The 57,671-nt window shown below is 61.2% G+C and carries 35 protein-coding genes and 1 pseudogene (2 of these 36 only partly in view); 11 read left to right on the plus strand and 25 right to left on the minus strand.

Translation table 11 applies throughout. The annotated features are described in order from the left end of the window. The 3 genes from OKW40_RS00820 to OKW40_RS00830 form a co-directional block, all read left to right on the plus strand. Positions 1–453: the final stretch of an ImpA family type VI secretion system protein gene (locus tag OKW40_RS00820; RefSeq protein WP_429487678.1), read on the plus strand. Its footprint begins 621 nt before the window's first position; the window shows 453 of its 1,074 coding nt (coding positions 622–1,074); its start codon lies beyond the left edge, outside the window; its stop codon occupies positions 451–453. 72 nt (positions 454–525) lie between these two features. Next, on the plus strand, positions 526–1,542 hold the full coding sequence (locus OKW40_RS00825) for a fimbrial protein (protein WP_429487680.1): 1,017 nt from the start codon (positions 526–528) through the stop codon (positions 1,540–1,542). A 41-nt stretch (positions 1,543–1,583) separates the two neighbouring features. Continuing rightward, complete coding sequence (locus OKW40_RS00830; protein WP_429487682.1) at positions 1,584–2,987, plus strand: GlcNAc-transferase family protein; 1,404 nt, start codon at positions 1,584–1,586, stop codon at positions 2,985–2,987. Here the strand turns inward: OKW40_RS00830 and OKW40_RS00835 are convergent. From OKW40_RS00835 to OKW40_RS00935, 21 genes are all read right to left on the minus strand, one after another. Continuing rightward, a complete protein-coding gene (locus OKW40_RS00835; RefSeq protein ID WP_429487684.1) occupies positions 2,892–6,326 on the minus strand; it encodes an RHS repeat-associated core domain-containing protein in 3,435 nt (1,144 codons plus the stop codon). The two genes, OKW40_RS00830 and OKW40_RS00835, sit on opposite strands and share 96 nt — an antisense overlap. A 16-nt stretch (positions 6,327–6,342) precedes the next feature. Further along, positions 6,343–6,609, minus strand: coding sequence for a PAAR domain-containing protein (locus OKW40_RS00840; protein ID WP_090810707.1), 267 nt, complete (start codon positions 6,607–6,609; stop codon positions 6,343–6,345). An 89-nt stretch (positions 6,610–6,698) separates the two neighbouring features. After that, on the minus strand, positions 6,699–9,158 hold the full coding sequence (locus OKW40_RS00845; RefSeq protein WP_429487686.1) for a type VI secretion system Vgr family protein: 2,460 nt from the start codon (positions 9,156–9,158) through the stop codon (positions 6,699–6,701). Between the two features lie 33 nt (positions 9,159–9,191). Next, on the minus strand, positions 9,192–13,157 hold the full coding sequence (gene tssM / locus OKW40_RS00850; RefSeq protein WP_429487688.1) for a type VI secretion system membrane subunit TssM: 3,966 nt from the start codon (positions 13,155–13,157) through the stop codon (positions 9,192–9,194). Between the two features lie 13 nt (positions 13,158–13,170). Then, positions 13,171–14,505 carry a type VI secretion system protein TssL, long form gene (tssL, locus tag OKW40_RS00855; RefSeq protein ID WP_429487690.1) on the minus strand — a complete coding sequence of 445 codons (1,335 nt, stop codon included), beginning with the start codon at positions 14,503–14,505 and terminating at the stop codon, positions 13,171–13,173. Further along, on the minus strand, positions 14,502–15,851 hold the full coding sequence (tssK, locus tag OKW40_RS00860; RefSeq protein ID WP_429487692.1) for a type VI secretion system baseplate subunit TssK: 1,350 nt from the start codon (positions 15,849–15,851) through the stop codon (positions 14,502–14,504). Before tssK ends, tssL begins: the two co-directional genes overlap by 4 nt. A gap of 5 nt (positions 15,852–15,856) precedes the next feature. Then, positions 15,857–16,402 carry a type VI secretion system lipoprotein TssJ gene (gene tssJ / locus OKW40_RS00865; RefSeq protein WP_187616473.1) on the minus strand — a complete coding sequence of 182 codons (546 nt, stop codon included), beginning with the start codon at positions 16,400–16,402 and terminating at the stop codon, positions 15,857–15,859. Positions 16,403–16,542: 140 nt separating this feature from the next. Continuing rightward, on the minus strand, positions 16,543–17,025 hold the full coding sequence (locus tag OKW40_RS00870; RefSeq protein ID WP_184023663.1) for an Hcp family type VI secretion system effector: 483 nt from the start codon (positions 17,023–17,025) through the stop codon (positions 16,543–16,545). A gap of 109 nt (positions 17,026–17,134) precedes the next feature. Then, entirely contained in the window at positions 17,135–18,640 is a 1,506-nt protein-coding gene (gene tssC, locus OKW40_RS00875; protein ID WP_429487693.1) for a type VI secretion system contractile sheath large subunit, read from the minus strand. Positions 18,641–18,683: 43 nt separating this feature from the next. Further along, positions 18,684–19,217 (minus strand): type VI secretion system contractile sheath small subunit, encoded by a 534-nt coding sequence (gene tssB, locus OKW40_RS00880; protein WP_184068521.1) that lies wholly within the window; start codon positions 19,215–19,217, stop codon positions 18,684–18,686. Positions 19,218–19,422: 205 nt separating this feature from the next. Next, entirely contained in the window at positions 19,423–21,102 is a 1,680-nt protein-coding gene (locus OKW40_RS00885) for an OmpA family protein (protein WP_429487695.1), read from the minus strand. After that, the gene (locus OKW40_RS00890; protein WP_260331819.1) at positions 21,099–21,854 is read right to left on the minus strand and encodes a DotU family type IV/VI secretion system protein; all 756 of its coding nucleotides are present in this window, start codon (positions 21,852–21,854) and stop codon (positions 21,099–21,101) included. The genes OKW40_RS00885 and OKW40_RS00890 overlap by 4 nt, the downstream gene beginning before the upstream one ends. Continuing rightward, positions 21,835–22,395, minus strand: coding sequence for a fimbrial protein (locus OKW40_RS00895; RefSeq protein ID WP_429487697.1), 561 nt, complete (start codon positions 22,393–22,395; stop codon positions 21,835–21,837). The genes OKW40_RS00890 and OKW40_RS00895 overlap by 20 nt, the downstream gene beginning before the upstream one ends. 73 nt (positions 22,396–22,468) lie before the next feature. Beyond that, positions 22,469–25,306, minus strand: a complete 2,838-nt coding sequence (locus tag OKW40_RS00900) for a fimbria/pilus outer membrane usher protein (RefSeq protein ID WP_429488454.1) — start codon at positions 25,304–25,306, stop codon at positions 22,469–22,471. Positions 25,307–25,318: 12 nt separating this feature from the next. Further along, positions 25,319–26,083, minus strand: coding sequence for a fimbria/pilus periplasmic chaperone (locus OKW40_RS00905; protein WP_260330353.1), 765 nt, complete (start codon positions 26,081–26,083; stop codon positions 25,319–25,321). A gap of 99 nt (positions 26,084–26,182) precedes the next feature. Then, positions 26,183–26,731 carry a fimbrial protein gene (locus tag OKW40_RS00910; RefSeq protein WP_184023634.1) on the minus strand — a complete coding sequence of 183 codons (549 nt, stop codon included), beginning with the start codon at positions 26,729–26,731 and terminating at the stop codon, positions 26,183–26,185. Between the two features lie 254 nt (positions 26,732–26,985). Then, positions 26,986–27,636, minus strand: a complete 651-nt coding sequence (locus tag OKW40_RS00915; protein WP_429487700.1) for a response regulator — start codon at positions 27,634–27,636, stop codon at positions 26,986–26,988. 1,101 nt (positions 27,637–28,737) lie between these two features. After that, a complete protein-coding gene (locus OKW40_RS00920) occupies positions 28,738–30,165 on the minus strand; it encodes a basic amino acid/polyamine antiporter (protein WP_429487702.1) in 1,428 nt (475 codons plus the stop codon). A 69-nt stretch (positions 30,166–30,234) separates the two neighbouring features. Further along, positions 30,235–31,671, minus strand: coding sequence for a basic amino acid/polyamine antiporter (locus OKW40_RS00925; RefSeq protein ID WP_429488456.1), 1,437 nt, complete (start codon positions 31,669–31,671; stop codon positions 30,235–30,237). Positions 31,672–31,812: 141 nt separating this feature from the next. Further along, positions 31,813–36,366 (minus strand): efflux RND transporter permease subunit, encoded by a 4,554-nt coding sequence (locus OKW40_RS00930; RefSeq protein ID WP_429487704.1) that lies wholly within the window; start codon positions 36,364–36,366, stop codon positions 31,813–31,815. After that, positions 36,363–37,337: an efflux RND transporter periplasmic adaptor subunit gene (locus OKW40_RS00935; protein WP_184061764.1), complete on the minus strand. Its 975-nt coding sequence runs from the start codon at positions 37,335–37,337 to the stop codon at positions 36,363–36,365. The genes OKW40_RS00930 and OKW40_RS00935 overlap by 4 nt, the downstream gene beginning before the upstream one ends. 1,173 nt (positions 37,338–38,510) lie before the next feature. Here OKW40_RS00935 and OKW40_RS00940 point away from each other — a divergent pair. Next, positions 38,511–40,418: an esterase/lipase family protein gene (locus OKW40_RS00940; RefSeq protein ID WP_429487706.1), complete on the plus strand. Its 1,908-nt coding sequence runs from the start codon at positions 38,511–38,513 to the stop codon at positions 40,416–40,418. Between the two features lie 2,092 nt (positions 40,419–42,510). On the opposite strand, the gene OKW40_RS00945 is transcribed toward OKW40_RS00940, so the two are convergent. Further along, positions 42,511–43,485 (minus strand): ParB/RepB/Spo0J family partition protein, encoded by a 975-nt coding sequence (locus tag OKW40_RS00945; RefSeq protein ID WP_429487708.1) that lies wholly within the window; start codon positions 43,483–43,485, stop codon positions 42,511–42,513. Further along, positions 43,482–44,693 (minus strand): ParA family protein, encoded by a 1,212-nt coding sequence (locus tag OKW40_RS00950; protein ID WP_184061762.1) that lies wholly within the window; start codon positions 44,691–44,693, stop codon positions 43,482–43,484. The genes OKW40_RS00945 and OKW40_RS00950 overlap by 4 nt, the downstream gene beginning before the upstream one ends. Positions 44,694–45,740: 1,047 nt before the next feature. Between OKW40_RS00950 and OKW40_RS00955 the strand changes: the two are divergent. Next, a pseudogene (locus OKW40_RS00955) lies at positions 45,741–47,145 on the plus strand (replication initiation protein). A 47-nt stretch (positions 47,146–47,192) separates the two neighbouring features. On the opposite strand, the gene OKW40_RS00960 reads toward OKW40_RS00955, so the two are convergent. Next, positions 47,193–48,689 carry a GntP family permease gene (locus OKW40_RS00960; protein WP_429487710.1) on the minus strand — a complete coding sequence of 499 codons (1,497 nt, stop codon included), beginning with the start codon at positions 48,687–48,689 and terminating at the stop codon, positions 47,193–47,195. A 2-nt stretch (positions 48,690–48,691) separates the two neighbouring features. Beyond that, on the minus strand, positions 48,692–49,735 hold the full coding sequence (locus OKW40_RS00965; protein WP_429487712.1) for a patatin-like phospholipase family protein: 1,044 nt from the start codon (positions 49,733–49,735) through the stop codon (positions 48,692–48,694). 568 nt (positions 49,736–50,303) lie between these two features. Here OKW40_RS00965 and OKW40_RS00970 point away from each other — a divergent pair. The 6 genes from OKW40_RS00970 to OKW40_RS00995 form a co-directional block, all read left to right on the plus strand. Beyond that, complete coding sequence (locus tag OKW40_RS00970) at positions 50,304–50,675, plus strand: GFA family protein (RefSeq protein ID WP_090810665.1); 372 nt, start codon at positions 50,304–50,306, stop codon at positions 50,673–50,675. A gap of 104 nt (positions 50,676–50,779) precedes the next feature. Next, a protein-coding gene (locus OKW40_RS00975; RefSeq protein ID WP_429487714.1) for an IS3 family transposase occupies positions 50,780–52,347 on the plus strand; the annotation gives its coding sequence in 2 pieces (ribosomal slippage) (positions 50,780–51,218 and positions 51,218–52,347; 1,569 coding nt in all). A 123-nt stretch (positions 52,348–52,470) separates the two neighbouring features. After that, positions 52,471–53,211 (plus strand): response regulator, encoded by a 741-nt coding sequence (locus tag OKW40_RS00980; RefSeq protein WP_429487716.1) that lies wholly within the window; start codon positions 52,471–52,473, stop codon positions 53,209–53,211. Further along, positions 53,208–54,551, plus strand: coding sequence for an ATP-binding protein (locus tag OKW40_RS00985; RefSeq protein ID WP_090810663.1), 1,344 nt, complete (start codon positions 53,208–53,210; stop codon positions 54,549–54,551). The genes OKW40_RS00980 and OKW40_RS00985 overlap by 4 nt, the downstream gene beginning before the upstream one ends. A 528-nt stretch (positions 54,552–55,079) precedes the next feature. Next, a complete protein-coding gene (locus OKW40_RS00990) occupies positions 55,080–56,501 on the plus strand; it encodes a basic amino acid/polyamine antiporter (protein WP_429487717.1) in 1,422 nt (473 codons plus the stop codon). 125 nt (positions 56,502–56,626) lie between these two features. Beyond that, a protein-coding gene (locus OKW40_RS00995; RefSeq protein ID WP_409340120.1) for an arginine deiminase crosses the window boundary here: on the plus strand, positions 56,627–57,671 show its 5' portion. The gene runs 146 nt beyond the window's last position; 1,045 of the gene's 1,191 nt are visible here — the first part of the coding sequence; its start codon is at positions 56,627–56,629; the stop codon falls past the right edge of the window.

A 57,671-nucleotide genomic window follows, 5' to 3' on the forward strand; every position in this document is an offset into this window, starting at 1 on the left:
CTGACGCAGCGCATTGCCGCATGGTGCGATGAGATGCTCGACGCCGACGCGCCCGATCTCGGTGCGTTGTCCCGAGCGCTGGAGCCATTCGCGCAGCATCGGGTGGGCGGCGGCGGGTCCGCGCCAGCGCCCGCCCGAGCCGTCAACGAGCAGGACAACAAGCAGGACAACGACAGCGTGCGCGGATCGGCCTCGGCGATCGTGGCTACGGCGACGCTACCGCAGTCCGACGCGCCCGCTGATCTGCCAATCACTGCGCCTTCTCCAATGGATCGCTGGAGCGCGCTCGCAGCCATTCAGGAAACACGCATGTGGTTCGAGCAAAACGAACCGAGCAGTCCTGTCATTGTTTTGCTGCGCCAATCGGAACGAATGGTGGGCAAACGGTTTTCAGAACTCGCCCATATCATTCCCGCCGATTTACTCGCTAAATGGGACGTAGCCGACAGTTGAGGCGATGTGCGCGCATGTGCGACTTTCCCCGCTGTCAGCCCATTCAGTCCGCCGGTCAACCAACAACTTCCAATGAAAAGACTCATTCATTTTCTTATCCTGGTTTGCTTCGCGATACCCCATTTCGCGTTCGCCACCTGCATCCAGTTGAAGCCTTCGCAAATTTCCGAACTGCTGTCTCAAGGCTACATCGCGGGACAACCATTAGCGGTCAACATACCGTTCTGGGAAAGCTCGGTATCGATCGATCCGGCGTTACCGGTCGGCTCGGTGATCGCCACGGGCTTGTCGCCGGCGTACGCGACCTATGCGAACTTCGCGGCCTGCACCGACGGGGGCACGATATCAATGCAGTATTCCAACGCAACGCCGTCCGTTGTATTGGGGGCTACCGTCTATAACACGAACGTCCCAGGCATCGGCTTTCGTTTGACCTATCTTCGTGCAACCGGCGTGAACTCGCCACTTCCGTTTACGTCGTCCTATCCCGCGGGCGACCCCAATCAGGTTATCTATGCGCGCTTCGGCATTGGCTCGCAATTCGAGATCGAACTGGTCAAAACGGGCGACATCGCAAGCAACGTCAACGTGATACTCAACACCGTGGGAGCCGGCTTCGCCGAGGGTGACGGCAATCGGGTCGTGACCATCACGGGCGGCAGCATCAACGTCAAGGTTCTTCCAAGTTGCTCGGTCAATACCAGCACACTGAACATCGATTTCGGCACGTTCGGCCCAAGCGATGTATCGACCACAAGCGGGCCAACCCAGCCAGTCGACTTTACGGTGCTCTGCACCGGGCCCACGCCACCGGCTTCGATTACTGCCGTACTTTCCGGAACCCCCGATACAGAAGATAGCAGCCTGTTGAAGAACACCGGCGCGACGCATCTCGCGATTCGTTTGCGGGATGTTTCAACCAACACAATCTTCAGGCCCAACGATCCGACGAGCACCCTCGTCCACACACCGCAGGGCGCGATGCAATCGCCGTTTGCACTCGAGGCGACGGTGCTGCGCGTCGGAACAGCAACGCCGAGCGCAGGCAGGATCCAGGCAACCGCAACAGTCACGATGACCATTCTTTGAATCGACTATTCAACGACGAAGGTCCACCAGAATCAACGCGCATGACCCAGTTATCCGTCACACCGCCGCACTCGATCTTCGTGCAAATCGCGAGTTATCGCGACCCGCAGTTGATCCCCACCCTGCTGGATTTGATCCAGAAAGCTAGAAAACCTGATCTACTACGGATCATCGTCTGCTGGCAGCATGCGCACGACGAGACGATGATCCAATTCTGGCAGCAAAGCTTTGGCAATTGGCGAACCGAGCAGACCGACGGTTGGACCATCCAACATCTCAGTCATCGTGAAGCGAAAATCGAATTGATCGACGTGCCCCACATGATGACGCAGGGCGCATGCTGGGCTCGCAATCTGGTCCAACAGCGATACGGCGGCGAGCGCTACACGCTGCAACTCGATTCGCACCACCGCTTCGTCGACGCATGGGACACGCTCGCAATCGAGATGCTGGAGTCTTTACGCGATGAAAGTCCGAAACCCGTGCTGACCGCCTACCTTCCGATGTACGACCCCGAGAACGACGACGCTCGATCCAGCGACGAGCCGGGGATATTGGCCTATGCAAGGTTTTCCAGGGAAGGGGTGGTCCTGTTTCGCTTGAAGACACTCTCCGACTGGAGAACGCGCATTCGCCCGGTCCGTTCGCGCTTCTTCAGCGCGCACTTCGCATTTGCCGACGGTCACTTTGCCCAGGCGGTCCAGCACGATCCTGACTATTTCTTTCACGGCGAGGAGATTTCGCTTGCCGTCCGTGCGTTCACCCACGGCTATGACCTGTACAGTCCGCACAGGCTGATCGGTTGGCACGAATATCTGCGCTCATACCGCGTCAAGATGTGGAACGACCACAATCACGAGGCCAAGGAACGGGGTGAAATCGACGAGCCCTGGCACGAGCGCAACGAGCGCTCGTTGCAGCGCAATCGTGCTCTGCTCGGTATCGACGGAGAAACGTTGGCTGACGTTGAGTTCGGCAAGTATGGACTCGGAGCGGAACGCACGCTCGCCGATTACGAGGCCTACGCGGGCATCGGCTTCAAGTGGCGCGGTGTCCAGCAGTCGGTATTGAATGATGTTCCACCAGTCGCGGGCACGCAACGTCCCGACGAAGCGACATGGAAAGCTTCTCTGCTACGCGCAAACGACGTCCGTGTGTGCGTGCATCAGAATGGATTCGACAGGCATCTGGTCACGCCCGGCGTCGAGCACGCGCTGCGGGCCGCGACGTCAGTCACCGTCGTGATTTACGGCAACGACGAGACGGTACTGCGCCGCGAGACCGTCGACGGCAGCGGTCTTTCCCGATACCGGAAAAACGGCTGGCTCGACTTCCATGTGACTTTCGAATCAGAACTTGGCCAGCTCCCAGCCTGCTACGTCGTGGAGTTGTTCGACGACGCCGGCAATGTATTGAGCCGGGTCCGGTGCGCCATCGATGCATGACGCATCCGCGACCACGACGCACGGAAACGCCTCCGGCGTCGCGCGGCCGACAGGATTGCACCACGTCAGCGGATTCGGCGCGTAGCGATACGAACTGGCTCCGCCTTCGCCGTTGCGATCGGGGCTGATGTAGCGGCCCGCGTGAGGATCATAAAAACGCGCACCGTTGTAGTACAGCGTGGTTTCATCGTCCGCGTATTGGCCGGCATAACGAAGCGGCTGCGCAAACGCGTCGCTGCTTGGCCACTCCGGCGTCACGAGACTGCCCCACGCCCGGTAACGCCCGCGCCATGCCACCTGGCCGGTCTCATCCGTGAGCGCGACGGCCGTACCGGCGGCGTCAGTGTGATAGTGATAGACCTGCGTGTTCTTGATCGCGCCATCATCGGTGAGGGTCTGGTCCACGCAAGCGAGCGGCGCGAAGCCCGTTGAGCGGTCGGGCTCGGGTTGATACAGGTACGTGCGCAGTTCCATCGCGCGCTGCTGCTGGATCAGTCTGTGTCCTTGCCACAAATAGCGCATGAGCTCGTCCTGTTCCGGCGTCGATGACTGCTGCGCGCGCCGTGACGAAGCGGGTTCGACACGCCTGCCGATACGCCGACCGATTGGGTCGTACTGATAGCGCACGGTATAGCCCTTGCGATGCGCGGCGATGACGTGCCCCTCCGCATCCCAATCGAGCGATAGCGTATGGTTGCGGCCACGCCTACGCACCAATTGCCCCCACACATCATAGTCATAACGATGTCCGCGGCACTCCCGTAACCGGTGGTCGGGATACACGGCCGGGAACCAGCTGCCGCCAGGCGTATCGAGCAGATTGCCAGCGGCGTCCCACGTGAAATACTCGATGTCCCCCTTCTCCGACACCGAGCGCAACAGACAGCCACGCCGGTCGTAGTCGTACCACGTCTGACCGTCGGTCTCGGCGCCCGTCCTGACGATCACGTCAGCGAGACTGTAATCGGCTTCGCGCCACAATCCGGCGACAGGTTCTGTCGCGCAGCCCGGCGTATCCACGTCGCGCCCCGTCACCGAACGCCACCACACCGGCAAGCCGAGCGGCGAATAGGCCGTATGCGTGCGCAAACGGCCTTGCGTGCGCGCAACCGGACGCCTCATCGCGTCATACCAGAAGCGCGCAATCTGTCGATCGTCCAGTTCGACGAACGCGACAGCGCCAGTTTCGAAGCGGCGCATACGCAACTCCTGTCCCTGTGGCAGTTGAATCGCGACAAGGCGGCCAACGACGTCGTACGTGTAGCGCAGTGTGCCGTTTGCGCCGTGCTCGGCAATCAGACGGTCACCGGCGTCGTGTTCGAAGCGGATCTCATCCGCTCCAATTCCGAGTAGCTCGCCTTCTCGTGTTGGCTCGCGGCTCACGCAGTCGAGCAATCCGCGCGGCCCGTAGCGATACATATAGCGGTTGTGCGCGGTCTCACGCCGGATCAGACGGCCCGCGCGGTCGTAGTCGAACGTTTCGCGACGCTGTTGCGCGCCCGCCTTCCACGTGAGACAACGGACCCGCCCGGTATCCGCATAGTCGAAGTTGCGTTCCACGCCATCTGCATCCGTGATCGACAGGCAACTGCTCGCATTCCACCGAAGCAACTGCACCGCGCCGTTCGCGCTTTCGATTCGAACCGGGCGCCCATGCGCATCGTATCGACGCACGATCACGTGCCCCTCTTCGTCGACCGCGCGTACGACATTGCCGCGCCGGTCTCGATCCCAGTGCCGGCTTCGGCCACTCGGGCCGACGAACGACGTCCGCTGGCCAGCCGCATTCCACACATGACGCTCGGCCTGTCCGTCCGGACGCGTGATGGTCAACGGTCGGCCGAGCCCATCGCGCTCGATTCGCGTGACCGCGCCGAGCGCGTCGGTCACACTGACTACGTAACCATTGACGTCATACTCGTAGTCCGTCGTGCTTCCGCCAACTCCAGTGCGACGTGTCACCTGCCCCCACGCGTTATGCGCGAAGGTCGTGGCGACCCCCTGCGCATCCGTCGAGCACACGACATCGCCATCGTCACCATATTCGAAACGCGTGAATTCTCCAGACGGGGTTTGATAGTGCAACGGCTGCAAGCGATCGTTGCGTGCCCACATCCACACACGGCCATCGCTCAACGCGACTGACACCGGCTCGCGTGACGCAAACGCATACTGCGTCGAGCGGGTTGCGCCCTGGAGATCCGTCTCACGCGCGACGCGTCCGAGCCCGTCGTATTCGACATGAACCACCCGCTCGCCGGGCAGTTGCATGGTGAGCGGCGCGACGGCGTCGCCGTAGTCGAACCGGTAGCGCCGGTCGTCGAAGTCTGTGTGCGACAGCACGCGGCCCTGCTCGTCGTATTGCCAATGCGCCGTGTTGCCGAAGACGTCGCTGACCTCACTGGTCCGGCTATCGAAGTCGTAGGCGAAGCGCTCACGCGCGCCTTCTGACGTGACTCGTCGAATCACGCGCGCGGCGCCGCCGATCGTCTGCCACACATAGCGTGTTGCCATTCCGAGCGCGTCTGCTTCTTCGACGATCCGCCCATCGCGGTATGCAAAGCGACGCACGATTTCGCCGACCCGGTTGCGTACCTCGGTGAGTTCGCCGCGCTGGCTGTAGCCGTACTGGACCAGCGCGCCGGTGGGACCGCCGTCGACACACTCGACAGCGCTCAGACGCGCGCCCATCCGCGCTTCGTAGTGCATGCGCAGCTCGTGGCCGCAGGTTCCACGCATGCGCAGCAAGCGCCCGCCGGGATCCCAGATCAGGCCGATCCGCTGCTGACGAAGATCCTCGACGTATTTGAGCCGTGCGATTCCGTTCGCGTCGAAGTCGCCGAACACGCGGTAATGCGGCGTCAGATCCGCGACGACGAGGCGTCCGTCGCTCAGATGCGCGATGTGCAACTGCGCAGCCGACGCAATCACCTGCGACCCGCGCTCGGGAAACGGCACGCTGAGCGTGCTGCCGCATTCGTCGGTGTAGAGCAGTTGATCGTCCCGCTTGTGCAGCGTGACTTCCCAACTCGTGCGCCAACCGACGCCGAGCAGCCCGAGCGCGTGCTGCTCGCTCGAATAACAACGCGACCATACGAGCGGAAGACGGCCTCGCAGCCTGAAGTCGGTTTCGTCGGTAGGTAGGCAGACTTTGCTGCCGCTGATTACCTCGACCGAGCCGCACAGAATGCCCGACAGCGCACGACGCATCCGAAAGCGGTCGACGACGTCGCCGAGCCGCTCACAGCGATCCAGCAACGGTCCGACACTGGCGAGGGGCAATACGACGCCGGGCAAACCGACCAGCTCGCCGCCGATTCCCGCGACTCCCGTCGTCACATGGCCCCCATCGTCATCATGAACCGATGCGCACGTCTGGCGAGCCAGCGGAACACGGCGCGCCACACGAAACCTTGCCGCCAACCAATGCCGCCGGCACGTTGTTGATCAACACCGTACCCGAACCCGCGACCACAGCTTGCGAGCACGGGTGCAGCGCGCAAACGGCAGAGCTCATACCGACGAGCGCCGCAGGCAATCGATTGATGAAGACCGTCGGGGAGCCCGAGACGATCGAACCGCCATGTCCGATCGCATCGCCTTTGCGAGCCGCTGGAAACATGATCGATTTTCTCCTCATGGAAACTGAACGTCCGTGCAGGGCGATGCGCGAAGGCATTCGCCGTCTGCACGGTATTGCGAAATACGCTGTTACAAGTCAATGCCGGTTTTCGGCGGCTCTTCGGACGGCGGCGGCTCCTCCGACGGTGCCGGCTCTTCCGATGGCGCCGGCTCTTCCGATGGCGGCCGCTCTTCCGACGGCGGCGGCTCTTCCGATGGCGGCGGCTCTTCCGACGGCGGCGGCTCTTCCGATGGCGGCGGCTCTTCCGATGGCGGCGGCTCTTCCGATGGCGGCGGCTCTTCCGATGGCGCCGGCTCTTCCGAGGGCGGCGGACATATCGTCGGAAGCGGACATATCGTCGGAAGCGGCTCGTCCGATGGAGGTGACGGAATAACTGGAACGTCCAGCGCATCGAGCACCACTACAGGAACTGGCACCGTCACTGAGCTGCCACATTCCTTGTCACCGGGGTTAAGGTCCAGCGGCGTGCCTTGCACCACGACACGGGTGTCACCCTGGATGCGGATCGACTTACCGATGAGCTTGATCTCGCCATCCTTGTTCATGGTCAGCGAGGACTTGCCGCACACGATAGACAGCGCCTTCCCGGCCGACAGCGAATAGGCTCCGCCTACCGCGTGCGTCGACGCGCCACCAACCGTGACCGTACGTGCACCGCCCACCGTCAGAAGGGAGGCACCCCCAACCGCGGTCTCCTCCGCCCCGCCAATCGATACAAAGTGTGCAAGACCCACGGAATAGAAGGCGACACCCTTCACCCTTACCGAGTACTTGCCGCCGACGATCGTGCTGGACGTCGCGCCGACGGTCATGCTGTGCGCCGCGGCCACGCCGATCGTGTAGTCGGCACCGACGACGTGTGACTCATTCAGCTTCGTCAGGCGGTTCATGTCCCGTTCCGCCTGCAACGTGAATTCCTCGGCACCCGCCTTGTCCTCGAAGCGGATGCTGTTGTAGTTCTGCAGGCCCCCTTCCATCGACCGGCTCATGAAACCGCTCTGCGTCGCGTTGCCTGGCAAGTCATAGGGCGGACGCGTCGCCGCGTTGTACAGGCTCCCGGTGATCAGCGGACGATCCGGGTCGCCGTTCCAGAAGTCGACGATGACTTCCTGGCCGATGCGCGGAATGTAGATGCCACCGAAACCCTGACCGGCCCACGCCTGGCTCACACGGACCCAGCAGGAGTCGGTTTCGACGTTTTGGCCGTAACGGTCCCAGACGAAGCGGACCTTCACGCGGCCGAATTCGTCGGTCCACAGTTCCTTGCCCTCGGGACCCACGACGACAGCCGACTGCGGCCCGTTGACGATCGGCTTCGAGGTCTCCCGCGGCAGTCTGAACACTTCGCTTGTCGGTTGCGCGTCGAACTTGTTGCTGCAGGTGTATTCGTAGCCGCTACCCGATTCGTCCGGCGTACCGGTCAGGTCGAGCTTCGTACCGATGACGAGGTATTCGCAGTTCGCGGCCGTATAGTCGTAGTTGGTCAACACGAACGTCTGCCCGCACGCGAGTCCCCGTACGTTACCTTCGCCTTTCGCTCGCGTACCCGGCGCGCGCAGTGCTTCCATGCGCGTACGCGCCAGCAGTTCACCGTGGCTGCTGTCGGTGTAGTCGCCCGGCCAGTCGTAGCGCTCGAGCAGGTTCCAACTGGTGTCGCGCGGTTGCTGATTGATCGCCCGCATCTCGGCGCGCGAACGCGTGAAGTCGAAGTCGCTCGTCACGTAGTGACCGGTGCACAAGACTTCGGCCGTCGAAAACGCGCTGATGTATTCGGTGTCGGTCTTGCCGCCCTGCGGTTGGAACGCCAGCGTCCGGTATGAGGGGTTCGGCGAGTGGCGGTGCGCGCCAATGTGGTCGCACAGCACGAGCCGGTGCTTGCCGTCGGCATGCTCGAAAAACCAGTAGATGCCCCACTCTTCCATCAGGCGATGAATGAAGTCGTAATCGGTCTCGCCGTACTGGACCTGGAACGTGCGCGGTTCGTTGGTCGGACTCTCACCCTCGAGCGCATAGCGGCTCACGTCGAGGCGCTTTTCGACCGGGTACGGATAGTCCTTCAGAACCTCGTCGATGATCTCGATGACCGTCCTGTTCTGGAAAATCTTGTAGTCGGTCGTCAGGGTCGCCAGCCACAGCCACGGCTTCAGCACGACACGATAGACGTTGTAGCGGCCGTCCCGACGCAGGTATTGCGCGGCGACGACGAGTCCGGTGATTTCGCGCTGACATGCTTCGGTGTCGGCGCTCGGCTGGAGGTCGATCGCGACGGTCATTTCCTTGCCTAGCAGCGCCTTCAGGTCGAGGTTGGCACTGACGGCAAGCGGTACCGTGTAATCGTCAGGCGTGCGCAACAGCAGTTCGTACTCAAACAGCTTGCCGAGATGCTCGTCGCCGTTCAGTGACATGAACTCCAGCGCCGGCTGCGTCTGTCCGTCCGCGGTCTGCCCCGGCCACCGCGGTATCGCCGCGCTGGATACGGTCACTGCGCGGCTTTGCACACTTATCGCGTTCAAGGGATTACTTGACATGCACTCCTCTAAATTCTCTATATCGAAAAGACGCTACAGCTCGTCGGCGAATGCGGGGCCTGACGACGCGTCCGCTCGCCTTCCCATCGCGTTTCCGCTACCGGGACAACGAAAATCGCACAGCAACGCCGTGAGTTGCGGTCCTGACTGTCCGCCCGATGTCAGTTCGATGACCGCGTGCCGGTCGTCGAAATTGAAGTCCACCGCCGAGCGGCTCGACGACAACGTCGACGTCACGCGGCCCCGGTCGATCAGACGGAACAGCGCCCACGGACCTTCGGTCATGACGGTCGACGTGTCCGGACGCACGCGCGGATTCGCGGTGAGGCCGGCCATCGAACCGCCGCGCGGCCCCGGCCAGGTGATCGGGGACGTCGTGACCGGACCATGCGCATAGCGCAGGTTTTGCCCGTCGACGTCGATGAGCAGATCGGTAATCTCGGGGTCCAGCGACACGACCTTGAGGCCCGCGTTCCACGACATCCGGGTCGCGCCGGGATCGCGGAAAAATGTCTGACGGATCGCCGCGGCGCGCTCGAACGGTTCGAGGCCCGGTCCCTGCATGGGCGGCATGCCGGGGCTGACCGGCTTATAGCGCCATGGCCGCATGCTCGTATCGACGCGGCTGGCGAGCGTCTTGTGGAAAAAGTCGTCGAGCAGGCCGCCGGCCGCGAACACGCGATTGAAATCGTCGATGTCGACTTCCTGGGCGCTCGCGGCAAACGGATATTTGCCTTCGACAGCACGTCGGCATTGCGCGCCAACGCTCGATTCGACCTGCATCGTGAGCAAGGAGCCGACATTGCGGTCCACCTTGCGCATCGACTGCGACGCGAGGCCCACGAGCACGGCCCGAAACGGCGGCGGAAGCTTCTGCGCCTCGAGCTGCAGCGTGGAGCCGAGGTCGTCCGTGGGCGGCATGCTGTTGGTGGCGAGCACGTCGCCGGCCGTCATCAATCGCGTGTACTGCTCGTTGATCAGCCCGATGACGCCGCCCAGCTGCAGCACGCCGCTGCCGCCGGGCAGCGCGCTCCCGCTATCGGCCTGGCCGGTCACGACTTCGCGCAGCGCGGCAAAGCGTCTGTCGACCAGTTCACGTTCCATCTTCTGTTGCGCGAGCTGACCGATCGTGGCGGTTGCGGCCACGGCGCTCGCCGCGCGCGCCGCCTGCGAGCGACGCATGATCACGTTCATGGCACTACCGGCGGCCGACGGCTCGTCCGCGCCATCCACGATCGACAGCGACGTCTCGCGCGCGGCCGTTCGCGCGAGTCTCGCCAGCGGCGAATCCGGCGCAGCCAGCGTACGCAGCGTCTGCAGATCGGGCGCCAGGGTGCCTTCGCTGCCGGACACCGGTCTCACGTCGTCGAGAAACTGGCTCCAGTAATTGCCATAGTCGGTCAGGTATTGGCGACGGATATCGTCGGCGAGCCTGTCCTTGCGCGGTGCGTTGCCGTTTGCCATCCGCCGCCGCCGCGCCGATGCATCGGCCTCGCCCATCACCCAGGCGTCCTGTTTTCGCGCCTGCTCGAGAAAATCAGGGAGGCGCTTGTTAAAAACGGCGTGATAGCCGTCGTAGGTATAGAGACCGGGGATACCTCGCGCGAGCGTCGAACCGCCGGCCAGCATGAACACGGTAGTGGCCTGCGGACCTGCGGCGCTCAGCAGCGTGACGTTCTCGGGCGCCTCGGGAGCCATGGCGTTCATCGCACGTTCATAGAGCCGTCCGGACGCCGGATTGCGGCCAAGGAACTCGCGCGCGCGGCGCACGAGCTGCGCATTCACCGGTCTTGCCGGCACCGTGGGCACCCCTTCCACGATCAGCGCATCGAGGTGACGCGCCATCACGTTGCGCTCGCCGAGCGATGCGACGCTGTTGGCGTGTTCCCAGTCGCCGAGCACCCATGCCTTGACTGCTTTCGCGTCGTAGTGCGAGCCATCGAACAGCATCAGGTAGACCATCAGCGTGCGATAAACGCCGTCCGCGTCCTGTACGCCGATTTGCGTATCGAGCACCGTTTCGAGCCGGCCGACAACTTGCGGCAGCAGCATCTGTTTCAGCAGATTGTTGTAAGTCTCGCCGGCGGCGACGCGGATGGCGGGCGCCGTGTAGAGCCCGTAGTGCCATGCGACACCGGGACTGTCGAGGTCCATGCCGTCGAACTGAGGCAGGTCACGCGACGCTGACAGAAGCGTCCCCATCGTCCCGGGCTGCGGCGCCTTCCGTTGCGACAAGACCCGCGCGGCGAGCGCATTGGCCTTGCCATCGATCGCGGCGAGATACTCGCGGTTGTTGCCGAAGCTCACGACGAGCGCACCAATCAGCCACACCGCCACGACGATCGCGAGCAGATGTCCGATAAGACGCAACGCGCGGAATCGGACTTCCCAGTACAGGTTCGGCCGCACCAGATGCGCTTCGGCCAGGATCACGCGCTGAAACAGATTGCGCAAGAAATAGCCGCGATAGCCGGTAGGCGTCGCGTCGCCGGACGACGGCGAGACCGTTTTCGGCGCGGCACCAAATAAACCCGCGAGCCCGCGACGCAGCCGCTGCAAGAGCGTGGAGCTGTCGGCGGACACGGCCTCGTGAGTTTGCGCCGCGCTCGTGAAATAGACGCCGCGCAGCGTGCTGTTCAACTGCGTGTCGTCGTATTTCGAATCGAGAAACACCAGCGCGAGCAATTCATTGAGTTCCGCGCACAGGCTACGAAATTCTGACGGCAGCGCATAAAGTTTCTTGCGCAGATCGACCTCGTACACCTCTTGCAGCCTCGTGTTGACGCCGTCTTCGAGTCCCTGCTCCAGCTCACGCATTTCGGCCGCGCAGTTCAGGCGCAGTGTGTCGCGGCCGTGTTGTTCCGCCGCTTCCTGATAAGGCAGTGTGAAGCCGAAAATCTGCGCGCGGCTTTCCGCCGTCAACGACTGGAAATACTCCCCGAAGCCGGGCAGCAGATCGAGCTTCGTGACGAGCACGTAGACGGGGAATCGAATCCCCAACTGCTGGCGCAACTCGCCGAGCCGAGCGCGCATCGACGCGGCGAGCGCCTTTCGTTCGGGCGCTGGGTGCGTCAACAACTCTTCGATTGAAACGACCAGCAACGCACCGTTGATCGGCGCGCGCGGGCGCCGCTTGCGAAGCAGCCCCAGAAGGCCGCGCCACTCGGCCTCGTTCACGCTCTTCAGGTCTTCCGGATCGACGTCAACCTTCGCGGCCTCTTGCGACGCTGCGTCCTGAACCGTATAGCGGCCAGCGGTGTCGATCAGCACCGCTTCGTTCGCGAACCACCAGTCGCAGTTCGCCGTTTCGACGCGGCTTCTCAGCGACGCCGCGACCATCTGATCCGCCTCCGGAAAATCCAGACCCGAGTTCAGGATCAACGTCGTCTTGCCGGCGCCTGGCGAGCCCACCACCATGTACCACGGAAGTTCGTACAGGTAGCGTTGGCTTTCGAGCAGACGACGCAACCCTGCCGGTCCGCCGCGCATGCGTTTGAGCTTGTCGATGGCCTTCGCGACGACCGCGTGAAGCGCGCGGATTTCGTCTCGTGCGACAGGGGTCGCGGCCGACTTCTTCGTGAACGGGTTCAGAACGCGCTGCAGCAGCACGTCATCGCTGCGCACTGCCCGCCACAGACGATACAGCCCATAGATCGCGTAGCAGGCAAGCAGCACCGAGATCAGCAGCACGCGGGACCATGTGGTGCCGAGTGGATGCGTTTGGCCGAACGCGAGTATCGGTCCGAAATACCAGAGCGCGAGACACAGCAACGCGACGCCGATGACGCCAGGCGACCAGCCGAGCAGCCAGAACAGCAGCAGCAATAACAGCACGACGATCGACAGCGTGCGCGAGAGCACGCTCTCGAGTGGGCGGTAGTCGCCAAACGCGATCAGAGGTCCCACGAACCAGACGGCCACAGCCGTCACGAGGATCGCGGCGAGCACCAGCGTCTGGCGCGTGAGCACAAGTTTCGATAAGCGGTTCAAATAAGACATCAAGGCTTTCCCGTTAATGCGTGACGAAGACTTCCACGCGTCGATTGCGGGAACGACCTTCCGCTGTACTGTTGTCCGCGACAGGTTGTGTATCGCCCTTGCCGACAGCCTCGATGCGATTGCCGGGCATGCCGTGCGCCTTCAATACGTCGGCGACGAACGCGGCGCGCTTTTCCGATAGCACCAGGTTGTCAGGAAACTCCGCCGTATGAATCGGCTGGTTGTCGGTGTGCCCGGTCACCGTGACATTGCCGCCGACCCGGACGACCTCCTGCGCGACCTTGGTCAACACCGGATCCAGTTCCGGTCGAATGCGGCTTTGCCCCGGCAGGAACACGTAGTCGCCACGGAACACGACCCGGCTGCTGCTCGCGGTCTCTTCGACGGAGACCTGGCCGCGAGCGATCTCGTCTTTCAGCAAAATCGACAGGCGCAAGCGCTCGTGAACGACCGGGGCCGCGACCTTGATCGGCTCTCCGATCGCGAGAATCTTCGCTTCCAGCGCATTGCTTTGCGCCAGAAGCCGATACTTGTACCAGGCGAACAGCGAGAACACACATAGCGCAGCGACGCCCGCCGTCGCCCAGACCGGCACGCTTTTCAGCAGCCGCATCCTGCCCGGCTCCTCGCCGCGCCAGTGCGGCGACAGTTCGAGCCGCATCGTGTCCCGCGTGCCGCTGATAAGCGTCAGCATTCGCTGCCGGATCTGCTCCAGATGACGTGGACCGTCCGCGGCAACGCTGTAGCGTCCTTCGAATCCAAGGCTGAGAATGCGATACAACACCTCGAGGACGTCGATGTACTCCTGGGGATCCGTTGCCATGCGGCCGATCAGCAGGAAGAACTTCTCGCCGCCGTCCACTTCTCCTTCGAACTTGAGCAGCAGCCCCCCCGCGGCCCAAATTCCACCGTTCCCCCAACGCGTGCGGTTGGCGGCTTCGTCGAGCGCGGTGCACAGCGCGTAACGGACAGCCGCCACGTGCTTCCACGGCAAACTCGCTTTGTCGCAGACCTTCTGGAATGCGGCGACCTCACGCACCAGCAGCGAGCGCAAGCTCGCGACCGCAGCCAACGAATCGAGCGAAGCCGGCATGTCCGCCAGCATGCGCAACAAAGGCTGCGCGGCTTCACACAACGGATTGCGCGCAGCCTTCATGCGCTCCAGACGCGTCTGCACTTGTTCCGGCGGATCGAACGCGGCCGCATCGACCACCGGTTCCTGATTGGCGACACCCGCGGTTGTGGGACGCCCAGCGGGAATGGCAGACGGCTGGCTCTGGCCAGAAGCAGAGTTGTCGGGGTTCAACAGAAACTCGAACGCGTCGTCCCCGTATGCACCGGTACTCATTTTTGACGCACGCCCCACAGCTCAAGCTTGAGTTCCGGGAAGTGCCCGGCGACATGCATGGCAAGCCCTCCGTGCCGCGCAATCTGTTCCCAGAACGGTCCGGTACGCGACAGTTCGAAATAGATAAAGCCCGAGTTGAACGGAATCTGGCGCGGAGGAACCGGCAGCGCCGCTACTGCCAGACCCGGCAGGTGCGAACGGATCAATTCCGGCAAGCGCTGCGGATGACTGATCTTCGTTTGGGCAAGAAACTGCTGCTGCAGCAACTCGGAAGGCATCTGCGCGCCCACGGCGAGCACGAGGCTCGAATAGCCGGCCAATTCGTTCGGCAGCATGGCGGCCGTACGGATGCCATGCGCCTGCTCCGTAAGCGGAATGGGCTGCGCACCACGAATCAACACCTGGTTCAATAGATAGTGAACCTCCTCGACGAGGGGCCTGATACTGCGGTAGAGCTGCGCATGGTCATAGCCCGGCGCCGCCCGCGGACGCCGCGTTTGCGGACGCACGAAGGTCGAAAGCTCGCCCGCGAAAAGCGCGAGCTCGCGATACAGGGTCACCGGCGCGGTCTCCTCGAGTTGGCAAATATGCTCCAGCAGCGGCTCATAGCGATTGAGCACCTGGAGCAGCAGATAGTCGGCCACTTCGGCCGCCGCGCCCGTACGGCCATCAGAACCTGACAGACGGGCGGCGAGCGCGTCGGCGCGTAGTCGCGCGAGACCGTGCAGCTGCATCGCCCATTCGCGCAGCAGTGGATTCGCGCCGTAACCGGTCACGGGCGGAATGTGGTCGGCGCTGTGCAGCGACACGGCGCCGTCGGCGTGCAGCGCCTTCACGCGCGTCAGCGCAAGCCCGATCCACGACTGCGTCAGCTCTTTCTCGGGCAACAGCCGCAAGCGCAGATTCGAGAGTTGGACGGGCTTCGGACCCTGGCCGATCGCGTTGCTGTCGCGCAGTTCCGCGTCGTACGCATGGTAACGGGCCAGCGATCCGCTCTGCTCGGTGAAGGCGGTTTCCTCGGTGTTAGGCAAGCGAAGCGGGACCGCCAGGTAAATCACCTGCTCCTGATGTTCCGGTCCGATCGTCAGTGGGGGCGGGGGCAGCGTCAGGCCAGGCACCTCGAACGGTGTGCCGTCTGGAAATACGCCGAGCCCGCTCTTGAACACCAGCTTGCCGAACGCGAGCGATTCCTGATCGATTTCATAACGGCTGAAGCCCCAGAAAAACGGGCTCAGCGGCGCGCTCCGGCGATGCGCGAACGACTCGAAATACCGCTCCTGCTGCTGAAACAATTGCGGGCGCAGGAAGAGTCCTTCGCTCCAAACAACTTTGCTATACCAACTCATCGAAATTAGTCTGACTTTGAAATCGAAACAGTGCGCTGATCGAGCTGGATCGTCAGCTTCTGTTCCTTGTCTGGAAGAGCCATCCTGTACCATGCGGCGTCGGGCGCGATTGGCAACCGGTAAACCGCGCGCCAGACCGATTTCCCAAGATCCCGGTAGCCGGCCAGCACGCCAATTGCGGTAGTGGCGGGGTTCGACTTCCGGACGATCTCGCGTGTATCGCCGGGACGCAGAATAAATTCGTCAACGACCAGCACGTCGTCGCCAAGGATTTTCTTGTCGTCGCTTTGCAGCGTGAAAAAGTCGCCGGTTTGAAACGCCGTCGGCGACTTCAGTTCGTAGACCCGCACGAGGATCGGCGCCGCCGTTCCCCACTCGTTCGGATTGACGTTCTCGTTTGCCGCGATCTGAAGCCGGAGGGTCGTTCGCTCCTTGACAACGGGAGCCGACGCGGTAGCGCACCCGGACAGCCATGCGCTCGCCCCGCTTAGGGCTAGCCAGCCTCCGATACGCAGCCATATCGCGAAGCGGGAAAAAAAGATCGAAACCATCTGACGGTATCAAGGTGATCTCGCACATCGCCCTGAATGAACCAGGATGCCTGCATCCAGCCGGGCATCCCGGTTAACAACCTTGACACGGCGTCCCGGACAAAAGGGTCGTCGTGCCAAGATTCAGGAAAATGTGCGATTTAGGCTGTGTTCTTCTTGATATCGAAGGTCGCCGTGATCGCACCACCGCTACCGCCTTGCGCGTTCTGCACCACATATTCCTGCTTCAGGCGAGCAAAGGACAGACGCACCGTTTCGCACGGACGCGATTCACTGTCGCTGACGCCGGACGGATGCACCGAGGTAACCAGCACGTCGTTCATCGTGAATTTGATGTATTCGAGCGGATTACCGCCAGCCTTGCGCACGACGAGTTTGGCTTCGTCGATGTGCTTACCGGTCAGGCAGTATTGCGTCAGGTTGGGCGTTGCACGATCGATGAAATGCTCAAACGTGAAGTCGTCGACCGTAGCTCGGCCAGCGCCACCACCGGAACCAACGTGCATATTCGATTGCTGCGTAACGCCCCACGCCCAGCTCAGAACATCGATTTCGTCCTTGTGGTTAGCGTCTGCCGACTCACCATCGATCCCGTTAATCTTGAGAAAGATGTCTTGCGCCATAAAAATACTCCTTGATACCGATTAGTTTTAAAGATGCTCAATGAAAGTCAGGCATATTTAGTGAGCGCCTGTCCGTCGCTCAATCACCGAATGAACGGTAGACGTCAGGTCAGGCTGCATCCTTCACGAGCGGCAGCTTCGCGACGAGACGCAAAGAAACCGTCAGACCTTCAAGTTGGAAATGCGGACGCAGGAAGAACTTCGCCTGGTAATATCCCGGGTTCCCCTCGACGTCCTCGACGACCACTTCGGCCGCGGCCAGCGGTCGACGTGCCTTGGTTTCCTGCGACGAATTAGCGGGATCAGCGTCAACGTAGTTCATGACCCATTCGTTGAGCCATTGCTGCATTTCGTCCCGCTCCTTGAATGCGCCGATCTTGTCGCGCACGATGCACTTCAGGTAATGCGCAAAGCGCGAGCACGCGAACAGATACGGAAGACGTGCCGATAGATTCGCGTTCGCAGTTGCGTCGGGATCGTGGTACTCGATCGGCTTCTGCAACGATTGCGCGCCGATGAACGCCGCGTAGTCAGTGTTCTTGCGGTGAATGAGCGGTATGAAACCACTCTTCGACAATTCCGCTTCGCGGCGGTCGGAGATCGCAATTTCCGTCGGGCACTTCATGTCGATGCCACCGTCATCCGTCGGGAACGTGTGACACGGCAGGTTTTCAACTACCCCACCGCTTTCCACGCCGCGAATCAGCGTGCACCAACCGTAGTTCTTGAACGAACGGTTGATGTTCACCGCCATTGCGTAGGCCGCGTTCGACCATACATAGCGTTGATGATCCGCGCCGGCGGTCGCCTCTTCGAAATTGAATTCGTCGACCGGATTCGTCTTGACGCCATACGGTAGACGTGCAAGGAAACGCGGCATTGCAAGGCCGATGTAGCGCGCGTCTTCCGAACTACGCAGCGAGTTCCAAGGTGCGTACTCGAGGTTTTGCGTAAAAATCTTCGTCAGGTCGCGCGGGTTGGCGAGTTCCTGCCACGAGTCCATCTGCAGCACGGACGGTGCCGCGCCCGTAATGAACGGCGCATGCGACGCTGCCGCCACCTTTGCAATCGAGCCCAGTAGGTCGACATCGGCCGGCGTGTGATCGAAGTAGTAGTCAGCGACGAGACAGCCGTACGGCTCGCCACCCAACTGCCCGTACTCTTCCTCGTAAATTTGCTTGAAGAACGGACTCTGGTCCCACGCAATCCCTTTATAGCGCTTCATCGTGCGACGCAGGTCGTCCTTCGACACATCCATAAAGCGGATCTTCAGCTTCTCATCCGTTTCCGTGTTCGCGACGAGGTGATGAAGCCCACGCCATGCGCTTTCAAGACTCTGAAAATCTTCATGGTGGAGAATCAGGTTGATCTGTTCGGATAATTTGCGATCGATCTCCCCAATAATTGACTCTATGTTTTTGTACGCGTCGTCGGACACCGTTGCCGATGTAAGCAGTGCTTGTTGAGCGAGCGTCCGGACAGCCCCCTCGACAGCCTCGCGCGCGCGCTCCGTTTTGGGCTTGAATTCGCGCGATAGGAGTGCATTGAAATCGGACTGACTTGTCACGCTCGCCGTTGCCTTGGCGCGCATGTTCGCTTGAAGTTCGGCCATCATTTCCCCATTGTTTCAGGCTGTGCTTTCGTGCGGAAAGCAAAAATCATTCGTTGGTCACCGGTTCGCCGGCGGATGCCGCTTCCGGCTTTGGCGCCTTTGCGAGCGCTTCGAGTAACGCTGGGTCTCTCAACACCTTGCTGACCAGGTTTTCCGCGCCACTTTTGCCATCCATATACGTTTGCAGATTGGCCAGTTGCGTACGCGCCTCGAGTAGCTGCGCAAGCGCGTCAACCTTCTTCGCGACGGCTGCGGGCGAGAAGTCGTCCATGCTTTCGAACGTGATATCGACCATCAGATGACCTTCGTTCGTCAGCGTGTTGGGCACCGCGAACGCGACACGCGGTTTCATGGCCTTCATTCGCTCATCGAAGTTCTCGATGTCGATATCGAAGAACTTACGATCGCCGACGGCGGGCAACGGTTCGAGCGGCTTGCCCGACAAGTCGGCGAGGACGCCCATCACGAACGGGAGTTCGACTCTCTTTTCCGAACCGTAAATTTCGACGTCGTATTCAATCTGGACGCGGGGGGCACGATTACGTGCGATGAATTTTTGAGAACTGGTAGAAGCCGACATAGTGCTCTGAGGTTGTTCGCTCAAATAAAAGAAGGAGCGGCGACACCGCTCGCTTTCGTATGAAATCCGCAAGCTGATGATGTTATGTCTCGGAGCAGCGCGGCGATATGGGCGGTTGCCAAAAAGTCTGTCCCGTTCGCAAAAGAGAGGCCGGGTTGGCGTGCGCGAACGCAGGTTCCCAGAGGGCTACCCGCGACGAGTACTTTCAGTGCGTGCCTGAATCGGGAACAACGGTGATTTCGACACGACGATTCATCTCGCGCCCCTGACTAGTTTCGTTGCCGGCGATCGGCCGGGTATCGCCATACCCCTGAATTGCGAAACGTGTGACGGGCAACGTAGCCGTGTTGACGAACCAATCGCGGATGGCCCGCGCGCGTGCCTCGGAGAGCTTTTGATTCGCGACGCTGGCACCCACGTTGTCAGTATGACCCGCGATGAGAATTCGCTTGTCGGGATTCGCGCGAATCAGATCGAGAACCGTGTGGAGCCTTGGCTCTGCACCTGACTTGAGCGTCGTCTTGCCGCTGTCGAATAACAAGAGGCTGTCGATCGTCACAGCAAGGGGCGGGGAATGCGCGGCGATCGTCGGGGAATGCGATGTCGCGGTCACGCGTTCAAGCGCGACTTGCAACTGCTTGCCCCGATACAGTCCCCAGCCGAGCCCGGTCGGCACACCGTTGCTCGCATAGCGAGCCAGCTCGGCGGATTGTCTGCGCAACGATTCGAATCGCTCATGCTTCGCATCCGCGCGGGCTGTGGGTATATGCGTGTAAACCTCGAGATCTTCGGCGACTCGCGTGACCAACCTGCTGTTCGACCATGCGGAGACACCAATCGACACCATCAGGACGACCGCCGACGCAGCCAACGCGTGCAAGCTTCCGGAATACGACCGGGCCCACTCGCTCTTCGAAACCCGGAATCTGTCGTTCCGCGCGATGGTCGTAAGTAAAGGCAGAGACAGCGGCTTCGGTTGAGCCTCCGGCCTCGTCAGCAGCGGCCGCAGCGCGGTCTTGCCGGTGAGCCATCGCGTCCATGCGCCTGGACGCATCGGCGGGTGTCCGATGTCGGCCAACAGCAAGCCGCGCAGCGAGAACGGCGCGGTGTTCGCGAGCGATGAAAGTATCGATAGCAGCGCCTCATCTTCTAGCCAGTCGAACACTGCATGCCCCAGACCGGCACGCGACGCACGTTCCGGGTGGGCGACAGCGAGCCAGGCCTGATCCAGCTGTTGCCTGAGCGCTTGCACATGTTGCCGCGCGGTTGCGGTCGCGGGTTGCATCGTCGAGATATTCATGGCATCGCCGAACCAGACCCGTTCCACTACGTGGTCGCTATTCGAGCCGAGGTGCGCGTAGATAGCGATATAGCAGGGTAATACGAACGCCCGGGGACCGATGCAAGCGTCGATTTGATGCTTCCAGCGGGAAAATTCGCGGCGAATCACAGCATCGTCGCACTCACCGTCGGGAACAACGGGCATCAACACGGCATCCGGCGGACGTTGATGCGACTCCATCACCGTGGCCAACACGCTGGACAACTGCTGCGGGGACCGGACACGCAACCACAGCGCATCACCGTTACGTCGCAGTGTGGATGTCTGGCCATCGCGTGCAAACAACGCGCCGGCATGCGGCCCGACGACGAGAACGATCGATAACTGACGCACGTTCCCGAGCTGAAAATCCTGATCCTCGTGGGTCGGATGCGATCGCCCGTAAGCTGGCAAAACGGCGGCGCCCACCCCCGTCAACAGAACAAGACTGAGCACAACGGGCCACGATGGTTGGAGAGCAAGCGGCAAACATAGCCATATCAGTCCAACTACGGAGACAGCGATCCAGATCAGCGCCGCCCGGTAGCTGTTTCCGGAAATCATTGCGAACGCTCCGTCTGCATAGGACTACTCTGCGGCGGCGACGTTTGAGGTAGACCGCGTACCGCAACGTCCAGACTAAGGTCCATCGCCGTCCATAGTGACGCGATGGCAACCGCACCAGCAATCACCCCGCCGGCGGTTCTGCGTGAATGTGAGATGCGTGACACGTCCGACGGCCGAAGCGAATTGGTCGGTGGCATGGCGTTATCCGGTGCGTCGGGTATGGAGAACGCCGCCTTATTACGCGGATGCCCGTTCAACGCCGATTTCGCACGCTCCAGATATGCGTTGGCGTTTTCTCGTCCGCCGTCGAAGCCCAGCCCCAGCAACATGGTGTAGAACTCAAGTCTGGCGGGGTCCGGATCGCCGCCGTCCACCACCGCCTCGATCCGGTGCCATACCCATGCGGCGCCATCACGCACGCCATGAAAACGCATCTGCAGCGGGTCACGCAACCATTCCTCGCGCTGCCTGGACGGCAATGCATGCAACGTCAGTTCATCTAGCAGAACGCATTGTGCGAGGCTGACTTCCCGGATGTCCGTTGCCGGAAAAGTTCGATCCAGCATTTGCTGCTGTAGCGTCTCGACCAACGTACTGCAACGCGCGCGCCAAAAAGGAATAGCCGGCAGCTCCGCGCCGTCGGACAGCAGTGCTGCATGCAACGCAGTCGCTCGCATGAGCGCGACTGTTGAGTCAAACATAATAAGAAACGTATTCGCGCCGGCACCCTCAGGGCATTTCGACGACATAGGTGACGAATGTATTGACGGTGCCAGCCGTGGCCCGACCGGTTGCGTAGTAGCTGGCAATGAACTTCACCGGCGTCGGATCCGTGGACGTGATCGGAACGACTCTCATCGTAGACCGGTCGCCGACCTTGATCCGCGATCCGTCCTCATTGGCCAGCATGACCTGTACATTCGTTGCCGACGCCGCCCCGCTCGCATTCTGCAGGTCCAGATTCCCGGTGTTGGGATCGGTCGACGAACCGCTCTCGAAATACACGCGCGCCCCCGTTACACCGCTTGGACATTGAATCGTGATGGTAAAGAACTTTGAGCCATCTATAACTCCGGCCGTCGGCAGCGATCGCGTCGAAAGCGTTGGCAACGTGACCGTCATGTCGGGCGAACTCACCAGCGCACACGTCGTCGCGTTATAGGTGCCACTAAAATTGAGCGTGACCGAAGGCGAGCCTTGCGCATGTACGCAAACCGATCCCAACAGCGCACCTGCGATCAATCCGGAAATTAGTCCGGCAATCCGAAAGTATCTGCAAATATTCTTCATTTTCTGACCTCTACTGTCGGCGGAATCATCTAAGCCGCAGCGCTGGAGCTGACCGGGTATCGACCTTCGCACTTCAGCGAAGCGAACTGACAAGCGCCGCGCCCGCTGAACGTCGCGCTACGGACTTTGCCGGCGGAGACCAGATTAGCGCTGGATCACAGCTCAGCTTGATGCGCGCAACGATCCCCGCGCGCTGACCGCTGTCCGCCTTGTCGTCGTCCGGCATCGTGTAGGGCATCACGCACTGCTCCGCTGCGCGATTGCCCCAGCGCACCAGCAGCTTGCCTTCGTGCTCGAGGCCGCGCAGGTACGAGAGGCCACCCTGACCGACGATGCCCACCGATTTCTCGGACTCGTCGAATAACTCGGTGCCCATCGGCATGGCTTTGCCTTCCCGATCCAAAACCTCGGCGAAAATCGGCGTGCCCTGCGTGGTCGCAATCTTCACCTTGACGAGCGAACTCGCGCGCGGCACGACTTCCTCACTCGTGTTGCCCAGTTCAACGTCGAGCGACACGTCGCTCGGATCCAGCGCGACCGTGTTGACCCGGTATGGCATCAGCGACGACACCACCGCATAGCCGTTAGCGTCAATCCTTGCACCCTGGCCATTGATGATCCGGCCGCCTTCCGCGCCTTTCGCTTCGACGAGCGCGAACGCCTGCCCAAGCGGCGGGCTCAGCGTCATGCCGCCACTGTGAACGACGACCGCGCCGTCGGCGTTGAACGCGGCTTGACGGGTCTGATTGCTGATCGATGCATTGACGTTGTAAGTAGCGAACGGCGCGCGATACATCGCGTAACCACCCGCGGAAACGGTCCGATTGTCGCCGGCGACGATCCGTGACGCGTTGACACCGTAGGTGATCGGCGTGGCTCCGGTCGTGTTGCCCGACGCAGTGGCCTGAATTGTGCTATCCCCGTTCGAGCCGCGCGAAACGTTGGTGGTCAGATAGTCGAACATATGATGCTCGTTCGAGTCGACCTTGCCGAGCGGAATCGTCAGGTTCAAACCTACCTGCGTGCTGATCTTCGAGTTTTGCAGGCGCGTGCGTTGCGCATATAGCGAGTAGGACACCCGCTTGTACGCGCTGTTGAAACCAACCTGATATTGCAGATCGTAGCCCTTCGACGCGCCCCAGTAGTTCTGCGAACTGCCGGCGATATAAAAAGAACTCGACTCGCCGATTGGCTGGTTGATATTCAGCTGCAGACGGCTGCGCGTGCGGTAGTCATACTGACCCGTGGTGTCTCGGGAACCATATCGCGCGTACATCGCGTCATGCAGGCTATAGAAGCGTGAGGTCGAGTATCGGTAAGCCGCAACCGAAAAATTCGTGTTGGGCCCTGGAAGGAGCTTGCTGTAGCTGATCCGGGTACTGTAGCCGGGACGACCACCAGACACGCCGGGAATATTCGTTCCCGCCGCCGTTACGTCAAACGCGAATGCACCGAGCGGCGTATTGAGCGCGACACCCACCAGGCCAGCCCAGTAACCTTCCGCAAACTGTGCACCGGTGTAGCCGGTCAACAGGTTTGTCAGGCCGCGCTGATAAACCGCCTGCGCCACCCACGGATGGTTATTCAGCACGGTATCGCGATAGACACCGGTCGTCAGATTGAAACGTGCAACGCCAGGCCGCAGCAACTGCGGGACGGACGCAAACGGCACCAGAAAAGTCCGCTGACGGCCGTCGGATTCTGTAATAGTGACCTGAAGGTCGCCGCCATAACCCGTAGCCGGCAGGTCGTTCAGTTCAAACGGCCCCGGCGGCACGCTGGTCTCGGCCACGATGATGTTGTTCTGACGCACGATGATGCGTGCATTGGTATCAGCCACGCCACGCACAACCGGCGCGTAGGAGCGCATGGAATCCGGCAACATGCGGTCGTCGCTCGAAAGCTGGACGCCACGCACGTTGAATGAGTCGAAGACGTCACCGCTCGTCGAGCTGTCGCCGATCGTCAGTTGGCTCTTAAGCGCCGTGACATCGTGTTGCGCAAACAGCGCGACACTTTGCCAATGCGTGCCGGAACCCCGGTTCTGCGAGCTTACCGTGGACCACTGGCGGAAACGCCAGCCGTTCACGTTGAATCCGCTTTGCAGGCCGAGGTAGACACTGCTGAAGTCTCCGCTACCATTGTTCTGGTGAGTCGTATAGCCGGCGAGACTGTATTGCACGAAGCCGGCGTTGATCCCGTTGTCCCAACGGGACGGATCAACGTAACCGGCAGCCTCCTTGCGCAATTCGATCTGTGGAATCGACAGATCGAGTTGCAGATCGGCGGTGTTGAACGATGCAACCGATCCCGGTACGGCTTCAACCAGCGGGACGCATTGCACTGACGCGTCCATATCGTCGAAGTCGCCCTTTCCTGCTTCCTTCAACCGCTGGGCCACGCGCTCGGTATCTACGCCAGCGCGCTCGAGGCCTGGCATCGTGAAACAGGGCGTTGCGATATCCGAGCCCGGCACTGCCTGAAACAGGACATCGAAGCGTCCACGCTTCTTACCATTGACGAGCAGTTCGAGCGGATAAACACCGGGAGCAACAGGATTGCCTCGCGTATAGCGTGACAAATCGGCGACGTTGCCCGTAAAGAATGCTGGATTGAACTCGACTTCTTGCGGAACTTCCGCAGCGGGCGCATTTGATGTCGCCGAGGTAGATGACGCATCCGTACGCGCAGCCTCTCCGTCGACACCGGCTTCCTGTTGCGGCAACTCGGACGCCGAGCAGTCGCTGGATGGCGTCGCCGCTGAGTCCGGCGCGCACGCGGCGACCGCGGAATTTGAGCAAAAGACCCAGCCCGACGCTATGATTGCCGCCCAAGCCAGTGGGTGAAACCGGAAAGGGACATTACTGAATACTCTTTCAACCGCCGTCTTACTATTCCGCACGCCCGACATCCCGTATTTCAATTATTGATTCTTTTGCGCTTCCGCGCTTTGAGCACCTGTCACTTCCGCCGAGTCCTTGATCGCTGTACCGAAGTCGTTCAGAACCGTATAGGAAACGGTGGCAGGAGCTTTGATATCCAGCTTTCCATCTTGTGGACGGAGATCGACGTGCCCGAACGGCGGTGCCATATCGGGCAAAAGAGCGACTTTCCTGCCTGCCGTTTCTACCTCTGCCGTGCCGACGGAAATGTAGTAGGGCGATGGGTTGTCCAGACGAACGATGCTCTGACCTTTGTCATTTGCCTCGACATGCCACTTCAGCTGGGCCCGCCCCGCCGTTGGGTCATCGAGCAACGATACCGGCCGGTAGAACATCTTGATACGCGTTCGGAACGCGAGCTGAATCATGTTCCGGTCATCAGCGTCCTTGGGCTTCGGCGGAATTTCGAGAACGTTCAGCCAATAGACAGCCTCACGGTCCTTCGGCATGTCGCCGCCTGTGAACATGATGCGCAAAGCCTGCCCTCTGTGAGGCTCGACCCGAAATACCGCCGGCAGTAACGTGAACGGCACCTTGATTTCATTCGGGGCAGCGGCCGCATCGCCGTCGTCCAGCCACGCCTGGACCAGGACCGGACGGCTGTCAACATTGTTCAAACGAACATTGACTTCACGGTTTTGCGCCGGATAAATAACTCGGGTACCGGTAATGGTGATAGCAGCTTGTGCAGCGAACGAGGTCACACTTAAGGCGACAGCTGCGGCGAACAACATTGGAAACTTCATTGAAGACACTCGCTCCTCCACGCGACAGGTAAGCGGAATGCCACTTCGGGTTGCCTTCGAACTAGAAGAGCAACCCGATGCCATTCGGCTTAGATTCGCTTACTGGTATGCCAACGTGTAGCGAACAACAGCCGTCACGTTACCGGCCGTGGCTCTGTCTGTTGCATAGTACTGGCCGGCGTAGTACATCGTTGCCGTACCGTCGGTCCCAACATCAACGAACTCGCCCGTGCTGCCCAGCGGAAGCACCTGCGCCGCGCCATTCGTGAAATTGTGGTCAAGCAATTGCACTTCGACGTACTGGGCCGGCGAGGTAGTTGCCTGGTTAATGGCATTACGCGTAACCGGGTCCATGTTCGTGGTCTCGAAATGCGCCGCGACCTGTTTCAGCGTTGCCGGGCACTGCGACACCGAAATGTTGAAAGGCGTGGACCCGCCGACTACGCCAGCCGCAGGCAGCGTCTGCGAAGACACCCGAGGCAGCGTGACCGTTTGGTCCTCGTCACCCGAGTTGATCACACAGGTGTCGTCATACAGTTCTCCATTGAACGTTACCTGACCTGTGCCCGGTACAGCTTGAGCGAAAACCATCGGCGCGACGGACAGGCCCATCAGCGCGATCATGAGTTGCGTTACTTGTTTTTTCATGAGATTCCTCTTTGTTGCCATTTCAGAACTACAAACCCTTGTAAAGCCGGGACGTCCAGCGATCGTCAAGGCAGAGGAATGATCTCATTGAAGAAGATCGGTGTTAATGGGCCAATACCCAAAATGAAAGACCAAATAGGTCAGTCGAGAAACGACGTGTCGATTCCTCGAACTGAACAGGTCACAGGACCACCCTACGATAGGGAGAAGGCGCCACGAGAACGACAGAATCCGCCTGAGAATCGCGGCAATTGCTACGAGCAGGACCACTCGCGCACGATCGTGACGAGTTCTACGTCGTTTCTGGCACCGAGCTTCTTCATGCCAGCGTTCTTCTGATTGCTCACGGTCTTCGGACTGCGATTGAGCCGCTCGGCAATTGTTGCGATCGACATCCCGTCGCAGATCATTCGCACGACCGTCGATTCTTTTTCAGATAGCAAATTGAGAGAAGATCCGCCTTGCGCTGCGCGCCCCGTTGCGCGCAACATCTTGTCCACAATGGAATCAGGCAGAAACACGCTTTTATTTTTGGCAACGCGGACGGCAGCGGTAAGGCTGACAAAGCCCTCGGGACCCTTGCCGACGAAGCCGGCCGCCCCCGCGTTGAGCGCAGCTGAAATGATGTGCGTGGACGAATGCGTGCTCAGGAAAACTACTCGTATGGCTGGGGCGACACGCCGGATCCGGTCAAGAAGGTTGAGACCGTCGGCATACGGATCGCCTTCGAATTCGTAGTCGCACACAAGAACATCGACTGGCACTTCAACCAACCGCTGGAGAAGCAGGCCAATACTTTCGCTTTTGAAGCAGACCTGGATGTCAGGACAACGCTGAAGAAGATGCTCGACGCCGAGGAGAATAAATGGATGATCGTCGGCGATACCCACTCTTATTTTGTTCACTCACACTCCATACCACGCAGGTGAATACCTTTTCCTTGCCGAAACACCCTGCATGATTTGTCACCAAAGTACCATGTCATTTCACGCCGTTACATGATGAGAAAGGCGCAGGGCATCTCGTCCCGTCCGCTCGTCGACTTCCCTGATCCTGTGTGTCGCCACGGGACGCTGCGTTTGCGTGGGCCTAGCCGCACACCTCAGCAGCAAGATCGAGAGCCGCAACCTTCCTGCTTCCAATGAAGCGAACGGCGTCGGGAACGCCTATCATCTAAGCGCACCAGTCGGTGCAGTCCAGATAGCGCATATCAAATTGTCTTGATCGTTCCACAAAAGCATTTTGGCACCACGCAAATAGAAGTTTTTGAACCACTGTTTTTTAAAACGATGCAAAATCGGTGAGAAAGCCGGTGTGCTTTGGTAAAGACAAAGCAATTTTTGGGCATGCAACCTAGCATGGATCAATCATGAAGATGGGATAGCGCAACGCACCCCAACTCGTCGGCGAGGAATTAAAACGTCTTCGCCTTGCGCAGAGGCGGATTGTACGATGCGCTAACAAGCCAAAAAATCAGCAGAGTCCTATATGCGTCATAGGTGCAAGAAGTGCTTTCAACATCCACCCCAGTCGGCCCGTCGCAATGCCCCATCGCCGCCGGCGTCACCGCCGTGTTTCTTCTAGCGGACCGCGCGACAGCAGGTCCGCGGTCGGCGCGCTGCCCGTCAATGTCACGACGCCGTTATCCGCGCGCGCTGTAATGTTGCTGGCCCGTAGTCCCTGGCTTCGTGCGTTTCTGAATGCGCGGCGTACGTCCCGCACGAGTTGCCGGTTGGTAGCCTTGATCTCGCCCGCGGTTGGCGCCGAACTCGCCGCAGCTTGTGCCGCGGGACCCGATCCGCCCGCTTGCGGCTGCGCGTGCGCAGTCAGGCAAGCGGAACACGACCGCGCTCGCGCAAACCAGCTTCAGCCATTTCTGTGCGTTCATTTCGTTTTCCTGTTGTGTATGGCCGGATGACATCGACGGTGGCGCCCGGCCGACTATTTCATCCGCTGCATTCGCCAGGCCGCGATCATGTGAGCCGCGCGGCGCGCGAGCGGAAGCCTTAGGCCGCAAAATGATTGCGCACGAGATCGACGAACGCGACCAGCCCGGTAAGCAGAACCACAATGAACAGCCAGCGTTCGAGCCGCGTAAACACAGGCCGTTTCCCCTTGCGACGCTCGGCGATGTAAAACCACACGGTCGCCGCCGTATAAAGCACGGTCGACATCAACAGATAATGCAGGCCGCCCGCGTACACGAGAAAGAGCGCGTATCCGCAGCCCAGCAGCGCGAGCATGAAATCGATGCGCCGTGACCACGGCTGCCCCGCATACGATTCGCCGCTCGCTGCGAGCTTCAACCCATAGCCGGCGACGAGCAGATACGGGATCAGGTTCATCGACGTCGTGAACTCCTTGGCCAGCGTGAACGCTTCTTTCGAAAACAGCGTCACGATCAGAAAGGCCTGAATCACGAGGCTCGTCATCCACAGTGCGGCGACCGGTACGTGGTTGCGGTTTTCTCGCCCGAGAAACGCGGGCATCGTGCGGCTCTTGCCCGCCGCGTGCAGAATTTCGGCGGCGAGCAACGTCCATGCGAGATAAGAACCGAGTACCGATATCAACAGGCCGAGCTTGACCGCGACCGCGCCCCAGGCGCCGACCACGGCGCTCAGCACGCCAGCCATCGACGGATTTTTTAGCGTGCCCAACTGCTCGAGCGGCAACACGCCATACGACAACAACGTGACCATGACCATCAACGCAAGCACGCAGAGAAAGCCGAGTACGGTCGCGACCCCGACGTCGCGCCGTTCGCGTGCATGCCGTGAATAGACACTCGCGCCTTCGACGCCGAGAAACACGAATACCGTGCCCAACATCGTCTTGCGCACCTCGCCGAACAGACCGGTCGCCGACGGCTCGGGAACGGTCCACAGGTTCGCGATGAACAACTGCCACTTGACACTCGATAGCACGAGCACCGCGAACAGTCCAAGCGCGAACAACTTGGCGGCCGTCATCGACGCATTCACTACCGACGAGCCCTTCACGCCGCGCAGTATCAGGAAGTGAAACACCCAGATCATCAGCGAGGAACTGACGATCGCGCTAAACGTATTGCCAGCGCCGAATGAAGGCGCGACGATCGCGAGCGCGGACTTGATCAGCACGAGATACGCCACGTTGCCGAGACAGCTGGCGCACCAGTAACCGAACGCCGACAGAAATCCCGTGTAGCGTCCAAACCCGACGCGCGCATACGTGTAGACGCCAGCGTCGAGTTCCGGCTTGCGCCATGCGAGCCGTTGAAAGATCAGCGCGAGTATCAGCATGCCGGAGCCGGTGATGGTCCAGCTGATCAACGAACCGACTACGCCGGTATATTTGCCGAGCGCCTGCGGCAGCGAAAAGACGCCCACCCCGACCATCGAGCCGATCACCATCGCCATCAGGCCCGGCGCTGAAACTCTGACGCGCTTGTCCATTGCTGCGATCGCTCTCCCGCGAACACGTTCCGATCGAGCCGCGCTCGTGCGACTACGATGATCGACCGCTCAGATGACGATCGTGCCGGTCGCGAGGCCGATCAGCGCGCCAATCGCGCCGCAGGCCGCGACGGCAAAGATGACCCGCTCGACTTTCGAAAACACCCGCTGGCCGCGCTCGCGTTTGGCCACCACATACAGCACCGTACCGGGCGCATAAAGCAGCGCCGATAGCATCAGGAACTTCAGGCCGCCCGCGAACAGCAGAAAGGCCGTATACAACGTCGCGAACATCGCGACGAAATACTCGGTGCGCAACGCGCCGCTCAAGGTGCCGCCATTCTGTCCACTATCGTAACGCGCGGCCTTGATGCCGTATGCGGCCACGAGAAAATAAGGAATCAGCACCATCGAGCTCGTGAGATTGAGCATCAGCGCAAACGCGTCGGTCGACCAGTACGTGCTGATTACGAAACACTGCACCACGGTACTCGTGAGCCAGATCGCGGCGACCGGCAGCTTGCGCTCGTTTTGTCGCGCGAAGATACGCGGCATCGTCTCGAGACGCGCGGCGGCGAACAGCACCTCGGCACAGATCAGCGACCATGCGAGGTACGCGCCGAGGATCGAAATGATCAGACCGGCGCTGACGAACACGACACCGAATGGGCCGAGCAGCGCGCCGAGTACCGCGGCCATCGACGGCTGGCGCATCACCGCAATATCGGCGCGCGGCAAGGTCGCGTAAGGCAGCAGCGTCACCAGCACCAGCAGACACAGCACGGCGACGAAGCCGGTGATCGTCGCGGCGCCGACGTCCGAGCGCTTTTTCGCATAGCGCGAGTACACGCTCGCACCTTCGATACCGACGAACACGAAGACGGTGACGAGCATCGTCGCGCGAACCTGCGAGAACAAGCCCTTGCCGATCTGATCGCTGCGTTCCCATAGATTCGCGCGAAACATGTCGGCGCGAAACAACGCGATCAGCATCACGATGAACAGCACGATTGGAATCAACTTCGCGACCGTGACGATCGTGTTGATCATCGTGGCCTGCTGGACGCCGCGCAGCATCACCAGATGAAACAGCCAGATGCCCACCGACGACACGATGATCGCGGTCGCCGTATTGCCGTTGCCGAAGGCCGGCACGAAAGCGCCAAGCGTCGATTTGATCAGCACCCAGTACGACACGTTGCCGAAGCAGCCGGCCATCCAGTAGCCGAATGCGGAGAGAAAGCCCGCATAATCGCCGTAGCCCGCTCGCGCGTATGCGAACACCCCCGCATCGAGCTCGGGCCGTCGCTGCGCGAGCGCCTGAAAGACGCGCGCCAGCGCATACATGCCGATGCCCGCCACGCACCATGCAATGACCGCGCCGAACGGTCCGGTCGCGCGCGCGAAATTGCGCGGCAACGAGAAAATCCCTGCGCCCACCATTGAGCCGACGACCATCGCGGTCAATGCGGGCAACGACAGTTTCGTCTCGACCTGGGTTGCCATCGTCCACCCTTCAGAGAAGCTGATTTCTTCCGGAAATGGACTGACGCGGAGCAGGTACGCGTGCATTGCGCATCTCCTGTCAGTCCTCCCCGACTGAAGCCAACGGCCTTGCGAGTACCGGACCGCACTCCTCCTGGTCGTTCACTGTGCGGCCGGTGCCGTTGCGGTGGCGGGCGCGGGTTCCGTCGGCGCTCGTGTATTCGAGGCCACTGGCGGATTGGCCAACCAACCGCCTCCCAACGCCCTGAACAGCGCGAACTGTGCCTGCAGTTCGCCGACCTCTTCCCTCGCCTGCGACGACTGGCTTTCGAGCAGCGCAACCCGCACCTGATCGATATCGACGCGGCCGGTATCGCCGAGTTCGTAGCGACGTCGCACCTGGCTCAACTGCGTGGTGCGACGCGTGACTTCTTCATTGCGTGCCTTGAACAACTCGTCCTGCCGGTTCAAACGCGCCAGTGCACGGTCGACGTCATAGAACGCGCCGAGCGCGGTCTTTTCGTAGTTCGACATGGCCTGCTGCGCCTGCGCGTCCGACGACTCCACCTGCGAGCGCCGCGCGCCAAAGTCGATCAGCGGCAGCGCCATCGCCGCGCCGAATAGCCAGAACGTGCTGGCCCCGAGGCTTTGACCCGCGATCTCCCAACCATTGCGTGCAAGCAAACCGCTCAACGACATGGTCGGCCAGTAGTTGAGCCGCGCGACATCCGACTGCCTGAGCGCCGCATTCACGCGTGCCTGCGCCGCGATCAGATCCGGGCGCCGCATCAGCAGGTCGACCGGCTGGCCGGGCTCGATATGCGGCAGCGCGGTCATCAGCGTGTCGCTTTCATCGAGAATTCCCGCGAATTCCGCGGGCTGCACGCCGCATAGATTCTGCAAATTGAGTCGTGCCTGCGCGATGCCGTTCTCCACGTCCTGCAAACGCGCATCGACCTGCGCGCGGCCGGCGCGCGCTGCTTCGATGTCCGTACTCAGCACGAGACCCGCGTTAAAGCTCTTCTCGGCGATGTTGACGAAGTCGTCCGCGATCGCGCGGCTCTGCAGCAAAATCGCGCGCTGACGCAGCAGCCCGCGATAGGTGACGTACAGATCCGCGACACCCGACACCACGCTCAGGCGTACCGCCTCCGCGTCGCCCGCGGCCGCGCGTGCCTGTTCGCGTGCAGCCGAGAGCCTTGCGCGTCCCTGACCGAACAGATCGATCTCCCATTGCGCCCGCAAGCCGACACGCCAGAACTGCGCATCGGTATTGTCGATGCCGAGGAATTCCGCGAATTCGAGCTGCGTCTCAGCGCCGTGATACTTCGCGGCGCTCACGCTTGCACCGACCGACGGCAACAGTTGCGAGCGGGCCAGGCGGATGCCGGCCTGCACCTGATCGACGCGTGCGTAAGCGGTCGCGATGTCGAAGTTGTGCGCGAGCGCGAGATCGATCAGTCTGTTCAGCGTCGGGTCGTTGTACTGGGTCCACCATGCCGCGAGCTGCTGCCCGGACATCGGTGTCGCCACGCCCGGTTGCGCTTCCGAATACTGCGGCGGAAACGCGGCGGGCTTTTGCAGCTGCAATGAACCCGTACAGCCGGCTTCGAGCAGCAGGGCCGCGATGGCGAGAAGACAAGGGCGCGCGCGGATCATTTTGCTTCCGGGTGTCGACCCGGCTCCCATTCCGCCTGCCTGATCGAGAACAGCATCGCATACAGCGCCGGCACGGCGACCAACGTCAGCACGGTGGCAAAAACAAGGCCCGCCATAATCGTGATCGCCATGTCCTTGAAGAAAGGATCCCACAACAACGGCGCCATGCCGAGCGCCGTCGTACCGCCCCCCAGTATCACCGGCCGCAGACGGTTCATCGCGCCGTGGGTCACCGCCTGCATGCGCGGCACGCCCGCGGGCGATCTGCGAATCCATCTCTTCGACAAGCACCACGCCATTCTTGATCAGCATGCCGATCAGACTCAATAGACCGAGCAACGCCATGAAGCCGAACGCGCCGCGAAATAGCAGCAGACCGAGCGTGACGCCGACGATCGACATCGGCACGACGAGCAGCACGACGAGCGCCGGCTTCAGGCGTCCGAACATCATCAGCACGAGCAGCGCCATGCCGATGAAGCCGAGCGGCAGTTGACGGAACAGGCTCTGCTGCGCGCGCGTCGACGATTCGTGCTCGCCGCCCCATTCGAAGCTATAGCCCGGTGGCAGCTTGATGTTCTCGATGCTGGAGCGTATGCGGTTGAACGCGTCGACACTGTTCTGCCCATAGATCGGGTTGGCCGAAACCGTCAGCGTGCGAATCCGGTTTTCGCGCGCGATCTGGCCTTCCTCGGTACCGACCGCGAAGCCGTTGACCACGTCGCCGAGCGGCACGTAACGGCGCAGCCCCGCGCTGAACACCTGCAGGTCCTGCAGACCCGCGACGCCACGCGTGTAGTCGGGCGAACGCAGCACGATCGGCAGTAGCTGATCGCCTTCGCGATAGATGCCCACCCGCAGGCCTTCGCTTGCATAAGCCATCGTGTCGCTAACCTGACGGCGCGTCACACCGAGCGAGCGCGCCCGCGATTCGTCGAATTCCGGCCGCACGATGCTGATCGGGTCCTCCCAGTCGTCGCGAATCGCGATGATGCGGCCGTCCGCCTTCAGCACATTCTGTGCTTCTTGAGACAAGCGACGCAGCACGATCGGGTCGGGTCCGGAGAAACGTGCCTGAATGGCCGCGCCACCGCCAGGGCCGAAGTTCGGCCGCGTGACCGTCCAATGCTGTTCGGGGAAGCGCTTCTTCAGATCCGCTTCGATCTCCGGAATCATGTCGTCGATCAGGCCCTGGTCCTTCACGCCGACGATGAACTGCGCGTACGACGGATCACGCCCCTCCGGATCGTAGACGAGGAAGAAACGCGTCGCGCCCGAGCCGATATAGGTCTGCACGTTGGTGACGTCCGCATGCTTGAGCAGCACCTTCTCCACCTCGCGGCTCTTTTCGACGACCGCGCGAATATCGGCGCCGCGCGGCAAACGCATGTCGACATAGAAGATCGGCGTGGTCGACGCGGGGAAGAAGCTCCGCTCGACGAAACGGAACGCCCACCCGGCCAGCACGGTCAGCGCGACGAGGCCGATGACCACGAACACGCGCTGTCGGGTGACCCATGACAACAGCTCGCCGTAACGCTTGTACAGCTTCGACTTGAACGGGTCGTCATCGATGATGTCCGCGGGCTTGAAAAGATACGTGCCGAACAGCGGTGTCAGGGCGATGGCGATCACCCAGCTGAATAGCAGCGAAATCGCGGCGACGGCGAACAACGACGCACAGAATTCGCCGACCGCATCCGGCGACAGGCCGATGCCCGAGAAAGCCAGAATCCCCACAATGGTCGACGCGAGCAGAAGCCATTGGCTTTGTTTGAGAATCTCGGTCGCCGCCTGGAGATGCGACATGCCTCGTTGAACCTTCACGAGCATCCCCTCGACCACCACGATGCTGTTGTCGGTCAGCATGCCCATCACGATGATCAGCGCGCCGAGTGAGATACGCTGCAGCTCGATGCCTGCCGCGTACATGACCAGCAGCGTGCCGAGGATCGACAGGAACAGCTCGACGCCCAGCACGACGCCCGCGCGCCAGCCGAGCGCAATGCCCAGCGCGACACCGACGATCGCCACGGACAGGAACACGTCGAAGATAAAGCCGCGCACGCTCTCGTCGACGACCTGCGGCTGATCGTAAAGCGAGTGCAGCTTGATGCCGATCGGGCGGTTACGCTCGAGTTCGGCGAGCCTCGCCTTGATCTCCTCGCCGACCCTCACCACATTGACGCGCGGCCGCGCGCTGATACCGATCGTAACCGCCGGCTGGCCGTTATAGTGAATGACCTGGTTCGGAATCGTCGCGTAGCCGTGGCTTACTCGCGCGATGTCGCCGAGCAGCAGAGGGGCGGGCGTATTGTTGACAGGCAGCGAACGAATGGCCTGCAACGAATCGAGCGAGCCGGACGGCGCAATCCGCAACGACAGGTCGCCGACACGTTCGCGTCCCGCGGGCCGAACCTCGTTCTGCACGAACAGCGTCTGCGCAAGATCGTCGGTGGACAGATTGTTGGCGATCAGTTGCGACTGGTCGACGTCGACCGAGATCTGCTCCTGCTGCTCACCGGCGATCACGATGTCGGACACGTCGCCGAGTGTCAGCAGTTGGCGGCGCAGTTCGCGCGCGTACTCATACAGTTGCGCCTGCGTGTAGCCCTCGCCGGTCAGCGCGTAGAACATCCCGTAGACGTCGCCGAAACGGTCGACCACGAGTGACGGTCCCGCGCCCGGCGGAAGCCGGGGCTGTGCATCCGATACCGACTTGCGCACCTCGTCCCACACCTGCGGCAATTGCGCCGACGTGTACTGGTCGCGAATCTCGACGCGGACTTCAGAGTAGCCCGGTGTGGAACGCGAGGTCAGCCTGTCGACCTGCGGCATCTGCTGGATCGCGCTTTCGAGCCGGTCCGTCACTTCCTGCTCGACCTCGTGCGCACTCGCGCCCGGATACAGCGTCACGACGACCGCAGTCTTGATCGTGAACTTCGGGTCTTCGAGCCGCCCGATGTTGTAGTACGCGAAGATGCCGCCCAACAGCGAGATGAGCGTCAGAACCCACGCGATCAGCGGCTTTTCGATAAGGGGGCGCGCGAGATTCATTGAGGCGCATCCATTGGACGGACCGCCATTCCCTCTTTCATGAACTGCGAGCCGCCGGCCACCACGCGGTCGCCCGCCGCAACCGCCCCCGCGACGACCACATCGTCATTGCGAATTTCGCGCACGCTGACCGGCACCGCATGCACACGGCCGGACGCGGCGTCGTAGCGCCACAGACTGCGCTGACCGTCCGCGCCGATCGACACCGCGGCGATCGGAATCGCGAAGTACCCTTTGTTGTCGTTTTGCGCGACCTGACGCGCCGTTTCGGAAATCTGTACGCGCAGCGCCATGCCGGGGAACAGCATCGCGCTTTGCGGTCCTTCGATCGAGAACACGAGCCGGTAGGCCGCCGAAGTCGGCGAGGTCTGCGTGGTCCGCTCGCGGAACACGAGCGGGAAGCGGTTCTGCGGCCGCCCGGGCAGCCACGCCTCGGCTCTCAGCGTCTTGTCGACGAACAGCCGTTCGGCAATGCTCTGAGGCAGATCGACGCCGACATCGGCACGGCCGATGTTTTCCAGATTGAACGCGGGCGCCCCAGCCTGCACGACCTGCTGGATCTCGATGTTGCGGCGAGCGATCCGGCCGTCGAATGGCGCGACGAGCTGGGTATTGCGCAGGTCGCGGCTCGCCAGGTCGCGTGCCGCGCGTGCGGCATCGGTGGAAGCCGACAACTGCTCATAGGCAGCCTGAGACAGAATCCCGTCCTTGCGCAGCACCGCCTGGCGCTTCAGGTTGTCGCTCAGCTGCTGATACTGCGCGTTCGCGCGTTGCAGTTGCAGCTTGTAGGGTTCCTCGTCGATCCGCGCGATCAGTTGCCCGCGTTTCACCGACGCGCCTTCGAGCACCGCGATCTGCACGACGCGGCCCGATACTTCGAAGGCGAGCGGCGAGATGCTGGTCTGCTCGACCCGTCCGGTAAAAATGCGAATGGCGGAAGCGTCGGCAGGTTCGACCCGAGTGAGCTGCACGGCTGGCCTCGTATCGCCACTCTGTGTTTCGGTCTGCCGTTGGCAGCCCGACAGTGAAACGACAAGCGCGCAGGTCAACGCGCACGACACTGCGCCGGTCAGTGCGATTCCGCCTGATCGGCGAGGCCGCGGTGCATCGGAGCGGTTTGCATTCATGACGTTCTCGGCTGACTGCTGGCGCAACCCATGTCGTAGGCCCAGCGGCAACGTAGCTCACGGGCCGGCGAATACGAGACCCTACAGGTTGCTCAGCAATTCATAGGGGCCCATAACAGTGGACCGATGGGTGCATCCGCTTCGACTTCCACGGCCAGGTCAGACTCGAGGAACAGCGGCATCCCTTCTGTCGGACCGGCAACGTCGTTCAAACCAGTCTATCGGCGACAATGGTGTTGTGGCCGTCGGGACTACAGCCGCGACCCATGTGTCGTCATTCCGGCTCCGTTCGTCAGGCATCCTGTCGAACTGCCAAACTGCTTCGCCATGCCGAAGCAAGACTGAGGAAATTGACGAACCCGCCCTGTATGGAATGCACGACGATTCCGCAAAACCTGAAGACGAATGAATATGCGGGCGGATTGCAGCGTTGAATCAGATCCCTTCGATGGAACCTTGCTGCAAAATTATTAAAGTTCCCAAACAATTCGCTGTCAAGAGCCTCACAGGCGCAGCACGATCGTATCGATTGCTTACCTTAAGCGGTATATCAAAGCCGTCATAGGCGTTCATGACTTCGCGCAGTTCACTGGTGGTTTGCCCGTGTCATGCGTGCGTCATTGCCCCTTTCAGTTCGTCACAGGCATCATGGCCGAACAATGCGCAAGCCGTCAATCGATTCGCGACTTGCTACGGTCATACCGACTCGTTCTATGGTTGCTTCGGCTTCTGTTGATGAAATATAAGCATGGCTATTCTGCTGTACTAGTCACGAAATGCCATGGGGAAAAGTACTATAGGTTTCAAGGAATTTTTGTTTCGCCGATGGGTGACGCAACTCTGCGTGAAAAGAAAGTTGGCAATTGCGACGTCGCGGGCCGCCGCCAGCGTTCATCGCTTGCATCGGCGTAGCGCGGCTGCCCTCTCGCACGAACCGGTTCGACGCATCATGACGCGCTCGCTCGCATCGTGGACATCGCGGTGCGCGGCACTCGCGCTGCTCACTGGCGGTCTTCTGTGCGGTTGCGCGATGGTCACCGTCAGCTCGCAAGGCCCGGAGCAGTACATCGCGATGCGCCGCGGCGACATTCTATCGACCGGCCGTCTGAGCGCCGCGACGCGAGCACGCTGCACATCGCGGCACTCGATGGGAACACCTGCCAACGTGAGCCGCTCGATTGCATCAATACGATCTCGACCGTCGGCGGAATCAATACCTTCCGGCGATTGTCGAGCCTCGCCGAACTGTCGTTGCAGATGGCCATCACCAACACGCCGGCCAACGCCAGCGATTGGAGCGACGCGCAATTCGATCTGTGGCTCAGGGCCGCGCGATTCGCGTATGCATTTCTGTTCCTCGGTGAACGCACTGCTGGCGAACGTGCATTCGAAGATCGTCAGACCCAGGTCCGTGACTACTACAACTACGCGGTGCAGGAACTTGCCCACGCGCTGCTTCTGCGTGGCGCGCTCGCTACCGATGCCGGCAACGGCGTGCCGGGTACGCAGTACATGGCAGGCTGGTCCATTCATCCCGAGCTGAGCCGAACCCGGCTACCCGAAGGCGTGCGCGAACCGCGCGAAGTCATCCCGGCGTCGCGGCTGTCGTTCGCGAGGATACGTAGCATTTATCGACGCGATGGTTTGGGGGCGGAACTCGTTGCTGTGATGAACGTGCCGCCGCCTGAAGATGATGTCGATGCGGGTGGCAATGCCAGCGCCGACACGCGTGTGTCCGCCCGCGTCGATGGTCCCGCGAGCGCACCGTTCAACCTCGGCGTGTCGACAGAAGCCGCGGGACGGCCAAGGCCGGCGTCGCGCTTTTTCCGCGAGATGCCGTCGCCGAACGTGACCGCGTCGATCCTGTTCAGCCAGGGCATGCTCGAACAGGTGCTTGCCTCACATGAGGTCGTGCTGTCCGTCTATGATCCGTATCGGGAAGACAGTGTCGAGCGACACGGCCAGACTGTGCCACTTTCGGCCAACTTCAGCGCGGGCTACGGCATCTGGCTCGCGCGCTCGGGCTTCGCCGGGCAATCGTTGCGCACGCTGTTTGGACGCGCACACGGTATCGATACGCCCCGCATCTACATGATGCAACCGTTCGATCCCAATCGACGGATCATTCTGATGCTGCACGGCCTCGCGAGCAGCCCCGAAGCATGGGTCAACGTCGCCAACGATATTCAGGGCGATGAAGTGCTTCGCCAGCATTTCCAGGTGTGGCAGGTCTACTACCCGACCAACGTGCCGATTCTGGTCAACCTCGCGCGCATCCGCCGCGCCACGCAACTGACGCTCGCGCACTTCGATCCAGACGGTACGGTGCCGGCGTCGCATGGCATGGTGTTGATTGGTCAAAGTATGGGCGGCATTCTGGCGCGGCTGCTCGTGTCGACTTCCGGCGACGCGCTTTGGGCGACGTTCGAGGACAAGTACGTGCCCGAGGGCACCGATATCGATCGCGAGGACGAGCGGCCCGATCGGCTACTGAACTTCACGCCGATGCCGCAAATCGAGCGCGCCATATTTATCGCGGCCCCCCATCGAGGCACGCCGTTCGCGAGCAACCGGCTGTCGCGCTGGGCGGCCAACCTCGTGCGTCTGCCGCTTGCCCTGCTGAACGAGATCGAGGAAGTGATGCAGACGGCGACGAGCATCGAACCGCAGGGACGGACCTTCCATGTGCCTAGCAGCATCGAACAGCTGCGCGAAAACGGGCCGCTCGAAGATTCCGACGATGGCGTGGTCCATTATCGCAGCGCGCATCTCGTGGGCGCGCTGTCGGAGAAGGTGATTGTTGCTGGACACAGTGTGCAGGAGACGCCGCGGGCGATCCTCGAGATTCGGCGGATCTTGCATGAGGATATTGCGCAGATCGATCAGCGCGGGGAGGTTTGCGGGGAGGCTCGGATAGCGAAGTGATGGCGGCGGGGCCAGCTGTCTTTTGCGGCGGCTCGGACTTGGGCTCGGACTTGACGAGCTTGCTGTTGCTGGGCTCTGTTCGAATCACTGGTACAGCGTTCCGAATCAAGCCAGCGTGATCGAGGCAGGCCGCGGAAGGTTGGTTCGAATGAGCGGTCATCAGCGGAACGCTCGAAATTGTTTCGCTACAAATTACGTATTGAATGTTACGGATTGGCGGGGCACGTGTGTTCATTCTGGCGTGTTGTCGCCGTTTGGTGGGAGTAATGGGCTATCGTGCACCAATTTGACTGATTGGCGTGAAACAATGACGTGCATCGGTCAAAAAAGCGTTTTAAAACAATAGGTTGACACGCATAGAAGGCGTTTCGTTATGTTTCACGCCGTGTCGGTTGGCGAGATTGGCCGAAGAATCGAAAATTCTCGCTCGTATTGGCTAAGAGTCATTCGTTTTTCGATATTTAGTTCGCAAAAGTTGACCAGATGTTCTGTCCCCGCATATTGTTAGGTTGCCGATACGCGACTGCTGCATCTGCTGAAGTTCAAGTTGGCCACACGCGTGGCGACTGACAGTCGCTCGCATTGCGGATGCGCGATCGTCTTGCTAATCAATATCACAGGGCGGGCCGGGACAGACTCTTTACGTTCGCGAGATTTGCGCGCTTGCCCTCACCTATCCTGCCGTCCGTCGTCCGACGGACTTCTTGCGGATGATCTGAGAGCAGCGATGTTGATTTCGCGCTGAACGAGTGGTCTGACGCAGGCCCATCCGGGTGGCGTGACATACGATCGGACGGAGATCATTCGTTGCGGTCGAGTCACTCATTACTCCGGTGCTTGCCCAAAAATGATCGGCGCGGTCGCGATGCATCCCTTCGAATACTTCTATCTGGGTGTCTCCCCGGCGGGTGGGTAGATCGGTAGGCGTGACGACCGACATCAGCTACCTTTGAGTGTCCTCTCTTGACGACGGTGGGATGTTGGTTTAACGCGATTACGACCAATTCATCGCGGCCGGCAGGCGTTCGCGATTGACTTTCCGGTCGTCGATCGAGACGCTGGATCAGCAACAGGATCTGATTTGAGGACAAGCTTGCGCCGTGGCGAACACCGTTTGCGAAACGGCGATGCATCGTTTGAGAGAACGCGCGATACATGATTCGGGGTCCCTTAACGCGACGTTCCAGTAATAACTGGCTCCCGCCGGATCTTGACGCATGTCGTCTGTTCGCTGAGGCAAGCCCCATTCACAGCCCTTCCTTTGCGCGTTTGTTCGTGCCGCTTTCATTGCTAATCGTACGGAACAGCTTTTCCGGCAGAACGACTGCCGACTTTGCGGTCGATAATCGGTGGCCTCAACGCTGCGCGCGTTTCATTGCCTGAGGTAAACCGGGAGAGTGAAGCATTCTTGCGGGACGTCGACGATCTTCGCCGAGGTTCGCTGCGGCCGACAGCGCCATCATGAACACAGCTGTTCATGGACACCCATGTGCAATGCACGTCGCGCACTAAGGGCCGCGGCCTTTCTCATTGAGAAGATTGGGACCGACGATAGCGGAGTCGAGTCGTCTCGGGGAAACGCGCTGATGCGGCGTTGGGTTGAGAATGACCGTGGATGGTCTGCCGGAATAGAGTTTACGTTTATAGGACAGAGGGCTGGCCCTTCATCCCGTCCGTCATATGTCGCCGTGCGATTTTGTATGTGCTCCGGGTAATGCGACCGTCAACGAAGCAGCCGAACCCGGCTCAATAGATGCATCAGAAATCCCCAGTCATTGGCTGTCTCGCTCATGGCGAGCGGCTGACCCGCCGCAGGCGCCTGCGAGATCGCTGCGAACGCAATACTGCGTGAATCGCTCCACGGGTCGTGCAAGGCACGAACGATGTGCGTTCAGCGCGGACGCGGCACGCTTTCATCGGCATCGGGGGTGCGTCGTCAAGAGTGTCTAGAGTCTAGACACCGGATGGCGCAAAGGTAGGGCTGCGGGGTGAGTGTCTAGACTCTAGACACTCTTCGAGGTGGACCGATTTGATTGACCCAAAAAAAAGCCCGCACTAAGCGGGCCTTTTAACACTACAACCGAACCACCGATTAGCTCGTCTTCGGCTGCGATTGGAACATCTGTCCGATCAACTGTCGTATCTGAACTTCTTGCGCCTCGGTGATCACTCCGGTCTTGATCTTGATCGTGAAGTTACTCACATCCTTGGTGATGCTCCCAGCGTGCTCTCGTCCCGCGAAAAATTTCTCGATGCTGCGTCCGCTGGTACCACCCGACGTCGTCTGCCGGGTCGCCAGGGCGGTGATTGCCGCCGCGACCTTGCCCTGATCCATTTCGCCTCTCACCAACAGAGGCCAAATTTCGCGAGCGGCTTTAACGCCATCCTCGCCATGCTTTTTGATAGCCGCTGCAATTGCTTGCGCCGCAGTCCCGCCCAATAGTCGCGGTTGAATATCGAGATCTTTCTTCATGAAGTCCGGCAGATTGTCGAACGACAAGAACTGATACAGACCTGCCCGCGACAATCCCATCGCTTCCGCCAGTCGCTTGCGATTCGGGAACTCTGTTTCCGATCGACGAATCGCCACGCCGATTTCATAGTCAGCAAGGTCGTCGCGGCTAATGTTTTCGACCATTGCGAGCACGGCCATATCCGAGTCGGAGCAATCCGCGACCACGGCCTTGATCGTGTCCAGCCCCAACATTTTGTGCGCACGCCAGCGTCGTTCGCCGGCGACGATCTGATAGTCGTCCGCGACACGACGGACCACGATCGGCTGCATCAGTCCAACTTCGCGGATCGACTCCGCGAGCTCGGCTAACTTTGCTTCGTTGAACACGCGACGCGGCTGCCAAGGGTTCGGCAAGATGCCTGCAACCGCCAGTTGCGATGCGACGCCAGTCGATTCCAGTTCCTGCACGCGAAGTTGCGCAACGGCCAGCGCGCCGGCAAGGCCGGGCGCCGTTTGCGTGCGGTTGCTGCGCTTCACCTCGTCCTCGTTGATCGACGAAGTTTTGCGAATGCCCGAGGTCTTGGCCAGCAACTGTTCTCGCATATTGCTCATTGCGCGTTCCTCCATTTTTCCGAATAGATCTCGTCGATCCAGCGACAGTAGTCGACGAGAGGTTGCCGCACGCGTTGCAACGACTTGGCCGCGCTGTGATTGCTGCTGATGTCGAAGACGGTCGAGAACGCCAACGCCCCGGTGCTCATCACCGAGCTCGCCGGTACCTCGATCGAATGCAGCCAGTTTTCGTACGCGCTTTGCGCCCACGCGCGCACGATCGGCGCCGACGAGTTCCGCCCATAATCGACCCGCGACAACACCAGCGACACGAAGTCGTACTTCTTGTCCGTCTCGAATTTGATAAAGCTTTTGGACACGTCCGAGAAAAGTCGCCAGAACGACAGCGAGCTGATGAAGTCCAGGTTTTCCGGCACCATCGGCATCACCATGGCATCCGCGGCCATCAGCGCGTTCAGATTGAGGTACGACAGCGACGGCGACGTATCCATGAGAATGTAGTCGTACTTCTTGCGCAGCGGCTCGAGCCCTTGACGAAGCACGGTCCAGAAGCGAAAACCCGGTCGCATCTTTTGCATCGCCGGCAGATGGAACTCTGCTCCAATCAGTTCCGTGTGCGCAGGAATCACGTCGATGCCATCCCAGTACGTCGACTGGACCCGCCCCTCGAGGCCACCTTCGCTGTCCTGGTCGTAGACGTACGGCAATACTGTGTCTTCAGGCGTCACGTCTTTTTCCGCGTACAGTCCGCACAGTTCCGAAAGCGACGCCTGCGGGTCGAGATCAACCACCAACACTTTGCGTCCCCGCAGCGACAGCCCCTGGGCGAGGCACATCGTCGTCGTCGTCTTGGCGGAGCCACCCTTGAGCTGCGCGGTGATAATGATCTTCCCGTCTGGCTCCTTCAGGCGCGTGACCAGCGGAGTCTGGTAGATGTCGGAAATCTTTTGTACCCAGATCCGCGCCTCTTCCAGCGTGAAGGTCCGGGTGCGGCCCGTGCCTGCCGCCGTGCCCGAAGGCAGTTCTCCGTCGCCTTTTGTCGCGAGATACTGAACCTGCGAGTGTGAGACGTTGCACATCTCGGCAATCTCGCCGGTCTTGAAAACGGGAGCCGTTTTTCGAGGACGCGGAGCCAGAATCGTGTCACGCAGCTCATTAGTGAAAATGGTGACTTTTTCTGCGAACTCACTGATCTGCTCAAAGTGAACGGTTCGGTCTACGGCAGGAAGTTGGCTCGTTCTGACCATTCTGAGGTTTTTCCATAAAATTCCAGAAACCTCAGAATACAGGAAATACTTGAAAATAGCTTTTTAAATTACTGTTTTTATGCGGATTTTCTGCAAATTTCTGTATTTCCAGACCGTTTTCGGTTGCGGAATCGCCGTGGAAACTAAACGAGCCTAGAAACACTGCGTCCTCGAAGGCACAAATGACCTCACCTTTCTTCGCAATCTGGGTAGCGGAGTCGGCACTCCTGCTCGAGACTTAGGCACTTGGTGAGGTCATTTGTGCACTTTCTCATTTCCCGAAAGACCGGTCCGGCGATCTTCTGCACAACCGACCTCACCATTGTTAGATTTTCGCCACCTTCCTGCGAGCGCTCCCCGCACTTAGAACGCAAATGCACAATCAACCTCACCCACAGAAGCGGCGATACACCGGCGCCAGGCCGTCAGCCAGAGGTTCAGCTCATCGCCAAGGGGCGCCAGTCACCGTAGCAGCACAACCAACCTCACCTTGGCAGCAGCCCTTCCAAACCCGCTCGACGTTTCGCACAATCAACCTCACCATGCTGCATCGCGCAATCTTCAGCCGCATTTATTGGTGTGTGCCGGGTTGGTAGGTTTTTTTTAAAACCGAGAACAAACCCACAAACCAACGCCACCAAACACTATTCAATCTGTTCAAGCACTTAAGTTCCAAAAGGTGAGGTGCGTTGTGTCGAAGGTGAGGTTCGCTGTGCTGAGAGGTGCGGTTGGTTGTGCAGGAAGGTGAGACCGATTCCCCACCAAGGTGCGGCTTGATGTGTTTGCCATTGCGTCAAATCACGAAGGTGAGGTGGGTTGTGCAGCTACTGGGAACGAGGTTGAAAGGGCCGTTGCATAAGGCCTTGCCGCGCGAACGCCCGCCCGCAAGGTGAGGTTCTTTGTGAACATGGTGAGGTTCTGTGTGCCGAAACGCGGGAGGGACGCCGAAACGGCCTCCGCCGCGGTCGTTTGATGGTGAGGTTCTGTGTGTTGACAGCTCACCACCGCATGCTTACAGTCCCGGGAGCGAAAAAGTGGATGAAGAACATGGCCGCGGACAATCCGGAAGAGGGCAGGTCGAAAGCGACGTCACGCCAGATGGCGCTCGCGCTGTTCGAAGACATGTTCGATCAGGGATTGCGCATCAACGAGGCCAATCGCGAGATCGGTTATCAGCGCAACGATTTCTTCACCGAAATCGTCAATATGGGGCTGCCGGCGCGGCGCTTTCTCGATGCCGCGTACTTCATCGTCGCGCAGGAGCCCGAGCAGCGCGATCAGTACGACGTCGAACTCAACTACTTCAAGTGGCTGATGCGTTACGACAGCCGCAACCTGAAGCACTTGCGCACGATCGCCGACGAAGCTCAGAACGGCGAAAGTCCGCGTGACGAATACGCCCGCGGACCGCGATCCCAACGAAAACGATCTGTGGGTGCAGGTTCAGTTGATCGGCATGGTCGGTTTTCATCGCGGACGTATGCGTTTCGACGTCCATCCGCGGCTCGTGCCGCATATCCGCGATCCGCAGAAATCGCATTGGCTGAGCTTGCGCATTTCCACCGCGTTCACGCGCAGTCTAGCGCGCGCGATCTACGACAAAGTTTTGCCCAACGTGCCCGCGGGACGCACCGACTGGATCCAGCTCGAGGAAATGCGCAACTGGCCCGGCAAAATGGGCGCGAATGCCGCCATCTTCAAATACTTCAAGCGCGATTGGCTCGAGCCGGCGGTGCGCGAGATCAACGAAGTGTCGGACGTCGAGATGTCCTATGAGACGCGGACTGCATCCACGACGTCGAAGAAAATCGACCGCATCCGTTTCCTGCTCAAGCGCAAGGACACAGCCGACGCGGTACTCGCGAGCCTCGCCGACGCGAGCCATCTGTACAAGATTCTCACCGACGAATTCGGGCTCTCGACCAAGCAGTTCAGCGAGATTTCGGAGAACCGCGAACTCTGGACCGACGAACGTATCCAGCAGGCCGTCGAATACACGCGCTTCAGGGTCAAGCGCGGCCAGGTCAAGAAGAGCCCCGCGGGCTACCTGATGCGCGCGCTACGCGACAACTGGAAGATCTCCGACGCCGAGCGCACGATGGTCGACGTACAGGCCAAACTGCTCGCCGACGAAACGCAGGAACAGGCGGTCAAGACCGAAACGAGAAAGACCGTGGCGCACAGCATCGCGACGCGCGAAGAAGAAGTGCGCGCGCGCATGAACGAGGATTCGCGCAAGGGCCGCGACCATTTCAACGCCGCCGATGCGAAGACGCGCAAGGAACTGATGCATGCGTGGACGACGTCGCGCGAAGGCAAGCTGATGCTGCGTCGGATGAAGCTCGAACCGTCGACGGTCACCGAAGATGCGATTTTCGCGAATACCGAGCTGGTCTGGTATCTGGGGCAGTTCGTATTCGGCCGGATGAATGCGGCGCGCGCGGCGGCGTGAAGTGAGCCGGAAATCGGCTGCAAAGCAGCCCTTGCTACTTCAGACGCTCAGAACGACCCGAACAGCGAGCCCAGCACGATCACCACCACCAGCGCGAGTAACGCGCCGAGAATCCCGACGATCACGATGTCGCGATAGCTTTCGCGGTGGTTCGACCGACACACGGCAAGCAGCGTCACGACCGCGCCGTTATGCGGCAGGCTGTCGAGTGTGCCTGAGGAAATCACGGCGACCCGATGCAGCAGCGCCGGGTCGATGCCGTATTGCGCAGCCAGTTGCAGATAGGTGCTGCCGAGCGCGTCGAGCGCAATGGTGAGACCGCCCGAGGCCGAGCCGGTCAGCGCCGCGAGCAGATTGGTGGCGACCGCGAGCGATACGAGCGGACCACCGCCGATACCCAGCACCCATTCGCGCACGAGCGCGAACGCTGGCAGCGCGGCGATCACCGCGCCATAGCCGACCAGACTGCCGACGCTGAGCACCGGCAGCACCGATGCATTCGCGCCCGCATCGATCGTCTCACGCAGCGCTGGCAGGCGATGCCGATTGAGCAGCACGAGCACGACGATCGCGACGGTGAGCGCCACGCACACGCCCCACACACCGCCGACCGCCGCAAGCGACGTCTCGCCCCAACGGACCTCGGCCAGATAGTCGGCGTCGATGCGCGGCAGCACGATCACGTTCATCACGAAGTTCGTCAGCACGACGAGCACGAGCGGCGTGAGCGCGACGCCGAACGAGGGCAGACTCTCGCTGACATGCCCGCGCTTCGCTTCCTCCGGATCGAAACTCTGCGATACGCTTGCGCGCTCGCGCACGAGGTTGTCGCTGGCCGGCGCCCCCGTGGATTTCACCGCCGCCTCGAGTCCGTCGAATCCTTCATTGGCCGCCTTCGCGCGCGATTGCTGCAAGGACAACCACCAGAGCCCGAACACCACCATTACGATACTCGCGATGATGCCAAGCCCAGGCGCCGCAAACGGCGTCGTACCAAAGAACGGCATCGGGATCGCGTTCTGGATAGCCGGTGTGCCGGGCAGCGCGGACATCGTGAACGTCGACGTGCCGAGCGCGATCGCGGCCGGCATCAGACGGCGCGGAATATTGGCGGCCTGGAAGAGGGCGGTGGCCATCGGCGCGAGCACGAAGAACGCCACGAAGAGGCTGACGCCGCCATAGGTGACGAGTGCGCCACCGATCACGACCGCGAGAATCGCCCGATGCGCGCCAAGCTTCTCCGTCATGTAACTGGCGATCGCCTTCACGGAGCCGCTGTCTTCCATCAGCTTGCCGAACAGCGCGCCGAGCAGGAACAACGGAAAGAACTGCGCGAGAAAGCGCGCGGCGCTGAGCATGAAGGTCTGGGTCCAATGCGCGAGGATCGGTTCGCCCGAAATCGCGGCGGCCAGCATCGCGGCGAACGGCGCGAGCAGCAGCACGGTCCAGCCGCGGTACGCGAAGCCGATCAGCAGCGCGAGACTCGCGAGCATGCCGAAAAGCCCTAGACCGATCGCGAGCGGTGACAGGGTGATGACTTCCATGGTCAGACTCCGTCGAGCAACGCGTCGAGATCCAGCGAGGAGCGCACGCCGATCGAATCGCCGTGCTCGGCGAGGAACGCTTCGGCGGCACGCCGGCCTTCGTCGCGCAGCATCGTCAGAAAGCTCCACTCGGCGTTCAGCTTCGACGAGTAGCCGAGTTCGGTCATCAGCTCGCTCGCGATCCGATGGATGCGCATCGCCGCCCAATGGCGGCCTTCGTCGCTGCCGGGGTCCGCCGCGCGGCGCAGCAGCGCGATCATGCGCAGCTCTTTTAGCAGCGGCGCGTTGAAGGCAACTTCGTTCAGGCGACTGATGATGTCGCGCGCGGTGCGCGGGGTTTCGTCCCGCACGACGGGATTGACCTGGATCAGCAGCGTGTCGCTCGACGTGCATTCGCGTACCAGCGGCGTCATGGTCGGATTACCGGCATAGCCGCCGTCCCAGTAGTCTTCACCGTCGATCTGCACGGCCTGAAACAGCGTGGGCAGGCAGCCGGAGGCGAGCAGCACGTCAGGCGTCAGGTCGCCATTGCGAAACACACGCGCCTGGCCCGTGCGCACGCGCGTCGCGGTGATGAACAGCTTGATCGGCGCGTCGCGCAGATGCGCGAAATCGATCGAGTCCTGCAGAATCTTCGCCAGCGGATGTACGACGCGCGGGTTCAGGTCGTAGGGAGAAAACACGCGCGCCGCGAGGTCCATCGCGATGAAGAGCGGCGAGTAGTCGAGCGTCCAGCGGCCCATCAACACGTCGAACGGGGTACGGCGAAACGGGCTGTACACCGATGCTTCGAATACTCGCCGCCAGAAGGCTTCGAGCGCGGCGCGCGCGCCGGCCGCGCCGTCTGCCTGATAGCCGCTCACCAGCACCGCGGCGTTCATCGCGCCAGCCGACGTACCCGATATTCCTTCGATCCGCAGCCACGACTCTTCGAGCAAACGGTCGAGGACGCCCCATGTAAAAGCACCGTGCGATCCGCCGCCTTGCAATGCGAGGTCGATAAGGGCGGGTTCGCGGTGGGTGGGTTGGTTTTTTGTTGCAGCCAAGACGACTCCGGTAGTGAGGAGTGCTCCATTTCGCGAGCTGACGCCGCATGCACGGCGGACGAATGAACTGCTGGCCAATGCTGTGAACTACCGAATGAGGTGAGGCGTGTTTCAAAGGCGAAACATCGCACTGCACAATTGGTATTGGAAGTGGCCGGTGACTAAAAGTCAAGCGTATTCAACTTGATTCACAGAGCTTGCGAGCAACCGGCTCGTGGCCGTCATCGCCCGCTTGCTGGTCACGCCGAGGTCAAAAACAGCGTGTAGGAAGGCTGGCCGGCGCGCCCGTCGCGCCGCTTACATCAGCCGCTCACATAATCATGGATAGGCGGAGTATCTTTGCACGGTTGAGCGCGATAATGCGGTGGCAATCATGCAATCTGCGTTATTCGTTTGCGCGTGCCGCTTAAATGCTAACTCGCGTGTATATCTTCGCTGTTTCGCCTTGCGCTAATCGCCGCGGCGTATTGCAATGTAATGTATCGTCTCGGCCGCCGGATACATTACGACATAATTCGACTGATGAACCGGGCTATAAAGCAGGCATCGTCAAATCACGGAGAGCATCATGAACGCCGGGTTGCTGCAAGGGTCCTGTCACTGCGGGGCCGTCAAGTTCGAAGTTCGCACCGAAATCGTTCCGGCTGGTCGTTGCAACTGCAGCCTGTGCCGCCGCAAGGGCGCGCTGATGACACCGCTCTTTCCCGCCAGTCAGTTGAAGATTCTGAGTGGCGAGGATTCGCTGACGCTATACCAGTTCAACACGAAGGTCGCGAAACACTACTTCTGCAAGCATTGCGGCATCTATCCTTTTCATCAGACGCGCAAGGATCCGCAGCAATGGCGCGTCAATATTGGCTGCCTCGACGGGGTCGATCCTTACGCGCTCGAAGCCGGCGTGGCCGATGGCGCGAGTCTTTCCGTGCTGGAGGACGCATGAAACGCCTGTTTGCCATCGCTGTATTCGTGGCGGGCGGCCCCCCGCGTCACAATGGTTGTCGCCTGGATAAAATTGGAATCTGGGGGCGATAAAGAGAGAACAAGTTGGCGCGTTACGGAAAGACATTCAAGGACAGAGCAGTGGCGCGGTTGCTGCCGCCGGAGAGCGCATCAGTGGAAGAGGTTGCGCGAGAGATCGGTGTGGGCGCGCAGACGCTGGAGCGCTGGCGCAGTGATGCGCTGTCCAGGCCCGCTCGCGAGCGGGCATGGACAGCGGCCGCGCGTTTCGAAGCGGTGTTGAGCACGGCAGCGATGGACGAGACGGCCCGCAATGCGTGGTGCCGCGAGCATGGCGTGTATCCGCAGGTTCTGGCGCAGTGGCGGCAAGCGGCCACGCAGGCGCTGGCCGAGCCCGAAGAGGCCCGTGCGAGTCCACAGCAGACGAAGCAGGACCAGCGTCGCATCAAGGAACTGGAACGCGAACTGCGGCGCAAGGAGAAAGCACTGGCCGAGGCAGCCGCATTGCTGGTTCTTTCAAAAAAACTCGGGGCGATCTTCAACACGGACAAGGGCGAGGACGAATGATCGGCCTCGAAGATCGCCAGTTCCTGGCCCGGGAAATCGATTCGGCAAGACTGGCTGGCGCACGGTTGCGCCTGGCCTGCGAGGTGGCCGGAATCGACGTGCGTACCCTGCAGCGCTGGAGGGCCAATCAAGGGCTCGTCACTGGCGACGCCAGGCCCGGCGCGATGCGCCTGCTGCCCGCGCACACCTTGAGCCCGCAGGAGCGGGAAAACGTGCTGCGCGTAGCCAGCGAGCCGCGCTTTGCCGACATGCCACCGGCGCGCATCGTGCCGATGCTGGCTGACGAAGGCGTGTATATCGCCAGCGAATCGACCTTTGCACGCGTGCTGCGCGAGCATGGGCAGATGAGGCGCCGTGGCCGTGCCAGAACTCCTTCGAGCGGCCGGCCGCCGACCACGCACGTTGCAACCGCGCCGCGCCAGGTGTGGTGCTGGGACATGACCTATTTGCCGGCAACGGTCACAGGGCGATGGTTCCACCTGTACCTGATTCTGGACCTGTACAGCCGCAAGATTGTCGGCTGGGAGGTGCACGACAGCGACGCGGCCGAACACGCTGCTCATCTCGTACGTCGTACGGCGCTCTCCGAAGGCATTGCCGCCCTTGAGGCCCGGCCGGTGCTGCACGGCGATAACGGGGCGACGCTGAAGGCCACGACCGTGCTGGCGATGCTGCACTGGCTGGGCATCAAGCCGTCGTACTCGCGCCCCCGGGTCAGCGACGACAACGCCTATGCCGAGGCGCTGTTCCGAACCGCGAAGTACCGGCCGGAGTTTCCGGTCACAGGCTTCGAGGACCTGAACGCTGCTCGCACCTGGGCTGCCGGCTTCGTGCAGTGGTACAACTTCGAGCATCGTCATAGTGGCATCCGCTACGTGACGCCTGCGCAGCGTCACGCCGGTGACGATCGTGCGCTTCTCGCCGCTCGGCATGCACTGTACGAGAGGGCCCGCGAGCGCAATCCGGCCCGCTGGTCGCGCCACACGCGCAACTGGACACCGGTTGGTGCCGTGACGCTTAACCCCGAACGCGACTCAGTCGTCGAGATGGCGTCGATCAGCGCAAATAAACAGCCTCTGGCTGCATGAGTGAGGCGACAACTTGCTTGACGCGCGCCGGCGGCTTCGCGGCCGAACTCGCGCATCCGTTGCAGTGTTCATTGATCCAGTCGAGCGGCGTGCAACTCAAACGCCGCAGCAGATAATCCGTCGATGGAAACCTCCGACCACGTACTGATCGTCGATGACGATCGCGGTATCCGTGAACTGCTCGCGGGATACCTCGAGAAAAACGGCGTGCGTGTCTCGCTCGCGGCCAATGGCCGCCAGATGCGCGCCGCGCTCGAGAACGGCGCGCCCGACCTGATCGTGCTCGACCTGATGCTGCCCGGCGAAGACGGCCTCGTGCTGTGCCGTGAGTTGCGCGCGGGCAAGTTCCGCACAGTGCCGATCCTGATGCTGACGGCGCGCAGCGAGGAAGCGGACCGGATCGTCGGCCTCGAAATGGGCGCCGACGATTACCTGACCAAACCGTTCGCCGCACGCGAGTTGCTCGCGCGAATCTGTTCGGTGCTGCGCCGCGCGCGCATGCTGCCGCCCGGCATGGAGGTGACGGAGTCGGCGCCGATGCTGTGCTTCGGCGACTGGCGGCTCGACACGACCGCGCGCCATCTGCTCGACGCGGACGGAACCGAGGTGGCGTTGAGCGGCGCGGAGTACCGTCTGTTGCGTGTGTTTCTCGATCATCCGCAGCGCGTGCTCACGCGCGATCAGTTGCTGAACCTCACCCAGGGACGCCAGGCCGATCCGTTCGACCGCTCGATCGATCTGATGGTGAGCCGCCTGCGTCAACGCCTGCGGGACGGCGCGCGCGAGCCGCGCTACATCAAGACGCTGCGCAGCGAGGGCTATGTGTTTTCAGCGGCCGTGACCGCGATCGGAGATCCGCAATGAGCGCATCTCCATCACCGTCGTTGCTGCGCTGGCCGCATTGGCCGCGCACGCTGTTCGCGCGGCTCGCGGTGATTTTGTTCGTCGGGCTCGCGCTCGCGCAGGCGCTGTCGTTCTGGCTCACGATGACCGAGCGCGACCAGACGATGACCAACATCATGATGGGCTACATCGAGCGCGAGGTGGCGAGCTCGGTCGCGCTGCTCGATCATCTGCCGCCCGACGAGCGCGCCCAGTGGCTGCCGCGGCTCGCGCGGCGCAGCTATGAGTTCGTGCTCGGCCCGGGCGTGCCAGGCACCCCGGTCGACGCGAGCCTGTCGGCGCGCGTCGCGCAGTCGATCGGCGATGGCATCGGCACGCGTTATCCGTTGACCGTCAACGCAGTGCCGGGCGATCGCGAGCGTCTGCAGGTGCACCTGAAACTGAGCGACGGCACGCCGCTCACCATCGACCTGCGGCCAATGCCCGGCGCCCCGTTGTCGCGCTGGCTGCCGCTCGTGCTGACGCTGCAGCTGCTCGTGCTCGCGGCCTGCTGCTGGCTGGCGGTACGGCTCGCGACGCGCCCGCTCAATCAGCTCGCAGTCGCGGCCGACACGCTCGGCCCCGACCTGAAGGCCGCGCGTCTGCGCGAAGCCGGTCCGTCCGAAGTGGCGCGCGCCGCGCGCGCGTTCAACGCGATGCAGGACCGGATCGCCACGTACATGACCGAGCGCATGCAGATTCTCGCGGCGATTTCGCACGATTTGCAGACGCCGATCACGCGCATGCGTCTGCGTGTCGACACGATGGACAACGACAGCGAGGCCGCAAAGCTGCGCCAGGATCTGCAGGAAATGGAGGCGCTGGTCAAGGAAGGGGTCACCTATGCGCGCACGATGCATGGCACGACCGAGGTGCCGCGCCGCATCGATCCCGATGCACTGTTCGACAGCCTGGTGTGCGATTACGTCGACGCGGGTCAGCAAGTGTCACTGCAGGGCCACTTCGGCCAGTCGCTGACGATGCGTCCGCAGGCGTTGAAGCGCATCGTCGGCAATCTGGTCGATAACGCGCTGAGGTACGGCGGCGCCGCGCAGATCGATATCGGGGCGTTGCACGATGGCGAGGCTACCGTGTCGGTGCTCGATCGCGGTCCCGGCATTCCGGTCGAGTCGCTGGAGACGGTGTTCGAGCCGTTCGTGCGGCTCGAAGGGTCGCGCAATCGTCAAACGGGCGGCACGGGGCTGGGGCTCGCGATCGCGCGGCAACTCGCGCTCGCGATGGATGCGACGCTCACGCTGCACAACCGCGTCGGCGGCGGTCTCGAAGCGCGGCTGACGTTGAGGAAGTTGCGCGAGTCATAGTTGGACCTCTTGCGGCGCGGACACGCGGACGATTCCGTCAGAAAAATTCACAAAGCCCGCCATTACGAAATCGTCGTCGGGTTTGGGACTATTAATGATCCCCGCGCGCCAATTTCGAGCTGTCGCTCTGGTGCTTCTCAGTAGTTCTGAACGACCACCGGTTCAGCTCGCTTCAGCGATTCCCCATCATTTGAGAAAACCGCGGCGGTGATGCGGCAGGTCGCATCATTGTTAAATCACGATATTCAAAGCGACTTTTCGATGCGAGCGATTCAGATGCGTGGTGAATTGTTAATTCGCAAATTCAACCAGATTCGGCAACGCAGCATCGATGGATTCGATCGCATAGCGAGCCACAGTCCGTTACCTTGTCTTCGATAAATTGACAAACGCCAACGGACAGACCATTCTTTTCGTGTGGTGGTTGCAGAGTAGCGCGGCTGATCAACAGCAAGATTGGCCGAGAGACACGTTTCGTTCGAATCTGATTAAAGATCCTTGTTAAAAAGGTAACTAAAAGGAATCCGAATGGCGTCCACTCCACAAAAGATGTCAAAAATGCAACTCACCGGGATGGTGGTGGGCGGCATGGTCGGAGCCGGGATCTTTTCCCTGCCGCGCACTTTTGCCAATGCCACCGGTCCGGTGGGTGCCGTGATTGCCTGGCTGATTGCGGGCACGGGCATGTATATGCTGGCGCGCGTATTTCAGGCGCTGGCCGAACGCAAGCCCGAACTGGACGCCGGCGTGTTTGCGTATGCGAAAGCGGGCTTTGGCGATTATCCGGGCTTTCTCTCCGCATTTGGCTATTGGATCGGTAGCTGTATCGGCAACGTTTCTTACTGGGTGCTGATCAAGTCGACACTCGGCGCGTTTTTTCCCGTGTTCGGCGACGGCAATACGGTCGTCGCGATCGTCGTTGCATCGATCGGCATCTGGCTATTTCATTTCATGATCCTGAAGGGCGTGCAGCAGGCGGCCTTCATCAACAGTATCGTCACGGTCGCCAAGATCATTCCGATTCTGGTGTTCATCTTGATCCTGATCTTCGGCTTCCGGTTGGACCTGTTCCAGGCCAACCTCTACGGCGGAGGACTCGAAGGCAATATCCTCGAGCAGGTGCGGGCCACGATGCTGGTCACTGTGTTCGTGTTCATCGGTATCGAAGGGGCGAGCGTTTATTCCCGTTATGCGAAGAAGCGCTCCGATGTCGGCCAGTCGACGATTCTCGGCTTCGTCGTCGTGACCTCGCTGATGGTGCTCGTGACGATGCTGCCTTACGCAGTGCTCCAGCGCGCAGACATCGCGGCCATGCGGCAGCCGTCGATGGCGGCGGTGCTCGAAGCGGTGGTCGGTCATTGGGGCGCGGTTTTCGTCAGCATAGGTTTGCTGATTTCGGTACTGGGCGCTTATCTCGCCTGGTCGCTGATCTGCGCCGAAGTGTTGTTCACGGCGGCAAAGACCGAAGACATGCCCGCCGTATTCGCGAGGGAAAACGCCAACAAGGTACCTGCCAATGCATTGTGGCTGACCAACATCGTGGTGCAGCTGCTCGTCATCAGCACCTACTTCTCGCGCGATGCATTCGCGCTGATGCTGAATCTGACGAGCGCGATGTCGTTGATTCCGTACCTCTTCGTCGCGGCGTTCGGCTGCATGAACGCGAATCGCGGCGACGGTTACGACGTGCGCGCCGACGAGCGCCGGCGTGACTTCATCATGGCCGCAATCGCCTCGATCTATACGGTCTTCATGATCTGGGCGGGTGGCCTGAAATTCATTCTGCTTTCCGCCGTGCTGTATGCGCCAGGAACGGCGCTTTATGTCTGGGCTCGGCGCGAGCAGAACAAGAATGTCTTCATCGTTTCCGACTGGATCATTTTCATCGTTGCGATCATTGGCGCGATCATCGGCATCTATGGCCTCGTAACCGGAAGGATCGCGATTTAGCTTTAATGAAATCCGATTGAACAGAGCGGGCCAACATTGGCATTCAGGAGATCATCATGGCGAACACGGACGCGAAAGCGGGTGAATTGGGTGTCTACTCGGAAGTCGGGCAGCTGCGCAAAGTGATGGTCTGCGCACCGGGGCTCGCGCATCAGCGTCTTACCCCGAGCAATTGCGATGAACTGCTGTTCGACGACGTACTGTGGGTCGAGAACGCGAAGCGCGACCACTTCGACTTCGTCACGAAGATGCGCGACCGCGGCGTCGAAGTGGTGGAGATGCACAATCTGCTCGCCGAAACGGTCGCGGTGCCCGAAGGCAAGAAGTGGATTCTCGACAACCAGGTGGTGCCGAATCAGGTCGGCCTCGGCTTTATCGATGAATTGAGAAGCTATCTGGAAGGGCTCGACAATCGCAAGCTGGCCGAAACGCTGATTGGCGGGCTATCCACTCACGACTTCCCGGAAGCGCACGGCGGCAAGGCGCTGGAGGTCGCGAAAGAAGCGGCGGGCGGCACCGAATATCTGCTGCCGCCGCTGCCGAACACGCTGTACACGCGTGACACGACGTGCTGGATCTATGGCGGCGTCACGCTGAATGCGCTGTACTGGCCGGCCCGCCACGAGGAGACGATCCTGACCACGGCGATCTACAAGTTCCACCCCGATTTCGCGGGCAAGGTCAACGTGTGGTGGGGCGACCCGACTCAGGACCACGGTCTCGCCACGCTGGAAGGCGGCGATGTGATGCCGATCGGCAAGGGCGTCGTGCTGATCGGCATGAGCGAGCGCACCTCGCGGCAGGCCATCAGTCAGCTGGCTGCAATGCTGTTCAAGAAGGGCGCGGCCGAGCGCGTGATCGTCGCGGCGATGCCGAAGATTCGCGCGGCAATGCACCTCGATACCGTGTTCACGTTCGCCGATCGCGATTGCGTACTGGTCGCCCCGGACTTCATGGCGAAGACGCGCACCTATTCGTATCGGCCGAGCAGCCATCCGAGCGGCGTCGAGTTGCACGCCGAAAACAAGCCGTTCACCGACGTCGTCGCCGAGGCGCTCGGGCTGAAGCATCTGCGCGTGGTCGAGGCGGGCGGCAGCGACTATCAACGCGAGCGCACGCAGTGGGATAGCGGTGCGAACCTCGTGTGCGCGTCCCCGGGCGTCGTCTATG

This window comes from Paraburkholderia sp. RAU6.4a, from assembly GCF_050435625.1.
Taxonomy (GTDB): Bacteria; Pseudomonadota; Gammaproteobacteria; order Burkholderiales; family Burkholderiaceae; genus Paraburkholderia; species Paraburkholderia tuberum.

What these genes read in the sequence shown, in the direction of transcription:
- OKW40_RS00825 (WP_429487680.1), top strand. Translation starts at nt 526, where the DNA reads ATGAAAAGACTCATTCATTTTCTTATCCTGGTTTGCTTCGCGATACCC.
- OKW40_RS00830 (WP_429487682.1), top strand. Translation starts at nt 1,584, where the DNA reads ATGACCCAGTTATCCGTCACACCGCCGCACTCGATCTTCGTGCAAATC.
- OKW40_RS00840 (WP_090810707.1), bottom strand. Translation starts at nt 6,609, where the DNA reads ATGTTTCCAGCGGCTCGCAAAGGCGATGCGATCGGACATGGCGGTTCG.
- OKW40_RS00845 (WP_429487686.1), bottom strand. Translation starts at nt 9,158, where the DNA reads ATGTCAAGTAATCCCTTGAACGCGATAAGTGTGCAAAGCCGCGCAGTG.
- tssM (WP_429487688.1), bottom strand. Translation starts at nt 13,157, where the DNA reads ATGTCTTATTTGAACCGCTTATCGAAACTTGTGCTCACGCGCCAGACG.
- tssL (WP_429487690.1), bottom strand. Translation starts at nt 14,505, where the DNA reads ATGAGTACCGGTGCATACGGGGACGACGCGTTCGAGTTTCTGTTGAAC.
- tssK (WP_429487692.1), bottom strand. Translation starts at nt 15,851, where the DNA reads ATGAGTTGGTATAGCAAAGTTGTTTGGAGCGAAGGACTCTTCCTGCGC.
- tssJ (WP_187616473.1), bottom strand. Translation starts at nt 16,402, where the DNA reads ATGGTTTCGATCTTTTTTTCCCGCTTCGCGATATGGCTGCGTATCGGA.
- OKW40_RS00870 (WP_184023663.1), bottom strand. Translation starts at nt 17,025, where the DNA reads ATGGCGCAAGACATCTTTCTCAAGATTAACGGGATCGATGGTGAGTCG.
- tssC (WP_429487693.1), bottom strand. Translation starts at nt 18,640, where the DNA reads ATGATGGCCGAACTTCAAGCGAACATGCGCGCCAAGGCAACGGCGAGC.
- tssB (WP_184068521.1), bottom strand. Translation starts at nt 19,217, where the DNA reads ATGTCGGCTTCTACCAGTTCTCAAAAATTCATCGCACGTAATCGTGCC.
- OKW40_RS00885 (WP_429487695.1), bottom strand. Translation starts at nt 21,102, where the DNA reads ATGATTTCCGGAAACAGCTACCGGGCGGCGCTGATCTGGATCGCTGTC.
- OKW40_RS00890 (WP_260331819.1), bottom strand. Translation starts at nt 21,854, where the DNA reads ATGTCGTCGAAATGCCCTGAGGGTGCCGGCGCGAATACGTTTCTTATT.
- OKW40_RS00895 (WP_429487697.1), bottom strand. Translation starts at nt 22,395, where the DNA reads ATGAAGAATATTTGCAGATACTTTCGGATTGCCGGACTAATTTCCGGA.
- OKW40_RS00900 (WP_429488454.1), bottom strand. Translation starts at nt 25,306, where the DNA reads ATGTCGGGCGTGCGGAATAGTAAGACGGCGGTTGAAAGAGTATTCAGT.
- OKW40_RS00905 (WP_260330353.1), bottom strand. Translation starts at nt 26,083, where the DNA reads ATGAAGTTTCCAATGTTGTTCGCCGCAGCTGTCGCCTTAAGTGTGACC.
- OKW40_RS00910 (WP_184023634.1), bottom strand. Translation starts at nt 26,731, where the DNA reads ATGAAAAAACAAGTAACGCAACTCATGATCGCGCTGATGGGCCTGTCC.
- OKW40_RS00920 (WP_429487702.1), bottom strand. Translation starts at nt 30,165, where the DNA reads ATGGACAAGCGCGTCAGAGTTTCAGCGCCGGGCCTGATGGCGATGGTG.
- OKW40_RS00925 (WP_429488456.1), bottom strand. Translation starts at nt 31,671, where the DNA reads ATGGCAACCCAGGTCGAGACGAAACTGTCGTTGCCCGCATTGACCGCG.
- OKW40_RS00930 (WP_429487704.1), bottom strand. Translation starts at nt 36,366, where the DNA reads ATGAATCTCGCGCGCCCCCTTATCGAAAAGCCGCTGATCGCGTGGGTT.
- OKW40_RS00945 (WP_429487708.1), bottom strand. Translation starts at nt 43,485, where the DNA reads ATGAGCAATATGCGAGAACAGTTGCTGGCCAAGACCTCGGGCATTCGC.
- OKW40_RS00950 (WP_184061762.1), bottom strand. Translation starts at nt 44,693, where the DNA reads ATGGTCAGAACGAGCCAACTTCCTGCCGTAGACCGAACCGTTCACTTT.
- OKW40_RS00960 (WP_429487710.1), bottom strand. Translation starts at nt 48,689, where the DNA reads ATGGAAGTCATCACCCTGTCACCGCTCGCGATCGGTCTAGGGCTTTTC.
- OKW40_RS00970 (WP_090810665.1), top strand. Translation starts at nt 50,304, where the DNA reads ATGAACGCCGGGTTGCTGCAAGGGTCCTGTCACTGCGGGGCCGTCAAG.
- OKW40_RS00980 (WP_429487716.1), top strand. Translation starts at nt 52,471, where the DNA reads ATGGAAACCTCCGACCACGTACTGATCGTCGATGACGATCGCGGTATC.
- OKW40_RS00985 (WP_090810663.1), top strand. Translation starts at nt 53,208, where the DNA reads ATGAGCGCATCTCCATCACCGTCGTTGCTGCGCTGGCCGCATTGGCCG.
- OKW40_RS00990 (WP_429487717.1), top strand. Translation starts at nt 55,080, where the DNA reads ATGGCGTCCACTCCACAAAAGATGTCAAAAATGCAACTCACCGGGATG.